The sequence below is a fragment of the Blastopirellula marina genome (assembly GCF_002967765.1).
GTDB classification, from domain to species: domain Bacteria; phylum Planctomycetota; class Planctomycetia; order Pirellulales; family Pirellulaceae; genus Bremerella; species Bremerella marina_A.
The window spans coordinates 288,358-346,028 of record NZ_PUHY01000004.1 but is presented as its reverse complement, the minus strand read 5'-3'; the positions used below and the strand labels follow the sequence as shown (position 1 = coordinate 346,028).

Sequence of the window (57,671 nt, the reverse complement as noted above, 5' to 3'; positions counted from 1 at the left end):
TCAGCAAGTGGGGTTTCGCTTAGCAGGAGGACGTGTTTACCACGAAAATCTGATCGTACAATCGGGCGACGTACAAATGGTGACGTCCGGCTGGGTCGACGCAAACCAGCAAATGCAGTTAATGGTCTCCATCCCGGTGAAAGACAACTGGATTCAAAAGGCACCCTGGTTAGCTACGATGCGTGGCACAGCGGTAACGGTACCGATCCGGGGCTCGATGCAGAATCCACAAATTGATAGCCAAGTCATCGAGAACATGGCTCGCGGTATGCTTAACAACGCTGCTCAAGGAGCCATTCAAGAAGGAATCAATCGCGGCCTCCAAGAATTGTTCCGACCTCGCTAACGATCAGCGGACGACGGCAAAGCGGCGGAATTCCCCTTCATCGATGAAGACTCCCTCGTCTGTAAGCTGAAAGATCAAGTCGGTACCAGGCCAGCCGAAAGCACTGAGAAGAGTATCGAAAGCGGTCTCGGAACAGCTACCCTTCATCTCAACAACGTGAAGACTGGCGTTGCGATCATAGACGACCCCGTCAACTTGCCATGGCTTGAGATCGCCAACTTCACCGACCCAGACGAATGATCCGTCGGGCTCGAAGAACATTCGTGGCAGTTCGTTCAGATGCGACTGTGCTACCTCAAATGAAGCGCCCATCGGCTCACCTAGTGCGGCAGGCGATACCGAGAGTGTCTGCAGACGTAGTCCGCGAATAGCGACAATAGGTCCCAATTGCATGGAGCGGGGCCGAGCATGCACTGAGACATTGAATCGAAACATGTGAGTTGACTATTCCGTAGTGACCTGATCCGCTAACCATGCCAGATAGTCGGTCGTCCCGTTGGTTATAGGAAGAGCGATTATCTCAGGCACGTCATAACTGTGGTGTTTGCGAATCAGATCGGCCAATGGCGTGAACGCCTGCTCGATAGTCTTTATCGAAAGCAGGTATTCCTCGTCTTTTTGCACCGCGTCTTGCCATCGATAAACGGAAATGATCGGGCCGGTAATCTGCACACAACCAGCCAGAGCACGTTGCACAACGATTTCCGCGAGCCGCTCTGCGTCGGCGCGAGAATTTGTGGTCGTCTGTACTACGATGACTTGAGACATGCCAGGATTTGCCCAAAAAACGAGACGATTATCCGACAGGTCTGCCCCTGCGAATAGTCTACTTGAATACTTGCCGATGTGGTCGCGTGATCGTCTGTGGGTTGCCGCAAAGGGCAAACCCACCGGCGTTACTGCCGCACAGAATCGACAGAATTCCGCGCAGGACCCGCCATTTTTTCCTGAATGGTGTGCGGCGGAGCGGGAATTGAATGCCCCAATGAAGATGTAGACTTGCTAACGGGACGGGGCTCTGGTCGGAGAATCGGTCGCCCCATCGGAGCGGCCATTTCCTGGGCTCCATCGATGCGAATACGACGAATGGGTGAAGGGGCTGTCCCCAGGATTCCGTTCCACACCTCGTACGGAGCCCCTTGTCGCTCGTCATCGCGATAGAAGGTTAAGTAGGTCATCTTCTCTGCTGGCAAGAATTCGCGCCAACCTTCATTGCCACGAGTCGGCATGTAAACTCTTCGCCAAGTCCCGCTGTTGAAATACAACTGACTTAACACATAACCATCCGCAAAACTGGCATCAAGCGGAACCGTTTCATCGGCATGGGTATGACCGAAGACAATGTGCTTGGCGCGGCGATTACGGAAGTCAGCTTCGTCCATTGCGAACTTCGAAAGGGAACTGGACTTTCCACCCGATTGAAGACGGAGCCAGTCCATTATCCGCGTTCCCCAATTATCATCCTCTTGCTCGCGAAACTTCAGCAGGGATTCCAATGCGTCGAGATTACGTACGCCCAGCGATTGATAACGGTCGACCTGGTGCACCAAGGGCATTAGTTTGTCGACCGCTCGATCCCAACAATTCTTAATCTCGAATTGCAAAGACGTGACTGGGCACGAGACCCGCATCATCTGACGAAGACACAACGGCGCCATCACCAACGGACGGACATGATCAAGTTCCTGAATGCCAAGCTGGGCCGAGGCCGGCAATTGGTCCGCCAAGCCATGTTGCAGTTCAAATCGAAATGGCATCAACCCTTCGACCAACAACAGATCGTTCAGACTCGTTCGATCACGATGACCGCTAAAGCTCAAGTTATCAAACACATCTCCGTGTCGAGCAAAAACGCGATGTTGGCGGAGCATCAGATTGAGTGAAACATCTTCGCGTGGTTCGTGCGGGAAGGGTTCAGACGCGGAATTTGCCAAACCGAGCGTATCGACTATCGCGCTTCGCACATGGTTCATCTCAGGGCCGGTGACATGGAGTGGCCAATCGGCATCACCTACCATGTAATGTAAACGGACCGGAACTGGCTGAAGATCGTTCTCGAAAGCGGGCTTACCGTTTTTAGCCCCGGCAGGAATCCGAATTGTTTGCCGTTGGCTGAGACCGCGCAAGATCGAAGCAGTTTCAACGTTGCGACTTAGAATACCGGATACGATCGAATTGACGCGTTCCGCGAACTCACGACTTGGTTGGCTGTTCCATGGCTTCGCACCATCCATCAACCACCGTGACGAACGCATAATGTCGAACACGTCACCCAGCAATAAGATATCGATGCCGGGTATTGGATTGTAAGTGCCATCGCTACGCCAAGAGGCCCGCACCGCCAGGTCCTGCAAACGTTCACAAAAGATACGAAATGCCCCCGGATCCAGGGTTTCACAACTGGTACCATCGGTCAGATGTAAATCGCTAAGAATTACGAGCATTCCAAATACCCTGCGGAAGAATCAACGAGATCGGGGGCACGCTTTCCGCGCGAAAAATGGGTCGGTCTATTTCCAGTCCATCGGTTGCGCCTAATAGGCGGCGTTAGCTTTATCGACGGAAGTAGAATATCCGGCGGAGTGCATCCCCTACAGCCGTCAAACTGCCGGAGAACGGCGATAGCATTGACAGCAAGATTCAACGAACGCTAGCGAACGCGTTTGCGTGCCTTCAAGGCGATGTAGCGTTCCTCCGGCATCGTGATATTGGTAACACGGACGCCGAACTTATCACCGATTTTCACGGCTTCGCCCTCGGCGACCTTCTGCTTGCCAATTTCGACATCTAGCGAATCTTCGCACGACTTATCAAACTGAATAATCGTACCGATGCCGATATTTACGATGTCGTTCACCTTCATCTTCTTCTCAGCCAGAATTACCCGAATCGGCACTTCGATGTGCAACAAGCTACGGCTGTAACCCGGCAGTTCGTTGAAGCTCGCAATTCGGCTGCGTGCCGCCGCTGGCTGCTTCGAAGAAGCGGCGTCAGGGGTTGACCGTGGAGCCGGAGCACTTGGTGGCTCTGACTGGGGCGGTTCGGTTGCTGTCTCGGCAGGAGAAGTGCCGGCTAAGGCATTTTTGGGTTGCGACAATGGCCAGATCATCCAGGCTTCATGCTTCCCGCTGCTTCCTTCGAGTTCGATCGGCATTTTCGCCGGGGCATCGCCTAAAACGCCCTGCTGGCAGGCGGCCGCCAAGTCACCGACCGCTTTTACCTCAAACTCCATCGCCATGAACTCTTCCGGCAGAAGCGTCATGCCAAGTTCTTGGCCAAGGGTAGCTAGCTTGCTCTCGCCGGTGGGATCAGGCGATGTGTACCAATCAGGCAGTAGACCGCTGTCCTCGGCGATCATCACAAGGGCAGCTTCCGACTCAACATTCAACACGATTGCCAGACCTGCTTTCGACCAACTCGCTAGATCGGTTGCGGCATCAAAAGGCGAACCTTCACCAGTAGTTAACTGAATCTTCTGATCGAACGCTCGCGAGAACGCATCGGCTGCTTCGACCGCAGTGGCTTCGCAAGCCGCTTTCACACTGGCGATGGCTTCGCTGTTGAATGCTGTCATCGTCTGGTTTTTCTTTCCGCGCAGACAGTGGCTATCGAGATTGGTACATCTCTATCATCGACGCTACAGCCGTTAAACTTGATGCATTCCGCTCATTTTCCGCATGGCTGGGTAGCACCGATGCATGCACTAGCATGGTCGAGTCTGCCTCGCCAGGCACTAAAATGTTTTCAGCTAAGAGGTTGCCGCAACAACTTACGGATTCGCAGTAGTTGCGATGCCAATTGGGCATGGCTATATTGCCAGACACCCTTTCAACTACCCCGGTCCAACCTTTTCATCTCCTTCCCGAGAAACTGATCGGTTCTCGATCAGTCGTTCCTAACTTACTTAGGATTCACGCTCTCGCTTGGATGCTGAATTGCGCGATGGGACGGTTCTCAACGGAGAATATGTGCATGAGACGTTACTTGGCAGAAGTAATCGGCACCTTCGGACTAGTCTTCGCGGGCTGTGGGGCGATAGTGATCAATCAACTTCAAGACGGTGCGATTACCCACGTTGGCATCGCTTTGACATTTGGCTTGATCGTCATGGTGATGATTTACGCGTTGGGCGAGATTTCAGGAGCCCATATGAATCCGGCCGTGACGCTTGGGTTCTGGACGGCCAAACGTTTTCCCTTGAAGGAAGTCGCTCCCTATATCGCTGCGCAGTGCCTTGGCTCGATTCTCGCTTGCGTGGTGTTAAAGATTCTTTTCTTTGAACATGACACGCTCGGGGCAACACTTCCCACTGGAGACTGGTGGAAGTCTTTCGTACTTGAGTTCATTCTTACGTTCTTACTAATGTTTGTTGTTTTGAATATCTCGACAGGTGCGAAGGAAAAAGGAATCATGGCTGGTGCTGCAATTGGTGGCATGGTCGCCCTGGAGGCCATGTTTGCTGGCCCTATTTGCGGTGCTTCGATGAATCCCGCTCGGTCGCTTGGTCCTGCATTGGTGAGTGGACACCTCGAGTTCTTATGGCTATATCTAGTAGCGACCACCGCGGGAGCGCTTTTCGCGGTTCCCATTCACTTTGCGATTTACGGCAGTGAAGCCCCGTCGACGGATCCCCTAACTTCTGAAGAGAATCACCCATGAAGCGCGTCCTAATCTTGTGTACTGGCAACTCATGTCGCTCTCAAATGGCCGAAGCCTTGTGGGCCAAGCTTGGCCAAGAAGACTGGGAAGCTTACTCTGCCGGTTCAAAGCCATCGGGCTATGTGCACCCATTGGCGATTCGTGCGATGGAAGAATTAGGTATCGATATTTCTACGTACCAAAGCAAATCCGCACAGGACTTTCAGCAGCAGCCGTTCGATCTTGTGGTTACGGTTTGCGACAACGCCAAGGAAGAATGCCCGGTCTACCCCGGCGCCAAGCAAACACTTCATTGGCCATTCGACGATCCTGCTGATGCCACGGGGACAGATGAAGAAAAGCTACCGACTTTTCGACGCGTGCGAGATGAAATTCAGAAGAAGATTGCTGGTTTTTTGAATGTTGAATGACTTACCACCATGGTTGCCGCCCGTCCGTTTAATGGTAGGGAGCAATATTAAATGGCGAATTCAAAACAGCCTCGACCGCTTCTCAGCGATCGAGGCTGTTTTTGTTTTTCTTCGCAACTTGCCGTTTTATTAGTATCGGCGAATTAAACTTCGTCCGTAGGTCGTCCCGAGAAAGCCCGGTAGATTGCCAAAAGGATCATCGATCCCAAGATGGCAATGAAGAAACTCCACAGATTAAAGCCAGTGACGTCGCCATAGCCCATTCCGGTGGCGATGAATCCGCCCACCATGGCTCCACCGATACCAATCAAAATGGTCACAATGCAGCCACCAGGATCCTTACCTGGAAATAGAAACTTGGCTAAAGCGCCGGCAATCAGGCCAAATATGATCCATGACAAAATCCCCATGGTTGTTGCTCCTTACAGGAATAGGGTTTCTTTTGTTTGCAACCCTATGGGAGCAGATTGCATGCCAATTGATTCTGTACGAAACGCGCTGTTATTTCAGGCGTTGCTTTAATTCGGCCATCAACTTCTCGAGCAACTCGGCATGGTCCGGACTGTTGGCCAGGTTATTCTTTTCCTCAGGATCGTTCTCATAGTCGTATAGCTGAAGCTCTCCTTGCCCCCAAGTGACCAAGCGGTAGCGTTCGTTGCGGAGACTATACCCCATCCGCTTTTTGCTCCGGATCGTTTGCGTGATCGCAGACTTATCCCAGTTGGCATCGGGATTGTTCAACAAAGGAACAAGACTTTCGCCATGCAAACCCGCAGGAGCCTCGACGCCGCATAGCTGAGTAAGCGTTGGATAGACGTCGACCAATTCCACGGTACGACCTGAGTGCACCCCCTTCTTCTTCTGACCAGGAGCCGAAACGATGAAAGGAACACGCGCACTTCGCTCGAACAAACTCTGCTTCATCACCAATCCGTGATCCCCGAAGTGATAACCATGATCGCTCCAAAACACGACGACGGTGTTGTCACGTAAGTCGAGTCGATCGAGTGCATCAAGTAGACGTCCGACCTGAGCATCGACAAACGAAATAGTCGCCCAGTAGGCTTGCTGCGCCTCTTGTAGCTGCTGCGGATTCGCTCCTAGCCAAGGCCACGGCTTGTTGGATGCGAACGCCAGATCGGGCGCGGTCTTCACTTCAGGAAAATTGTTTTCCCATAGCGGCACTTCCTTCATCGGATACATATCGAAGTACTTCTTTGGAGCCACGTAGGGACAATGCGGGCGATAGAAACCTGCAGCGATGAAGAATGGCTTATCCTTATTCTCTTCCATTAAGCGAATCGCTTCTGTCGCGACCATGCCATCGGTCTGCTCTTCGTCAGTTCCCTCAGCGGCTAAAAAGCTGAGAGAGCTGCCCAAACCGCGTTTAGGAGTGTGATTGATAATCAGGTTCTCTTCCTGCTTGTCACGACCACTTGGATTGATACGTGTTTGCCACGAGGCGTCGTCATCGAGACCATTGGTTCCAATCTGCCCTGGGTTACCGTAGTGATAGATTTTGCCGACTCGGGCTGTGAAGTAGCCTTGCTTTTCGAAAGCCTGAGGCATGGTAACGACGTCGGGGATGACATCCCGGAAATGCTTTCGCAGATCGTAGACCGTTGTCGTATCAGGCCGCAATCCTGTCATGATCGAAGTTCGACTTGGCGAACACAGTGGAAACTGGCAGTAGGCTCGATCAAAGCAGGTTCCTTCCTTGGCTAAACGGTCGATATTAGGACTATGAACCTGAGTGTTGCCATAACATCCAAGATCATTGTTCATATCGTCGACGGCGATAAACAAGACATTCAAATGCTTGTCTTCGGCCTGAGCATTTACAGGCAAGCCAAGCAACAAGGCAAAGGTCAGAACAAGACCGCTGCGAAGCATAGCGACGCGTGTGGGAATCATGGGGGCTTCCTGGCAGATGAAATGATGTGAGGAGTCCCTTATTCTGCCCGAACCCGTAGGAACAAGCAAAGAGATTTCGCTCAGGGAGTGGACAGGAAGCTAGTTTGAACCGCGCTTCGTTTGGGCTAGGATAAGAGGATCCTCAAACATCCCTACCCCACTTGGAATCTTGCTCGTGAATCGACTTATCGTTTCTTCTGCGCTAATTATTACGTTGTTCGCGGCATCGCTCGAAGCCGCTCCTAAATCGGCACCTGAACAATACGACCTGGTAATCTACGGCGGCACCTCGGCAGCGATCACCGCAGCCGTTCAGGCCAAGAAGATGGGCAAGAGCGTCATCATCGTTTCGCCAGACAAACACCTTGGTGGTCTATCGAGCGGCGGCCTAGGCTGGACTGACAGCGGGAATAAGGGCGCGATTGGCGGGCTCTCCCTCGACTTCTATCAACGCGTCAAGACCCATTACGACCAGCCATCGGCCTGGCGTCAACAAAAGCCTGAACAGTACAGCCGTTATCGTAAAGACGACGACGCAATGTGGGTGTTCGAACCGCACGTTGCTGAGAAGGTCTTTGAAGAACTGGTCGAAGAGTTCGAAATCCCGGTCGTTCGCGACGAGTGGCTTGATCGTGCCAATGGCGTAAAGAAGGCCGACGGTAAGATCGTGAGCATCTCGACACTCTCAGGCAAAACCTACTCCGGCAAGATCTTCATGGACACGACCTATGAAGGGGATCTGCTTGCCGCCGCAGGTATCTCATACCACGTCGGCCGTGAATCCAACAATGTCTATGGCGAAACGCTCAACGGCGTGCAAACTGCCCGCGCTCATAGCCACCAATTTGACTTCCCAGTGTCGGCATACGTGATTGAAAACGACCCACGGAGCGGCATCCTTCCTCGCGTCACTACGGAAACTCCCGGCGAAGATGGAACGGGCGACGACAAGATTCAGGCTTACTGCTTCCGTATGTGCCTGACAACCGCCAAGGAGAATTCAGTCGCATTTCCCAAGCCAGAAGGCTACGATCCGAAGCAATATGCTTTGCTGGCCCGCTACTTGCAAGGTGACTGGAAGGGTGTGTTCAACAAGTTTGACCCTGCTCCGAATGCGAAGACCGACACCAATAATCACGGTGGTTTCTCGACCGACAACATCGGCATGAACTACGACTACCCGGAAGCAAGCTACGAGCGTCGGCAGGAGATCATCAAAGAGCACGAGCTTTACCAGAAAGGCTGGCTCTACTTCATTGCCAACGATCCCTCCGTGCCGAAAGACATTCAAGATCGCATGAACCGTTGGGGGCTGGCGAAAGATGAGTTTGTTGACAATGGCAATTGGCCGCACCAGATCTATGTGCGTGAAGCCCGGCGTATGATCGGCCCAGTCGTCATGTGCGAACCAATGTTGCGCGCCTTAACCCCAACGCCGAAGAGTATTGGGCTCGGATCGTACAACATGGACTCGCACAATGTGCAGCGATACGTGAACGAGAAAGGTTACGTTCGAAACGAAGGGGATATTCAGGTCAGTCCCGGCGGCGCCTACCCGATCAGCTACGATAGCGTGACGCCCAAGAAAGATGAATGTACCAATCTACTGGTTCCCGTTTGTGTCTCGTCTTCGCATATCGCTTATGGTTCGATCCGCATGGAACCTGTGTTCATGATCTTAGGACAGTCGGCCGCGACAGCTGCTTCGATCGCAATTGACCAGAACATCCCGGTTCAAGACGTGGAATACTCCGAATTGGAAGCTCGACTCTTGGCCGATGGTCAGGTGCTGCAGATGGAACGTAAGCCCAAGGCTCCGAAAATGGTCCTCGACCCCAAAAAGATGGAGGGAATCGTGATCGACGATACGGAAGCTAAAAAGAAGGGTAATTGGCCCATCAGCAGCGTTGTTTCGGGCTATGTGGGAACCGGCTACGTGCACGATGCAAACGAAGGCAAGAAGTCGATTGCTTTCCACGCCAAAGACGTGAAAGCAGGCAAGTATGACGTACGCATCGCCTATTCCAGTAATGGTAACCGTGCAACGAATGTGCCTGTGACCGTCACATCGGACGGCAAGGAAGTCTTCCGTGGCACGATCAACCAGAAGAAGGATCCCTCCATTGATAAGGTCTTTGTCTCTGTCGGTCAGTTTGAACTCGATGGAGAAGCGGTCGTGACGCTTTCCAACGAAGGGGTCAACGGATACGTCGTGGCAGATGCCGTCGCCTTAGTTCCTGTGAAGTAATCACCTTTTGATCACCGATTGTAGGTCATGATGCTGAAGAATTTTTTGCCGGTTCTGTCCCTTGTTGTGGCACTAGTACCCTTTGCCACTTACGCCGACGAGCCGGTTCAAATTCGGGTTGTTAGCTACAACATCCACCATGCCGAAGGTACCGACGCCAAGCTCAACCTTCCGCGGATCGCCAAGGTAATTACCGATGCCGATCCCGACATCGTGGCACTACAAGAGGTCGATCAAAACGTCGATCGGACAGGCACTGTGGATCAAGTCGCCGAACTCGCTAAGTTGACGAAAATGAACAGCGTGTTCGGCGGCAACATTCCACTACAAGGTGGATGGTACGGCAATGCAATTCTGACCAAGTACGCTTCGATCTCGATGACCAATCATGCATTACCCCAACTAACCGAAGGGGAAAAGCGAGGCGTCATTGAGGCGGACATCACCGTGCCAGGTCTCGATCAGCCACTCAAGTTCCTGGCAACTCACTTCGACCATCGCCGCGACGATGCCGAACGTGTCGCGTCGGCGAAGATGATCCAGAAGCTAATCGAAGGCTGGAAAGATCGCCCTGCAATGTTCGCTGGCGATCTCAACGCAACGCCCGAAAGCGAATCGATCAAGCTGATTAGCAAGGACTGGACATCGGCGAACACCGAGAACTTGAACACAATCCCCAGTTCCAAACCGACTCGTCAGATCGATTTCATTCTGTATCGACCTGCCAACCAGTGGAAAGTGATCGAGTTCAAAGTCCTCGACGAACCAGTTGCGTCCGATCATCGTGGCATCTTAGCCGTGCTTGAATGGACCGGCGGCGAATAACCTCGCCGGTTACCAAACCTTAGCAAAAAGCTCGCCGTCGATGAAACGCCCGTTCTTTCGGTAATAGTTTCGCATTCGTCCTTCATGCGTGAAGCCATTCTTCTCGAGCACACGCATGGATGCGGTATTACCGTCGAAAACCGACGCCGTGATTCGCACGATCTGAAATTCTCGCTGGAGGTAATCGCACAACACCTCCACCACATCGGTCATAACCCCTCTTCCCCACGAAGGCTTGCCCAGCCAATAGCCAATCTCGCACTTGTGGCCAACCGATAAGTCTTTGGCCCCGCATCCACCGATCAAGTGTCCCTCTGAATCGCGAATGGCGAATTGTATTGGTTGCCCGAACTGCTCCTTCTCGGCTTCGACAATCTTACACCACACGTAGAAATCTGCCGGGCGGTAGGGGTTGGGCATCAGGAGAAGCCCTCGGTGCACGTCTTGCTCTTGAAGCAGGTCAACACAGCGATCTACGTCGGCCTCTTGGAACATGGTCAGGCTCACTCCGTTTCGTACGGGAATCGTCATCCTGAGAGTTCCTGGGCAGAAGAATTATGGATAGTGCGAACTTATCATCAGACATGCTGGCTGGCGGTTGGTTCTCGTTTGCCACCAATTAATCCTGATAATACTGCGATCGGTATCAAACATGGATTTTGTTTACAATTCGGGCAAGGATAGCAAAACGATGGTCGCATCCCAAATCGATTCGCCCCTCCCATCACATTATGTAAGGCATGAACGAACTCGACGTTACGCAACTTAGCAAGACTGTTGGTTCGAAAATCGGCAATGATATTAGCTCACATTCGCACGAATACAAACAGGTTCATGATCGTTAGTTCAGCAATTTGAGAAGCGCATAAAAAAAGCGGAGCACTCATGAGCGCTCCGCTTGCAAATTAGCAAGGTCAAGCATTCGCTTTATTTTTTCAGTTCGATGGTAACTTCGTTAACACCGGCAGTCACTTCATGCGAGATGTCCGTGGTCGACTCGTTCCAGTACTTACTTGGAATCGAATTGTCGATCTGGACCGGCTTGGCTTCGGCGAGCGGATCACCGATCTTTGGTGCTAAATACACTTTATAGTTGCCAAGCGGCAACGGTTCTAGCTCGAACGTGCCATCGTCTTCAATGTTCCCGGACGATGCCATCCCAGAGGTGAGATCGAGGAAGCAAACCGCAGCTGCCGTGTAGGGCTTGCCGTTGTATTCCACTTTTCCCTTCACCGTGCCCATTTGCTCTTCCTGGGAACAGCCAACGAGCAACGGCAGCATGAGAGCCATCATCATCGCGGTGCGCGAAACGCACCGCGAGAATTTACCAAAAGTCATAGAGAATCCTTCGTCACAGATGATATATCAAGCGGCGTTTTTGAACGCCAATTGCGGCCTAATTAGAACGAGCCAATAACCTGACCATCGTAACGGCAAGCGATCCGCTTGAGTGTCTCGAAGTCGAGAACTTCAGGAATGAATCGCACGCTACCGTCGGACAGCAAGCCCATGATACCACCTGGGTGTTCCGAGTTGACAACCGTGTTGTTGCGGTACATCGCTTCGGTCGCACCCGTTTGGACGATGTTGGAGTTAGGAGCAAAACGGAGGCAAGATGTACCCGTTTGCCACAAGTCGCCACAACCAGCTGGATCGTCTACGGAACGAGGATGACGCGAACCGTACCACGCACCGTAGTAGTTCGACGTTCGATTCACTTTGTTCACGAAACCAGATTGCTCCCACACCATCATCGTGTTGGAGGTACCGTCGGTAATGTCTTTGAAACCATAGTTTTGGTTTGCGACAAGCACACCGTTGTTACACGACCAACCGTGACCGCAGTCCTTAGTACCCATGTTTGGGTTCGGACCTGGTATCGGACGGGCAGCCCCTTGATTACCAACATAGTTGGCATTCATGGCGTGATCGTTATTATGTCCTTTCAATTCATCCAAAGCACTGGAAGGACAGCGATACGCTTCGAGAACCAAATCTTCCAAAACCCGGTTTTCGGACAGGTAGTTACCACCAGCAGCACCACCAGCCATGAAGTTTGAAGTGGTCGTAAACCGCAAATTATCGACGATATTCCCCTGCTCCATCATCGGCAGGATCAACGTTCGCCAGTTGGTGCCATTCGATGGCCAGGCTTCACGCAAGTTGAAGGAACCGTAAGGCAGCTTGCGGAATGTATCGTGATAATTGTGTTGGGCGATGCCGATCTGCTTCATGTTGTTGGAACATGACATCCGACGAGCTGCTTCACGGGCCTGCTGGACGGCCGGCAAAAGCAATGCGATTAACACGCCAATAATCGCAATAACGACGAGGAGCTCGACGAGGGTAAACCCCCGACGACGGGAAAAGAGAATCATAATGGACCTCAAAATAAGGAAGTGCCGAAGCGAAACACATGATATGAGGGGTGGTCCAGAGCGATTTAGGATATCGCGTGCCTACACCAATTTCAACAAGAAAACTTCTTGTTTGTGGCTAATATATCGAGACCATGGAAAAACGAGGGGGAACACACAACCTATTTCAGGTAGAGAACCCCTTCCGATTGGCACTTTTGCACCTGTTTCATTCGTTTAGCAACACTCAGAGCTACTAAAGATTTGTTTATAGTGACCTAGAAATGACCAACTGAGATCGATCGGAAATATTGAATATATCTGCCTAACACGGGCAGATTCTCGGTAGAGGTAATCCAAACAATTAAAGAATGGTCGATTGCGTTCGCTGTGACATCCCGCCTAAAACTGATGCCTCACCATCTGAAGTACGCAGAGCCGGAGGACATGAGGGTAAAATTAACGCTTGCCGTTTTCCTGCCGATTGCTCACTCGCTCTGCTCCTGGATGCCGCAGTCTCTCAAGAAAGCAAATACCCGAAAACATCGTGGATGTCTCGATACATCCCTGAACCACCTGTTCGGCGAGATGAGAACATGAAATCCCTCACTAAAGAGTTATGGCTAGATGTCCCTAAGCGGAGAGCGATCATCTCGCTGCATAGGGAAGTTGAAGAACTGGTCGCCGAAAGCGGAATTCAAGACGGATTAGTCTTGGTAAATGCGATGCACATCACAGCGAGTGTATTTATCAATGACAATGAATCCGGGCTTCATGCTGATTACGAACGTTGGCTCGAAGCATTAGTACCATTCAACCCAGGCAGTGACCCATCTTCCGGAGGATATCTGCACAACCGCACAGGCGAAGACAATGCCGACGCGCACCATAAACGCCAGATAATGGGACGCGAAGTTGTGGTAGCGATTACCGACGGAAAGCTGCACCTTGGGCCATGGGAGCACATCTTCTATTACGAGTTTGATGGCAGGCGGCGGAAGCGGGTGCTGGTGAAAATTATTGGGGCGTAAAGATTCTCAAAACCGCAAACCTGACCACCTGCGTGGCAAATTCGATCTATGGCAGAGAAGAACACGAAGGACAAGATTGACAGAATACCGCTTTTAGGGCTTCTTTCCCGTTGCCGCGAGCTCGTCAACGAATCCGAGGATTCCGTCTGGTCGTGCATGGATGTCGAAGAAATCTACCATCGTCTCAATGATGCGGTAGAGCTCCTTAAGGAAAATCGCTCGACCGACGCGCTAGAATTACATCTGCTTTTCGCGCCGACTGGTCCGCTTCAGGAAACGTCGATTCAAAACGACTGGTCGGAAGAGTTCCTAGTGCTGGCAGAGCAATTCGACGCAACCGTTGGTAAGAAAAGATTGTGACTTTTGAGAAATGACTCTCGCTCGTCCAGTAATGCGTGAATCGGAAGCATTGTTTGGATCATTCGTTGGGCAATTCCAAGAAGTGCCAAGGTACGAACGTTCCCGGAAGTGATTGGAGGAAGATGGCAAGCGATAGAAACTCGGACATACCCAAACGGCACCTAGTCATCGAACGTCCTGCCTGACAATTCAGGTAGGAGTATCACGAAGAAAACACAGCTGGAGATGAGCTACGAGGTCGTCGCTTGTCGATCACCGTTTCGTAGCCCTAAGCCTAAAGGTAGCGGGACCACCTCGCCCATCAAGCGACGCGGATTCCCTGATGTGAGACGCTGGATTTCAGCGGAGCCCAAGCCAACGTGCAAACGTAAATTGTCAGCCATCTGCTGCATTGTTGTCGCCGACCCGACGAGATGACTATCGTCCTCAGCACGTGGAACTCCGTCTTCGCCGACGGTGACCGTCTGATCTCCAAGCGGGTAAATGCCCGGGCCACGTCCAGCAGCGGCGATGGCATCGGAGACGACAAATGCTCGTTCTGTGCCGGTAATCTCCAGGTAATTCTTTAAGGCAAAGAAGGGAACGTGAGCACCGTCCGCGATCAAACCGATTTGCAGTCGATCCGAGCGACTTAGTGCCCGCTGGATGATGTTGTCATGGCGATCCATCATTCGTGGACACCCGTTGCCGAGATGGGTAAACATCGACAACCCCGCATCCATCGCCGCATCCAGATCTTCGAGCGAAGCATCGGTATGCCCCGCGGAAACAACGATACCTTGATCGGTTAAGCGTCGGATTACGTCCTGGGTAGGATCTTGCTCGGGGGCGAGGGTCACAATGCGGACCAGACCGTCGCCGGCCTCAAGCAAAGTTTCCATTTCGGCCCAACTGGCTTGTTTGGCATGGGCTACGGGATGCGCTCCCACATAGCCAGCAACTTCGCTGATAAATGGTCCTTCGACATGGACACCTGCGATGACGCGTCGGGCAAGAGGATCGGAAGCTCGCAGTTGAACAATGCGCGAGATCCGCTCTGCCATTCGCGGAATATCATCGGTGATGATAGTTACCAGCACACTTTCAACGTTGTCGCGCTGCAGCGCCTCACAGGCTTCGTGCAAATCGTCTGAGGAAAGCGTTCCCTGATTAAAGTCGACGCCGTAATATCCGTTGATTTGCAGATCGAAGAATTTGTTATTTGGCATGAGGCTCCCAGGAAAGGGCTTCAAGACTTAGTGGAGGACGTGAGATCAGAAGCTGAAGCCACATCTAGGAACAAACCGACGTCGTCGTGTGTCTGCAAAATCGATGCCGGTACTTGCGGGGCGACCTCCCCCTCGACACTATTACGCACGGCAACCGCTTTTCGTTTATCAGGCACGCTGCAAATGATTGTCTTTGTTTTCAAAATCTGCTGACAAGACATACTGATTGCCTGGGTCGGCACTTCGTCGATCGAAGCAAACCATCCTTCACCCGCTTGCTGTTGGCGGCAAGCTTCGTCTAACTCGACAACGAGATATGGCGTTGTCGTTTCAAAATCAGCAGGTGGATCGTTGAACGCCAAATGCCCGTTCTCGCCTATTCCGACGAATGCGACATCAATTGGATTATGGGAAATCAGCTCGCCCAATTGATCGCAAACCGCATACGGGTCGCTGCTCGAACCATCCACATAGTGGAACGCTTTGAGGGGCACCTTCGAGACGAAACGCTCTCGTAGATACTTGCGGAACGATGCAGGATGCTGATCATCCAAGCCGAGATACTCGTCGAGATGAAATCCCGTTACGCATGTCCAATCAATACCTGGCTCAGCGACGAGTGCGGCCAAGGTATCAAACTGGGAAGCACCAGTCGCCACAATAATGTTAGCAGCCCCTTTTTCGACAATCGCCTGACGAATCGCTTCCCCCCCCTGTTTTGCCGCAGCGACACCAAGCTGAGGAGCGTCGTCAAAGACGTGAATCTTCATGGGGAATCATTCTATTTCTAAGGTCGCCGCATGCGGTAATTACGATCATCTTGCGGCCTGTCTTTGGCCGCATGATGTCACGAGACATCATTGTGGCAGATTCAAAAGTGAAGTCAACCAGCAACTTTTTCAGATTCGTTAAGTATAGTCAAAATAAATAGTTAGGCATCCCATACAGCCATCTTCCTCTCGTCCATTGAATCGCAAATTCCAGCGTTTGCCAAGAAAAACTGACGAAGCGTTCTGGGCATCATGGCGGAAACCACCATGCGCACGAGTTCAGTTAGGCAACCTGTAACAGCACCGGCAGCATTCCCGGCATTTTTGCGCCATAGTTCCGATAGAACTGCACAGGGCTGATCAGAGCTAAATGCGGCCCTTGGGGACTTTCTAAGATGGATCGAGATAAAGGGCGGTACACCATGCGATTTTCGTGGGGACTAACATCACTGTTTCTATGTGCCATGACGGCAACGGGCGTTGCTCAGCGAAGCTTGGACGCGGGCGAACTATTCGAGCCCACTGACATCGCAACTTGTACGGATTGCAACGGCGGATACGCACCGATCGCTTCGTGCTGCGAGTGCAACAGTTGTAGCGGTTGCGACTCGCATCTATTGAGCCTGCTTCACCCCAGTGATCATTGCTTTGATGATTTCATCAGCCCGATGATTAACTTTGTCTTCTTTGAAGATCCACGTACGGTTACAGAACTGCGACCGATCTTCGTCAATCATTGGATTCCCAGCACCATCGGAAACAACATTCCTGCTGGCGGCTCGGCCCAGCTTTATGCAGCTCAATTTCGTATCGCTCTGACAGAGCGATTGAGCATCATCGCAACCAAAGATGGCTACATTGTCGACAACTCTAACGGGGCTCTCGATACGCTTCTTGATGATGGTTGGGCAGATGTTTCCGCTGGCTTGAAGTACAACCTGATTCGTGATCCTTGGAAAGGCCGTATCGTTTCGGCTGGTTTCACCTACGAACTTCCAGTTGGTAGCACATCGGCTTTACAGGCCCAAGGGGATGGCGAATTCAACATGTTCCTTACCGGTGGACAACGCCTACTAGATGGCAACGCGCATATCTTATCGAGCATTGGCTACCGTTTGCCGGCTGATACCAGCATTCAGTCCTCCGCAATCCACTGGTCGAATCACCTCGACGTTAAGGTGACTGATTCGGTGTATGTCTTCACTGAATTGGCTTGGTGGCACTGGACCGACGATGCCTCGCGTGGCTCGAACCTGGGCGTTGCTGGTGCCGACCTTTTCAACCTGCGTAGTAATGATGTGGTCGGCAACGACCTGGTCACTCAGAACGTCGGCATGCGATTCAAGCCATCCAGCCACCTGGAAACAGGTATCGCTTACGAATTCCCGCTGACCGGCTTCAAAGACATCACCAACAGTCGCCTGATGGTCGACATGATCTTCCGCTACTAATTAAACAAGACACGAATTTTCGTTACGTAGAAGAGCCGCCTGGAGAACCCACGCGGCTCTTTTTTTTTGCCCATTCAGCACCTCACCGATCGTCCCTCATCCACGGAAATTCACGTAGGTTTTAGAGATGATCGCGATTAACATCCTCGGCCGGTATCGTCTTTTTTGTGCAATCATCTGTTTTTTTCTTGCCAAGATGATGTCAGGTGATATCATCTAGCCCAAGGAAGACACCCCATGGCTGTGTCCGCTGCTTAATTTCAGGGTGGTCTGAGCGAGAGCCGGGCCCAGCTCATGGGCTTCCTTTTATGCTCCTATTACTTTTCGTCTAAGCCATATCGATACCGATGGTTCCCCAAGTAGGTATCGCGATAGGCGAACGACACTCTCATCCATTTTTCTCTATTATTCGATGATTTCACCTGACATCATCGGCATCCTAAGAAGGGAGCGATCGAAATCAATCACTGCCCGTTTTTTGGGCGTCTGGCGTATTAGAAGGCTCAAAGCTGCGTTGTTTTTCGCGAACGATGTGAAATCTTTCTTTTACTTTTCACGGTAATTGCACCTCGATTGACACTCAATTACCGGAAACCAATTGCAGCCTGCTTGAATGGCGCGGACTTTGCACGTCGTTAGATATCGCTCATTGTCGAGCTGCCTCAAACAAAGCAAACTGCTGAGTTCATCGCCTCGAGCAAATTTTTTTGGGCACTTTGATATCAGCTGACATCACCTACAAACACTACGTTTTGCGAGCTTTTCCAACAGTCTCCAGTAACACAAATATTCAACAACTGATCTTATTTTTTCCTTACCGCTATTCCACTTAACAGAGAATCAAGGTCATCTATGAAACGTACTCACGGTTTCACGCTCGTTGAACTATTGGTTGTGATTGCCATTATTGGCGTGCTAGTCTCATTGCTTCTGCCGGCTGTTCAGCAAGCGCGCGAAGCTGCTCGGCGCATGCAGTGCAGTAATCACATGAAGCAGCTTGGCTTAGCATTTCATAACTACCACGACACCTACGGCAAGTTCATGCCGGGCGGCCTTCAAGCGAGTGTCACCTACCCATTGGGCTGGATTCCTCGCCTGTTCCCATTCTTTGAACAGGGAACTCGTTACGAGGCAATGGAATCGTTGGCGAAGGACTACATGATGACCCGGAGTCCGTACCGAAGCCACAATCAAGACAATCCCATTTTCGGTCCCGTGCCAAATATTACGTGTCCCTCTTCACCGCTGGGCGAAACGGCCTCTGACCAAGTTGTTTCCGGTAACTTCCCCTACCAAGATCAGCAAGGTGGTCTTCATTACCGAGCGAATGGTGGTTCGATCGATATCGAGTATCACCCACCAGCAACAAGCTCACGCCCTGGTTACTCATCTTCCGGTGTCCTTTACCCTAACAGCAAGACACGATTCGCGGACATGGTCGATGGGACCACTAACACTTTGCTGCTTGGGGAACTATCGAGCACCCAGGGCTGGTCGAAATCGCCGAATATGGCAACTGGTTTCGGCGGCATCAAACCATGGGTATGGGGCTTCTACCGCTATAACGATACCGATTGGCTGATGATCGATCACAAGATGGTTCAGTTTCCTATCAACTATCAGGGCGTCTTCGAGACCAACTCGACTCCTTTCGGAAGCTACCACCCAGGCGGTGCGATGTTCGCGATGTCAGACGGAAGCGTCACGTTCCTTGCCGAAACGATCCGACTCGACGTGCTCAAGGCACTCGCAACAAAGAACAACAGTGAAGTGATCCCTGACTTCAAATAGAGTACCTTTTCGACGCTGCCGCGCCATTGATCGGATGACCGCGGCGGCGTTTTTCTATTGCACCTTCACTAATCAAAATCTTCGTATGCAGTAATCGTGTCTCATGAATAAGTACTTCACACTCTTCGTTCTCCTAGTCACCGCAATAGTCGGGTGTGGTCCCGCTGGCCCAGAAATGGGTAACGTTACGGGAACCGTTACCTATAAGGGAAAGCCGTTAACTACCGGCACGATCACGTTTATCCCCGAAGCAGGTGGACTTCCGACGGCATTTGCCGACATACGGGAGGATGGTACCTACGTCGGTAAGACGCGCGACTTTGGAGAAGGTGTTCCTGTTGGCAAGCACCGAGTCATGATTGTCGCCGTCAAAGACAACGGGCCGGAAGCGCCGGTAGAAGCCATCCTTCCAATGAAGTACAGTAGCGACCAACAATCAGGCCTCACAGCGGATGTGACCTCAGGCGAAAATGTCGTTGACTTTTCTCTTTGAAAAGTGCCTGCCGCTCTTGCGATAATACCTCTCCACCTCACGTCCAACCTACGATCGATCAACCTGCACAAAAGGTTGATCGATTTCTTCGTATGAAAGCCAGGTCTTTATGTCCGAAGCCACAGTAGAAACCCAGAACAAGATTTCCTTTCTGCGAATTATCAAAGCGATTGGCCCAGCGATCGTTGTTGCCTCCGTCGTCCTGGGACCGGGCAGTATTCTCTCGAACTCGAAGGTCGGGGCAAGTTATGGCTACGACATGATCTGGGTGCTGGGGTTGGCCTCGCTCTTCATGGCGCTGACGGTCTTTCTCGCCGCGGTCCTAGGGATCAGCTACGAGAAATCTCCCTTCACAGAAATTGCCGATCGCTTGGGAAGACCATTCGCAATCGTGATTGGGCTAGTCTTCTTTTTGATTACCAGTTGTTTTCAATTCACCAATAACCTAGCAATTGTCGACGTAGTCAACATTGCCATTGGCAGCAACGCCGAGGGGGTCATGGCTCAATACGGCTCGTTGATCGTGATCGTGCTGGTGAATCTTGGCCTCGTCTGGGCACTTTACGGCAGCTCGGCTCCTTACCAGTTCATCGAAAAGCTGATGATGTTGATGGTGGGCATCATGCTGGTCGGTTTCGTTGTCAATTTGGTTGTCGTTTGGCCGCCAATTGATGAGGTAGCTCGCGGTTTTATTCCACAGATGCCGAGCGGAAGCGACATCGTCATGCTCGTGGGAATGTTCGGCACCACCTTTTCGATTGCGGGTGCGTTTTACCAGATCTACGGAGTCCGCGAAAAGAAATGGACCCGCGATGATCTGGCCAACGGAATTGTCGACTCGATTGCTGGCATCATGGTCTTAGGTGGCATCAGCTTTGTCATCATGGTCACTTCTGCGACCGTGCTGCGGGGTAGCGATGTTTCCAGCATTACCGACGTCGCCAAACAGCTGAACCCGCTTATCGGTCCCCGAGCCGAAGTAATGTTCTGTGTTGGATTGGCGGCAGGGGCGTTCAGTTCGTTGCTGGTCAACGCGCTAATTGGAGGGACCGCCCTTAGCGATAGTCTCGGTTTACCAGCAAGCGTAAATGACGGCCCCGTCAAGATGTTCACCGTTGCGGGCCTAGCTGTTGGCATGATCGCCGCCATCATCATCAACTGGCTGCAATGGTCGAGCGTGAATTTGATCGTGACCGCTCAGGCACTTACCGTTGTCGGGGTTCCACTGCTGGCATTCGCCATGCTGTACCTTGCCATTCACCTGCCGCCGTCTCGCCTCAAGGTCCCATCCTGCATGATCGCAACGTGCTCGATGATCATCGCTGTGGTTATCTCAGGACGCATGGTCATGATTCTGTTCGAGAAGCTCACAGGCTAGTCCTTACTTCAGATCACTTGATCGTTTATTTGCGCTGGTTGCGCTTGCCACTGCTAGCACCGCACCAGCGGCTAAACGGTGAGTCGTTTGCCGCATCTTACAAGCGAGCAATTGAACTCTTATCACTGCGTTTTTGTTCGCATCATCTTGGGACGGCTCCAAAGCGAGTTTTTCTCGGTAAAAAACCCAAGTTTGGGGCTTGGATTTGGCTTCGGATCTTCCGTTATTCCCGCACGAACATTGGGGTTTGGCCCAAATATCGGTTCTGCTATTATCCGGCTCGGCGAATGGAACCAATTCGCTTGTTGGAGACCACGGATCGGGACGATTTAATGGACTTACCGATGCGTCGATTAATGATCGACATCACGCACACCGCATCGCACGATTACAACACCGGCATTCAGCGCGTTGCCCGGTGCTTGGCTCGCGAAGCCGTTGCGTATTCCGCTCGCAACGGGATCGAATGTTTCCCGGTTGTTCACGTCGATGGCAAATTCGCCCACGTCGACCGTTGGTGCGCCGCTCGTGGATATCGTCGAGCATCCGTCGATGTTCAAGCCTTGGTAAACGGAATCTTGCCCAGTTGGGTGAGCACTTCGAATCGCCTGCGCGTGAGTAAGATTGTCACGCGAATGCGAAAACTGCTCTACCCACGAACGATCGATCGCAATGTGCGAAGAATAATTCGCTCGTGGCGAGCCTCTCTGGAACCTGCGAACCCTGGTCCAGGTGATGTTATCCTGATGCCAGATTCCTGGTGGGACCTGCCAGAAATGTTCGATGCGGTTCATAACGCTCGAAATAACGGTGCTCTTGTCGGCGCCATGGTTCACGATTTGATTCCGGTCCGTTATCCGGAGTTCTTCACCGGTCACGTTCAGAATAACTTCTCGCGATGGATCGAACGATTGATCCACTCCGTCGATTTTATGATTGGCGATGCAAAAGCGATTGCCGACGACCTACGAAGTTACGTCCACGAGAAAAACGGCCCCCTCGAAGACTGGAAAATTCGCCACGTCCGCCTCGGTTGCGACCTGGGCGATCCACAAGAGTCTGCGGAAGCAAACGTATCCGCTGACTTGGCGAAATTGTTCGTCGATCGTGACAAAGCGCCTTACTTGATGGTGGCGACCCTTGAGATTCGTAAAAACCACCACTATCTACTCGATGCCTTCGAAAAGCTCTGGGCGGAGGGTAAAGACGTTTCGCTGGCCTTGGTTGGTCAAATTGGCTGGAAGTGCGACGATCTTGTCCAACGTATTGCAAATCATCCAGAAGCTGACAAGCGATTGCACCTGCTTAACAATATTGATGACGCGACTTTGTCGTATATCTACGAACGAAGCAAAGCTTTCGTCCTGAGTTCGAAGTCCGAAGGTTTTGGACTTCCGATCGTTGAAGCGGCTCATCATGGGCTACACGTTTTCGCGAGCGACATTCCTATCTTCCGGGAAGTCGCAGGACCAGAAGGCAGGTTTTTCTCGCTCGACGATCCCGGTCATCTAAGTCAACTGATTTCCCAATTCGAAGCCGACCAGGAATGGCGAACGCCTCCTCAGATGCAAACGCTCAACGAACCTTGGTCGGTAGTTTTCCCTAAACTTTTAGACACAGTCGGTGATATCGCCCGTGACATTCAGCACGAGCGTAGTCAGGCAGCCAGGACGGCCGCTTAAAAAGATCTACACGGACAACGATCGCGATTGGAATTGACGTTTTATTGTTAAGAAGAATCCGCTAATCTTGTCTCCCCCTGGATGGATCCACGTCAGCAAAAAAAGGCATAAGAACTGTCATGGCGAACATTGCACTCATTACCGGAATCACGGGCCAGGATGGCTCGTATCTGGCCGAATTCCTGCTCGACAAGGGTTACGAAGTACATGGCTGTTATCGTCGCAGCAGTACGAATTCGTTCGAGCGGATTCACCATTTGGTCGACAAGATCGAACTTCACTGCACCGATCTGCTGGACCAGGCTTCGATGGAACGCCTTGTTCGCAAAGTCTCGCCAACGGAAGTCTATAATCTAGCGGCCCAAAGCTTTGTCGGCAGCAGTTGGGATCAACCGATCCTGACAGGCGAAGTCACCGGACTGGGCGTCACGCGACTTCTGGAAGCAATTCGCCAAGTCGATACATCGATCCGCTTTTACCAAGCCAGCAGTAGCGAAATGTTTGGCAAGGTTCACGAAACACCTCAACGAGAAACAACTCCGTTCCATCCGCGCAGCCCTTACGGCGTCGCCAAGGCATACGGACATTGGATGACGGTCAACTACCGCGAGAGCTACGACATGTATGCGTGCGGTGGGATTTTATTCAATCACGAATCGCCTCGTCGTGGTCTCGAATTCGTCACTCGCAAAATCAGCGATGGCGTTGCCCGTATCAAGCTGGGCATGGCCGATGAACTTCGATTGGGCAACCTCGACGCCTGCCGCGACTGGGGCTTTGCTGGAGACTACGTCGAAGCAATGTGGTTGATGCTACAACAAGATGCTCCGGTCGATTATGTCATCGGAACCGGTGAGACCTATCGCGTCGGCGACTTCGTTCAAATCGCCTTCGATCGCGTTGGTTTGAACTGGGAAGATCATGTGGTGATCGATCCGAAGTTCTACCGCCCCGCCGAAGTCGAGTTGCTATTGGCTGATCCCGAAAAGGCACAGACCGAACTCAACTGGAAGCCAAAGATGTCGTTCCAAAAATTGGTCGAAGAGATGGTCGATCACGACATGCAGCGACTCGCTGGCTTTGCTAAGCCTGAACTGAAAGTCATGCGAAAGTCTGCCTAACCAGCGATTTCGTTCCGACAGGTTCGACGACACAATAATCAACAGGCCGATCGGTTTTCACCGGTTGGCCTGTTTTCGTTTCTACGAGGCGTGAATTCGCCCGAGAGAACGGCTATATTGAAGATCTGCCTGCAATTCCCTGCAGTCCCTCCTTCATAGCAATTCTTCCTGAGTCGTTCGCATGTCCCGTCAGAAGTCTGCACTCTGCGTTTGGTGCTTCCTGCTTCTCTTAGCCGTTAACAACTCCGTCGGGGCTGCAGAATCCGATGAATTCTGCCGCCCTGATGAGTCGGCCATCGCGATGTTCAAGATTCCAGAGGCCTATGATGCAAAGTTCTCTGACTTGATTGCCAAATCGGCCAGCGAGAACGGCGACGTCGATCGCGGCATGAGCGTATTCCGATCGACCAAGTATGCCTGTCTTTCGTGCCATAAGATTGGGGCCCAAGGAGGAACCGTCGGTCCAGACTTGTCGGATCTCGGAAAGAGAATGAAGCCCGAGCAGATTGTGGAAGCTGTATTGTGGCCAACGCATACCGTGAAGCCGGAGTATGCCGTCTGGTTATTTCAGCTGGCCGATGGACAAAGTGAAAAGGGATATAAACGAAGCGAATCAGCTCATTCCATCGAAGTTGTTGATCCGGCGACGGGGAAGATAACGACCATCTCACGGGATGATATTGAAGCTTCACGTGATACTGGCACGTTGATGCCAGTTGGCCTGGCCAACGCAATGAGCATTTCTCAACGCCGCGATCTGGTGCGATTTCTGATCGAACTTGGACATCGCCCAGAACTAGCCCAGCAAGTTCATCTACCAGAGACACCGGCCGAATTTGATTACGACCGAACGCCGCTTGATCCGAGCCAGTGGCAGCTGAGCAAACATCCTGTCAATCGAGATCGCCTGTACGACTTCTACCGCAAAGAAGCGATGTTCTTCGGTTCGCAAACACGTCCCCCGCATTTACTTCCTGCCTATCCAGGCCTGGATGGCGGGAGCCAAGGGCACTGGGGCAATCAGAACGAAGAGACGTGGAAGGATGGCCGCTGGAGCCAAGTCGATAAAACGCCGGTTCTCGCAGGCGTCACTCACTTGCCCGGCAAGGCAATTTCGAAAGGAATCTGCATTCAACTGGGTGACCAGGGAGAACTATCGGCTTGTTTCAATCCAGAGACCCTTTCATACGAAGCTCTTTGGCAAGGCGGCTTCGTCAGCTTCTCGAACGTGCGGCACGGCTTCATGGATGGCTTGCGGCCAGTCGGCAAGATGTTGCCTACGCCTGAATCCTCGAAGCCCCATCAACCGTTTAGGTACCTCGGTTATTATCGAATTGGCCAACGCATCGTGTTCTCGTATCGCATTGGTGACAAATATTACTTGGACGCCCCTTGGGTAAGTGATGGGCAGTTCGAACGAACAGTTGCCGAAGCGGACAGACACCCACTTGCCTCGCAGGTTAAGGCTCCACCTTCGCAATGGCCGACCGAAATAACGACGACCGGAACACTTGGAAGCAACGATAGCCCATACACCGTCGATACTATCCAGCTACCTTTTGAAAACCTGAACGGCTCGCTATTGTTCATTGGTGATCACGACTTCCTCTCGGACGGAACAGCAGTCCTCTCAACGATGACGGGCGACGTGTGGTTGGTCTCAGGATTGGACGAATCGTTGGAAGACGTGCGTTGGAAACAGTTTGCCTCCGGCTTGCATCAACCTTTAGGGATTGTGGTCGACAAGGACCAGATCTACGTTCTGGGACGTGATCAGATTACCAAGCTGGTCGATCTAAATGGCGACCGAGAAGCCGACTACTATCAGTGCTTCAGCAACTCGTTCGCGACCTCGCCAGGCGGACACGACTTCACATGTGGCCTGGTACGCGATGACCAAGGCCGGTTTTATACCGCATCTGGCAAGGATGGTGTGGTTCGAATTTCAGCCGATGGTCAAACATCGGAAGTCGTTGCCACTGGGTTCCGCAACCCTGACGGCCTCGGTCTAACATTGGATGGCAAAGTTACGGTCCCTTGCAGTGAGGGAGGTTGGACACCTGCGTCGATGATCTGCCTGGTTAATCCAGAATCAGCCCCGGTGCAACATTTTGGTTACCGAGGTCCGAAGAATGGCCAAGCCCCCTCTTTGCCGCTGGTCTATTTGCCACGCGGACTGGACAACAGCAGCGGCGGCCAAGTTGCGATCGATGACAATCGGTTCGGCCCACTCAACGGACATCTAGTACACACGTCGTTCGGAATGGGGACTCACTTCCTCGTCCTCCGTGACGAAGTCAATGGTCAATCGCAAGGTGCCGTTGTTCCGCTACCAGGAGAATTCCGTTCCGGGATTCATCGTGCCAAGATGAATCCGCATGATGGCCAGCTGTACGTAAGCGGCATGACCGGCTGGGGATCCTATACGCCTGACGATGGTTGTTTCCAGCGTGTGCGCTACACCAGCAAGCCAACTCAATTGCCGATCGGTTTCCATCTGCATGAGAATGGCATCCTCCTGACGTTTGCTGAACCGGTCGAAGCGGATTCAATTCGCGAAGCGAATTCTAACTTCGCCCAGGTTTGGAATTACCGATACAGTTCTGGTTATGGTTCGCCGGAACTAGCCCCCAGCCATCCTGGCGTCGTCGGTCACGAAGCGGTTGAAATTGGCTGCGTGCATCCTGTCGGCGAAAAGTCGGTCTTCGTTGAGATTCCAGAGCTTCAGCCAGCGAATCAATTACACCTCTTACTGACAGTCGACTCTGGCCCACCGCAAGAGATGTTCTTTACCGTCCATCAGCTTGACAAACCGTTCACTAACTTTCCTGGCTATCGGCCGATTGAGAAAGTAATTGCGGCCCATCCGCTACTGCAAGACATGGCGTTATTGGGAAACCGTAAACCGAATCCTTGGCAATCCAAACCGAAAGCCACTCCCGAAGCCATCTTACAACTGGCGGCGGGACCGAACCTGACTTACTCAACGAAAGAGTTACGTGTAAAAGCGGGAGAATTAGTACAGCTGACATTCGTGAACCCGGACGTGGTCCCGCATAACTGGGTGTTGCTCAAACCGGGTAAGTTGGCAACCGTTGGCGAATTAGCCAATAAGCTGGTCGCAGACCCTGCAGCCGCTTTGAATCAGTACGTCCCCAAGTCGGACGCCGTCCTGAGCTACACCGACATTGTCGAGCCCCAAAAGGAGTTCACCATCTACTTCCATGCACCTCAGCAGCCAGGACGTTATCCATACCTATGCAGCTTTCCGGGGCACTGGATGGTGATGAACGGCGAATTGATCGTTGAATAGACGCGAAACAGATCTAAGGATCGCGCGACTAAGATTCTCAATTACCCCGCCAGTGCCAGACAATAGCCCCTTCCACATGAGCGATATCACGTGATGTCCACGCAGTTCTCCCTTGATGGCTATTTGAATTCCAGTGGCTACAATCGGTAGGTACAAAACAATCGTTTCTACAAGTTTTGCCACTCGATTCTCGATTAGGATTCCCATGATTTTGCCACGTATTTTGTCGTGCACCTTTGCTATTCTCGCTGTCACATCGCTGGTTTCCGTCGCTTCGGCTGACGACGCCAAGTGGACTACACTTTTTGATGGAAAGACCCTAGAAGGTTGGGAGAAGATCGGCAACGACGATAGCCACTGGGAAGTGAAAGATGGTGCCATCCAAGGGACAGGCAATCCTTCGATGTTGGTAAACACCACGGGACCTTACAAGAACTTCAAGTATCGCGCTGAAGTCAAAATCAACGACGGTGGAAACTCTGGTCTTTACTTCCGCACCACCCGACGTCCTGGCTTCATGGATGGATACGAAGCTCAAATCGACAGCACGCATACCGATCCGATTCGTACCGGCTCGATCTACGGCATGTGCCACGTCTACAAGCAACTCGTCAAGCCAGGCGACTGGTTCACCTACGAGTTGGAAGTTCGTGACGACGTTTGGCGTGGACGCGAAATGACCCGCATCAAGGTCACCATCGACGGAAACGAACTGTACGAATACTTGGACTTTGAAAAAACCTTCAAGGAAGGTCACTTCGCTTTCCAACAGCACGACCCAGGCAGCAAGGTTAGCATCCGTAAAGTCGAAGTGTTGCCACTTAAGTAGTCTTCAACAACCAAGCTCCTTCCTTCTTCCCATCCCCAAGTCACTGCGAGCCTCCTCATGCGCGTTGTTCTTAGTTGTTTACTGTTGTTTTGTCTGTTAAATGTCGTCGCTGCTCAGCAGCCGATTTTGAAAAAAGGAGATCGGCTGGCCATTATCGGCGACTCGATCACCGAACAGAAGCAGTACAGCAAGTTCATGGAAACCTATCTGTTGGCCTGTCATCCAGAACTGGACATCAAATGCTTCCAGTTCGGTTGGGGCGGCGAGCGAGCACCAGGGTTTGCCAACCGCATGGAAAACGACTTGATTCCGTGGCACCCCGATGTCATCACCACCTGCTACGGTATGAACGACGGTTCGTACCGTGCCTACGACGACAACATCGGCAAGGCGTACGAAGACGGAATGCGGGACATTATCAATCGCATGAAGAAGGAAGGGGTCACGGTTGTTGTCGGCTCGCCCGGCGTAGTCGATAGCTTCACCTGGGCACGTGATCGAGCCGACTTCGATCAGGTTTACAATGCAAACCTGAAGAAATTGGGTGAGATCGCCAAATCACTTGCCGATGAAAACAAGTTCCCACATGCCGATGTCTTCGGTGACATGCACCAATCGATGGTCGCCGCCAAGGAAAAATTAGGCGAGCAGTATCATGTTGCTGGTGGCGACGGCGTTCACCCGGCGGCAAACGGTCATTTGATCATGGCCTACGCGTTCCTGAAGGCCCTGGGCGTTAGTGGTGACATCGGGACGATCACGATCAACATCGGTGGCGACTCAGAAGCCAGCGAGGGACACAAGATCGTCGGAGCAAGCTCGGACGGATCGGTGGAAATAGAAAGTACTCGTTACCCATTTTGCTTTACGGGGAACGAGAAAGATCCCAACGGCACGGTCAGCATTTTACCGTTCACCCCGTTCAATGAAGACCTGAATCGCTTCACACTGAAGGTCAATAACCTCTCTGCCGCGGAAGCAGATGTTACCTTTGGCGATCAGACAAAGACCTTCACGAAAGAGCAACTTACTTCTGGAATCAATCTGGCTGCGGAATTCCTTGACAATCCGTTCTCGAAGCCGTTTGATAACGTGATGAATAAGGTGGACCGCAAACAAGCGTTTGAAACCACGATGATCAAAGGTCTGGTCACCAACTTCCGTCAATTCCAGGGCTCGCTCGGGGACGATCCGGAAATTCAATCGGCCATGAACAACCTTCGCGACAAGATGTTTGCTGTCGACGACAAGGCCTACACGGTCGCTAAAGACGCCGTTGTGCCAGTACGCTACCAGATCTCGGTAAAACCAAAGAATTAGCGGCTACCGTATGTTTACGTCGGAGGGAACATTCTCTGACGTGAACGATTTCAACTTGAAACGCAATCAGCTCATACCGAATTGAGTTGGTATCAGCTGATTGGCGTCCCACCTTATCACTAGCGACATGTTTCCGTGTCCTGCTATTCCCGCTACCTATCTCCCTCAATACCAATGAGGACACTCCCTTCATGCGCCCCATCGTTCAGATATCTCTCGATTTGACCAACATTGACGAAGCTTTGGAAACGGCCCATCTCGCCATGCGGGCCGGTGTCGACTGGCTGGAGGCGGGCACCCCGCTTATTCTCGCCGAAGGACTTCATGGCGTCCGCAAACTGCGTGAGACGTTTCCGGACACTCCGATCGTTGCCGACCTGAAAACGATGGATGGTGGCTATCTGGAAGCCGAGATGATGGCCAAGGCTGGCGCCACCCATGTCGTCGTGATGGCACGTGCTCACGAAGAAACAATCCGATGCGTTGTCAAAGCCGGCGCCGACTTCGGCTGTCAGGTAATGGGAGACAACATGGTCTCTGAAGACATGGTTGTCGGAGCAAGACGCTTGGAAGATCTTGGCTGTGGATACGTCATTCATCACATCGGGTACGACGAACGACGCGGGATCGCTGCCCGAGGCGAGCGTATGCCGAGCCCGCTAGATCAATTACGTGAAGTGGTTGAAGCGGTCAGTGTTCCGGTGCAAGCCGTTGGCGGCCTCTCTCTAGAACAAGCAATTGTTTGCCCGAAGTACGGAGCACCGCTAGTTGTTCTGGGAGCTCCTTTGACGATCGATGCTGATGCCTTCAAGACGGCCGATGGCGATCTTGAAGTATCCCTCCGCATGATTTGCGAAGCCGTCCATGCCCAGGATGTTGCTTAGTACGCACCAACCTTCCAAGGAGAGGAGTCCTCTACCCATGAAATCCGCAGCCGTCGTCAATTTCGCTCCTGAAAAGGGATCGGTCGAACTTCGTGAACTGGAATGCCCCGAAATTGGCAGCGAAGATGTGTTACTTGAAGTTGCCAATGTCGGGGTGTGCGGCAGCGACCTTCATCAATGGACAGCCGATCACTCTTGGCCGGTCAACTATCCCGTAGTCCTGGGACATGAGTTTGGCGGTAACATCGTCGAAGTCGGATCGGCCGTCGAGGGGTGGCAGAAGGGAGACCGAGTAGTCAGCGAGACGGCCGCCATCATCGATCAACGCAACCCCATGTCGCGTCGCGGACTTTACAATCTGGACCCGACACGCAAAGGGTTTGGTTACGGCGTGAATGGCGCGATGACTCGCTACGTCCGAGTTCCGTCGCGGATTTTACATTCCGTTCCTGATTCGCTTCCGTTTGAGTATGCCTGCCTAACAGAACCGTGCTGCGTAGCGTACAACGCCGTCGTACGAAATGCTCGTATCGAACCAGGCGATCGTGTTGTTGTTCTGGGGCCGGGAACGATTGGAATATTGTGCGCCGCGATGGCTCGATTGTGCGGCGCAGAGGTCGCATTGGTCGGATTGGCAAGTGATCGTCTTCGACTGGAAATCGCGAAGGAGCATTACGGATGCGAGGGAATCGTCGGCAGCCCCGACGATTGGGCCCGTGCTCGAGATGGACTAGGTTGCGATGGAGTGATCGATGCTGCCGGAGCCAGCGCGACCCTCAAAATCGCCATCGACGTCGTTCGCCCAGCAGGCTGGATCAGCAAAGTTGGCTGGGGTCCACAACCGCTGGGATTCAACCTCGATCCATTGGTTCAAAAGAATATCACGCTACAAGGAAGCTTCAGCCACAACTGGCCCATTTGGGAACGTGTGTTGGCGTTACTCACCAGCGGGCAACTCAATGTGAAGCCAATCATTGGGGGCGTTTGGCCTCTCGACCAGTGGCATGAGGCATTCGAGAAGATGCATCACGGCGAGGTCGTGAAGTCGGTTCTGAAACCGGTTTAGCCAACTCGAATCGGTTCAAGTCAGTAGCTCTCCTGCACACCTCCCCCCTCATCCAAGCAACTCACTATGCCCAAGCTTGCCGCGTTCCCGAAAGCCTACATGCAAGCCCTTTGCAAAGATGGCTCGATGAAACTTACCGAATGGTTTGACCTAGCAACCACACTCGACGTTGATGGTCTCGAATTCTACGCTGGCTTTCTAGAGATGGCCGACGAATCGAATTGGCCACTTCTTCGCCAGCAGGTCCAAGACCTCGGCATGACCATTCCCATGCTGTGTTGCTCGCCTGATTTCACCCATCCTGACGCCCGTTTTCGTGAAGCAGAGATTGCAAAACAAAAGCGGTGGATCGAGATGACGCATACGCTTGGTGGCAACTACTGTCGTGTGCTTAGCGGTCAGCGGCGTCCAGAATTAAGCATGAAGGAAGGTGTCAAACTGGCGGCGGAAAGTATCCAGGCATGCTTACCGTTCGCTCAGGAACGAAACGTCACATTGATTCTAGAAAACCATTACAAAGACGACTTTTGGGACTATCCTGAATTCGCTCAGAATATGGATGTCTTTTGTGCCCTCGTAGCTGCGATCGACCATCCTAACTTCGGTGTGAATTACGATCCTAGCAACGCTTTCCTGGCCGGGGACGACCCAATTGAATTACTAAAGCGTGTTTCCGATCGCGTCGTCACGATGCATGCCAGTGATCGATATCTATTGGAAGGCACGCTGGAAGACTTACGTCGGGAAGAAGGAGGAAGCCAGGGCTATGCCAAACGACTCAGCCATGGCGAGATCGGCAAAGGCCTGAACGACTACGATGCGATCTTTAGCGAACTCAAGTCCCAAGGCTTCGACAGTTGGATCAGTATTGAAGACGGCGTCGAAGGAATTGAACAACTGCGCCGTAGTGCCGACTTTTTACGACGGAAGATCGCCCAATATTGGGGGAGCTAAATCAACGCTTCCCAGCCACGTTCATCTTCGCACAAGCCGGATCAAGACGATGAAATCACTCGCAGCCTGCCTGATTGTTTTACTGTTCGTCGGCCCCCAGTTGGCAATCGCCCAAGAAACTCGCCTTCCGCGTGCGACACCTGAATCGCAAGGAGTATCTTCCCAGTCACTTCTGGAATATATCGAAACGGCAGACCGTGAAGTGAACTCGATGCACAGCTTCATGCTCGTTCGACATGGCAAAGTTGTCGCGGAAGCATGGTGGAAACCAGAGTCCGCCGACCAGCCTCATATTCTGTGGTCGCTAAGTAAAAGCTTTACGTCCACTGCGGTAGGTCTCGCAGTCGAAGAAGGAAAGCTAAGCATTGACGATCCAGTTCTCAAGTTCTTTCCTGATGATGCTCCCGAACAACCGTCCGCAAATCTCAAAGCGATGCGAGTTCGAGATCTCCTGACGATGAATGCGGGCCATCAGGATGAGCTCAACTGGCGAGAGCAATCAAATTGGGTGAAAGCCTTTCTTGCCCACCCTGTGCCCCACAAGCCTGGGACCCACTTTCGATACAATACTCCGGCTACTTACATGCTCTCGGCCATCGTACAGAAGGTCACCGGCGAGACCGTGTTGGAGTACCTCACGCCTCGACTCTTCGAGCCGCTAGGGATCGACAAACCGACTTGGGAAACGTGCCCCCAAGGGATTTCAATTGGCGGATACGGACTCTATCTGCGCACTGAAGACATTGCTAAGTTTGGCCAACTATATCTTCAAAAAGGGAAATGGAACGGCAAACAGCTACTGCCTGAATCATGGATCGATCTGGCAACCTCCAAGCAGGTTTCCAATGGGAGTAACCCCGATAGCGACTGGGACCAAGGCTATGGCTTTCAATTCTGGCAGTGCCGACACGGGGCGTTTCGCGGCGACGGTAAGGATGGCCAGTTCTGCATCGTGCTGCCTGAACAAGACGCGGTCATTGCAATCACCGCCAACACCGGCAACATGCAGGCAGAATTGAACGTTGTATGGGACAAGCTTCTACCAGCATTTCGTGACGACGCGTTGCCGAAAGATGCGAAGGCTCAAGAGAAACTCAAGAGCGCGATATCAGAATTGAAAGCTTCTCGATAATCCTTTGTCAGACTGCCCCGTGATTATCCCCAAGGCTCGCGATAGTCTTGAGCTTGCAGAAGCTTATTAGCATCTGAATCTTCGATAACTACTTCCTCTTCTGGATTCCAATTCAGTGGGCGGTTTAGCTTCTGTGATACATAGGCCAGATGCCCAGGCGTGATCGAACGATGTCCCGTCTCAGCTGGGCAGATACATGCCGTGCGGCTGCGTACCCCATTTAAGAAGTTTCGCATGTGATTGTCGGATTCATAAACCTTTTCCTGGCCAGGATCGTAATTCGGGTCGGTCCATTCCATTCTAGAGGCCGTAATTTTTCCTCGCGTGACAAACGCCCAACCTTCGTCACCAACGAAGCGTGTTCCGATAGGATGCCCATTACCAATCGAACTTTTTGTACCGTTGGCGTATTCGCATCTGATTTCATAATGATGTGGTGTGTTGTAAATGTTGGTCTGTGGGAACGTCCAGCCGACCGCCTCGACGCGAGTTGGCCCTGAGTGATCGAGGTCGAGGGCCCAATGTGCGATGTCGTTGTGGTGACCGATCCAGTCCATCAGCACACCGCCACCAAATGCCCGATGCCCACGCCACCACCGATGATGCCGAGCACGCGTGTAGGGCAATTTCGGAGCAGGACCACACCAAAAGTCGTAGTCGAGATGTTCTGGCGGAAGAGTGACCTTGGGGTCTCCTTGAGGTGCTTCGTAGCCCGGTGGTAAGCCGACTTCGATCGATTGAATTCTGCCTAGATGCCCATTACGCACGAGTTCTACCGCTCGGCGAAATCGCCAATCACTTCGCTGCTGACTTCCCGTTTGGAAGATGGCTTTCTGATTGGCGACTTCCTGATAAACCGTTTGACCCTCACGAAACGTATGCGTCACTGGCTTTTCGCAGTACACATCTTTCCCGTTCTGAAGTGCTTCCAACGTACAGATCGCATGCCAGTGATCAGGGGTCGCCACGATAACGGCATCAATATCTTCGCGTGAGCAGACTTCGTGATAGTCACTATACCCGGATACGCCACTTCGGGATCCCGATTTTTGCTCAATGTACTCTTGAGCTGCTTTCAGTCCGAACTTTCGCCCCTCACCCCAAGGCTGATCTCGATAGTGCAACTTATCGACATCGCAAACGGCCACGATCTGCGCATCGGATGCCGCTAAAAGGTCATCAATTAAATTGAACCCCCTCGAGCCAAGTCCAATAACGCCAACATTGATTCGCTCGCCTGGGGCAGCGTTGGCAAAGTTCGGCACGATCGAGGGCATCGATATCGATGCGGCTCCTACGGCTAGAAACGTACGACGAGACACATGGCGAGGAGCAGATGACATGAAGGAGTTCTCTCGGAGAAGGGGATGAGGTCACAAGCTGCCGGGGGCGTAGCAACTCGTTTCTGGAATCTCGCATGAAGTCGATTGACTTTATTTTGAAATCGAAATAATATCTTAGGCAGTTAATTCGTTGCCCGCAAGGAAATTTGATGAAGGCTGTCAAGACGAAGCAAAACGCGATCGCGGAAGCCGAGTCGGAGTTGATTCGCTTGGTCCGTCAGTCCGAATCGGTCTCGCGCGTTGAGCTTGCACGTCAATTGAACCTGGCCCCTTCGACGGTTGGCCTCTACGTCGATCGACTTGTCAGCGAAGGATATTTACAGGAAGGCCGTAAAGCAGTTCGTGGCGCCGGTCGGCCGCGAACGATCCTCGAACTCGATCCGCAAGCTGGGCACTTTATTGGTGTCGATTTTGAAGCTTCGCAGATTGCCATCACATCCGTCGACTTCTCACAGAAAGTTCACCAGCAAGAGGTCATTCGCATTCTTGCATCCGATTCGGCGAAACAGGTTGTCGACAAGATTGAATCTGGTATTCGCGCCATCGCTGACTCAGATCGCCTGTTAGGAATTGGAATCGGTGTACCTGGCGTCATCGATCATGCCCAGGGGATCGCCGTCCACTACGAACATATTCCGAGTTGGCACAATATCTCGTTGGTTGGTCACTTTACTCAACTATTTGAGGTGCCAGTCTACATCGAAAACAACATCCGCGCCATGGCTTTGGCGGAACAATGGTTTGGTTCGGCCCGCGGTGTGAGCGACTTTGTTTGTCTCGGGATTCGTAGTGGCATCGGAGCTGGTGTGGTGATCGATGGACGCCTTCATACCGGACGCGACGGCTTAGCAGGTGAGATCGGGAACTGGCCATGTCGGCGAGCCACGCGTCAATCGCAAGAGATACTCCCGCTCGAACAAATCGCCTCGGTACGTGCGATTCTCTCGGAACTAGCTGAGCAAACCATGGCTGGCGCAGACACGATGCTGACCCTCAAACGCAATAGAATCGTTCTGGAAGACATGCTTCACGCGGCGGAAGAGAACGATCCATTGGTGCTTAAAGCACTAACTCAGGCTGCGACGGCCGTGGGTCAAGTGATTGCTCAGATCAGCTTGCTGCTCAATCCTCAGTTAATGATCGTCGCTGGACCACTAGCCAAACTAAGTGAAACTTTTCTGGAACCGCTCCGCAATGTCGTGAATCCGCTATCAAGCACCAAACACGCCAAAGCTCCTCAGATTGTTGCATCGCAGTTCGGCATGTATGGCGGAGCCCTCGGAGCCGCCGCATTAGCCGTTCACCAATGGAAACCAGATCGTTAACTCACCACTCTGATCCGCCTACCTAACAATTTTTCGCACAGCCAAATCGAAACCAACCAGGAACTCGAATATGACCGATCATCGGTTAACCGTTTCGCCGACACGTGTGCCAGAACAACAAATCTATGACGGGGAGGTCTTCCCTTTAGTTCTCGGCTGCGAGTCGCCATCCGCCACACTCGATGATGTGGTGCGTTGGGCTGAGGAGAATCGCGACCAGCTTGAGCAACAATGTCAGAAGCATGGTGCTATCTTATTCCGTGGCTTCCCGTTGCACGAACCAGAAGATTTCGATCGTTTTATCGCTGCGTTCGACTTAGAGAACTTTCCTTACGAGGTTTCTCTTTCCAATGCAGTTCGGACCAACTTCACGCCGCGTGTTTTCTCGGCCAATGAAGCTCCCTCGTCCGTGACCATCTTTTTGCATCACGAGATGGCTCAAACTCCCATCTTCCCCAGCAAATTGTTCTTCTGTTGTTGGCAACCAGCCGAGGAAGGTGGGGCCACACCACTTTGCCGTTCCGACATCCTTTTTCAACAGATTGAAGAAAGGTTCCCTCAATTCGCGCATGACTGCGAAACTAAAGGGTTGAAATACAGCAATACCATGCCAGCGGCAAACGATGCTTCATCCGGTATGGGGCGGAGCTGGCAAAGCACCTTTCGTGTGGAAACACGCGAAGAAGCGCAGCAGCGGATGACCGACTACGGCTACACCTGGGAGTGGCAAGAGGATGGCAGCCTTCGCGCGACGACGCCTGTATTGCCAGCCGTCCGTGAGGTATCGCCTGGGCGAAAGGTCTTTTTCAATCAATTAATTGCTGCGTTCTGTGGTTGGAAGGACAGCCGCAATGACGCTTCGAAATCAATCACATTCGGCGACGGACAGCCGCTTGATCGAGAAACGGTCATGGAAATCGCGGACATGGCCGAGCAGTTGACGTTCGATCTTCCCTGGCAAGCCGGCGATATCGCCCTGGTCGACAACTTCCTTGTAATGCACGGTCGACGAACCTTCAGCGGACCTCGAAAGATCTTGGCATCGCTATTGGTGATGGGTCAACACGCTCATGCTTGACCCTTAACCAGACATCCACGACGGACTTCTTAGCTACGATCTTCCAGATCATCGACACGAAAGATAGAGCAACACATGACACCGTCCCCTCTTCGTTTTGGCGTCATTGGATTTGGTGCTTGGGGTAAATGCCACGCCGGAGCCATCCACAATACAGCCGGTGCCGAAGTCGCGGCGATTGCTGCCAAATCGGAAAACACATGTGCCGAGGGACGTCAGTTATATCCCGACGCCGCAGTCTACTCAGATTATCGACAACTCTTAGACCAGGCCGATATCGATGTGGTTCACGTCGTCGTCCCTAGCTATTTACACTTTGACATTGCGAAATCAGTACTCGAGTCAGGCAAGCACTTGCTACTAGAAAAGCCGATGTGCCTCACGATCTCTGAGTGCCAGGCGTTGAACCAACTCGCTCAGGAAAAGCAGCTGCAACTGGCCGTTGGTCACGAATTGCGACTTTCATCTCTCTGGTCGCGCGTAAAGCAAGAGATAGATTCCGGTGCGATTGGCGAACCGCAATATGCATTGGTGGAGTTATCTCGAAAGCCTTATCGACTCGGAGCAGATGGCTGGCGTTACGATATTGATCGCGTTGGTAATTGGATCCTGGAAGAACCGATTCACTTCTTCGATTTGGCACGTTGGTATCTAAGCTCTGCTGGCAAGCCGACTTCGCTTTACGCGACGGCGAACTCACGCCAGGCAGGTCACCCAGAACTGCAAGACAATTTCAGTGCGATCGTAAACTTCGATGGCGGCAAATACGCCGTTGTGTCGCAATCGCTTTCGATGTTCGAGCATCATCAAACGGCCAAGGTCGCCGGCACCGAAGGTTCGTTGTGGGCAAGTTGGAGTGGAGCCATGGATCGCACACGTCATCCCAGCTTCTTCCTGAAAGCATCCAATGGTGAAACGGTCCGAGAAATTCCTATCGAAAAGATCACTGGCGAGATCTTTGAATTGGAAGACCAAGTCGCCATGCTGATTGATGCCATCCAAAACGGGAAACCACTCTCTGCAACAGCCGAAGACGGCATGTGGTCAGTCGGTATGTGTCTGGCCGCCCAAAAATCAGTCGATACCGGTCAACCGATTAAGATGACGGACATTATTTGACCTTATTCATGTCTCTTCGCTCACTATCCCCGCACATGCTGCATCCAGTCCATCCTCACACTCTTCTCCTCTAACAAGTGAATTGAAGACATGGATTCTCCCTCACCGACGTCACGGCCATGGTACTACGAAGTTACGCGTTACCAGTGGCTGGTCTTGGCAATTGCTTCGGCCGGCTGGGTGTTTGATGTCTACGAAGGCCAGATCTTCAACATCACGCGTCACCAGATGCTAACCGATATCCTTCCCACAGGGGAGTTGGACGTCAAGGATAACGTTCAGTGGTATGGTGATATGTTCCTGGCGATCTTTCTGGCTGGAGGAACCGTCGGAGGCTTGCTGGCAGGCTCGCTCGCCGATCGTTTTGGGCGTCGCCCAATCATGATCGCTACGATCTTGATGTATTCTATTTTCTCTGGACTCACATTTTTTGCCACCGAACTCTGGCACATCGCTTCGCTCCGATTTCTGGTGGCCGTGGGCGTGGGGGGAGAATGGGCCGTTGCTGCCGCGTTGGTTTCTGAAGTCTTCCCACCGAAAGCTCGGGCTCAAGCCTCGGGCATCTTTCATGCAACGAGTGTCCTAGGATTATGGTTAGCAGCGATTGCAGGGATGGCCGTGGGAGCGAACTGGCAATACGCCTACCTGGTTGGAATTTTGCCAGCGCTGCTCATTGTGTGGGTACGTTCTTCGGTGAGAGAACCGGAGCGGTGGCAAGAAAAGAAAGATGCCGCGACGGCAACGAATCAATCGGGACAACTCGGCAGTTTTCGTCAGCTACTGCTAACCGATCCCTGGCGATTTCGAGCGATCATGGGTATGACACTCGCGGCGGTCGGCTTAGGTACCTTTTGGGCTGTCAGCGTTTCTGGGCAAGATCTCATGCGTGAGCTTTTGCTTCGCAATCACGTTTCCGCCGACGAAGCGACTCAGAATGCCAAGTTTGCTTACGGTATAGTACAAGCGACCGGAGGTGGATTGGGATTGTTCGCTTTTGGTCCGCTGGCCGCTCGATTTGGTCGAAAGCGAACATTCATTACCTTTCAACTTGCTGCCTTAGCAATTGTGCCGATCACTTGCTACCTGCCGCAAACCTATTGGCAATTATTGGCTCTCTTGCCGCTGTTTGGCTTCCTAACTCTCGGAATCCATGCGGGTTATGCGATCTATTTTCCAGAACTCTTTCCAACACATTTGCGGGCAACGGGCACTAGCTTCTGTTTTAACGGCGGGCGTGTCGTCGCGGTCCCCGTATTGTTGACTGCAGGCTGGTTGAAATCAGATTTGGGTCTGCAACTGGCAGTTTGTTTGCTGGCCCTTCTCTTCTTGTTGGGGGTGGTGATCATGTTGTTTTTGCCAGAAACTAAGGGACAGGAACTGCCTGAATAACCACCTTTACTGGAAGACTACCCTTTGATTCTGCTGCTGATTCCCTTGGTCATATTCGTTGCTGCCACAGTCCAGGGGACGATCGGCTTTGGATACGCGATCGTTAGTCTTTCGATCTTCTCTTACTTCCTCGACTTTCGCGAAGCGAACGTGATTGTCGCACTCAGCGTGCTCGCGCCACTGGTATCGGCAGTCTGGGCGTATTGGGGCGAACTCAAAACTAGCTTGCTACTGACCTGCCTTGCGGGTGCTCTACTAGGGCTTCCCTTTGGACTCTATGTATTCAGCGTGGTCGATGAAACGTGGTTGATCCGAGGGACAGGAGTTCTAATCTTTCTACTTTCCGCTGAGGGGCTCTGGTCGATGCGTTCGGCCGGGGAAGTTCACCAAGATGGAAAGACCTCTTGGGTGTGGACCGTAGTCGCAGGCATCGCAAGTGGCTTACTGACGGGTGCCGTGGGCATGGGGGGGCCACCCGTAGCGGCGTATGCTTCACGACAAGCGTGGTCACCAAGGCAGATCAAGGTGTTTTTACTTGCGTTCACCTTTCTTTCAGCCACGCTTCGAGCTTGTGGCTTAGCCGCAGCAGGCTGGATTCACTTGGCCGTGCTGAGTTATTCGCTCCTCGCGATTCCATTCGCCCTGTTGGGAATCTTTGTAGGGCTAAAGGTATCGCACAACATCGATGCCCGCTTATTCCGTGGGCTAACGATGGTAGCCTTGTTGCTGCTATCGCTCGGGATGATCTTTCGTACATCTGCGAACGAACCGACCATCGAAGAAGAAACCACCAGCGACATGTTACCGAGCGTTGAAAACGTCAGCTCAACAAGGGCCGATCAACGTAGGCCAGGCGTCGTTAACTACGCAGCGGAGTCGACATTGCCGTGGCGATCGGCACAAAGATAACTAGCGGGATGAACGCCGCCAGGGCAGGGGAGCGAATTCCGTAGTAACTGCTTCCCATCGCCTTACAAACAAGTGTCACTGCATAAAAGCCGATGACGACCAGCAAGCAATAACCGATCGCGACGAAGATATTTCGATTCTCTTTTCGCAGTACGATGGGTAGGCCGAGGAAGAGTAACGTAATATCGAGAAATGGCTGGACGATCCGACTATGAATCTCGACACGAACATCCGCTCCGACATCCAGACTTCGATTGCTGAGCGTTGAAATCAAATCGTACGTCGAAGCATAGTCGCGCCATTGACTGCTGGCGGTTAATTGCTCAAACGATAATCCCGTCACAAGAAAGCACTGATTTGGCTCAAGCCATTTATTGTCACTCGGCATCAAGACAAGTGGCGTTCCTTCAATATCAATCGAGGGAACACCTTCGGTGCTTTCCGGTTTGCTGAGCCCATCGACGAGGAAGCCACCAGGACGTCCTTCCGTCGGTGGTCGATAATAGGCGTTGGCACCAAGGATCTGATTTCCAACGCCTTCGTAGTTCTCTGGTAGGCGAAAGTTCGGCGACTCAATCCGCTGTTCGTTGGCGTAAGTAGCCGCTCCGTTGATCAGAACGTCGGTTTGATTGTCGTATTTCTGTTGAAGTGCCTTTTTGGACTCTCCCATCCAATCTTGCGCGTTACGACTTAACCGATCGATATAGCGTGGAATCAATAGTTCCCGATTCAAAACGCCCAACACCGCGATAACCAACACAGCAACGATAATAGGACGAACGATTCGAGCTTGGGAAATGCCTGCGGCCATGAGCGCCGTCATTTCGTTGTGGCGTTGGATCCAGGTCACCGTGAACATAGCAGCAATCAGCGTTAAGATGCCGCTCGTCATTCCAAAGAAGGTGAACACACGCGGACTATAATAGTCCCACAACACGCCGAACGTGCTACCGGTCATATCGCCGTACTTCAGAAACTCGTCAAGGTTATTGAACGAGTCGATGACGATGAACAGTCCCGTGAAGCTGATGAAGAAGATCAGAAACGACTTGAGGAACTGAATCAGCAGGTAGCGGTCGATCAGGGTCATAAAACGGGTCGCCTGTCCGGCTTGCTAGCATCAAAACAAAAGGAATTGGACGCGATTTATACCGATTTTGCTCAATCCACCAAAGATGAAATCGCGGGAAACATTTGACTTCGCCCACCGCCAGGGGGATAACACACGTGCACGACAGAAGTAAATCCGCAGCACTTGTTATCGTTCATGCACGTCCCTTCCGTACGAAAAGCCATGCAGTTCGTTCGTCGACTAAGTCGCGACGCCGTGGATTTAGTTCTGCCAGGCACGTGCTGCCTTTGCCATGCCGAGGTTTCCGACTACCGTAATCCCGATGTCGCGTGCCGCGATTGCCAGGACGAGCATGCGAAATGGAAAAAGTGCGTCCGTTGTTCGGCGGTCCTACGGCACGAGAACGCATTGCCTCGTGAAGATTGTCCTTGGTGCCATCATCTGCAGCTTCCATTCGAGAGCATTACTTCCGTGGGCAACTACGAAGGCCCACTGGGTGAAGCGGTACTCAATGCCAAGACAAACCGTGGCGTTTCGACCGCGTGGGACTTGGGGCAACTTCTTTCAAATAGTCTGACTAACCATTGGACTACCGCTCCGATTGTTATTGACGTACCCATGCATTGGACAAGGCGGATACGTCGTGGCATGAGCTCCGCGGCAATCCTGGCTCAATCTTTAGCTGCGAGAAGAGACTGGAAGCATCGGCAACCACTTACTTGTCGCCGACGCTTGGCGAAGCAAAGCGAACTTTCTTTCACTGCTCGCAAGAAAAATGTCCATGGTGCATTTCGCGTCCGCGAGCAGATTCCTAGAGATCAGCCGATTCTGCTGGTAGACGACGTTATGACGACTGGTTCGACCCTAACGGAAATAGGGCGTTCACTACGAAAGGCAGGGGCAACCGCTATCCATGTTGCCGTTGTGGCAAGGTCGACTGGTTCCTACGCTGACGTTTAGGAGATCTTTTCAGTCAAAATTCAAAAAAATGAAACCGATTTGACTGTTTTCGCCGCGTACAAAGAATCGAAGCAAGAAGGGACAGCACGGAAGCGAATTCCCGAAGAGGTGAAACCTACGGCGCATTTGCTTTGCCCAATTGCCTGGGCGCTGCCATGGATGGTTTCTTCCTCTCGACGTACGCTCCGTTTTTTTGAATACGTGACGAAGAGAAATCCGCTTCTATGGCCAAAGAACTTTCGAACATGGGGCCACCTCCGGTCAATGGGTTCCACAGTTTCCGCCGTGCGGTGCTTCGTGGTCTGGCGATCGCTGCACCGCCGCTACTGACGATCGTTATCTTCATTTGGATTTTTGCAACAATCCAAAATTATATTTTGGTCCCTGTCGAAGCGACGGCGCGAACGGCGATCGTTTGGGCAATTCAAGATATCCACCGCGATCTTCCTGACACGGCCCCGGAAGACGTTACGGCAACCTTCGATTCGACGATCTATCACAAAACGGGAAACGGACAGTGGGTTCCCGCGAAGGTGTATAACGCCGTCTACGACAATTTGCGTGATCAACCGATGCCAATAACTGGCTATGGCGTCTACGAGCAGTATGTGCAGCAAGTATTTCTTAAGCGAAAGCTGACCATTCCTTTCGTCCTCTCCGTCTGCATTCTAGGGCTCTACTTCGCCGGAAAATTCTTGGCAGGAGGTCTGGGACGCATCCTGTGGAATGCCTCGGAACGCCAGATTATGCATCGACTGCCGATCATTCGGAATGTCTACGGTTCAGTCAAACAGGTGACGGACTTCCTCCTTAACGAGCAGGAAATTCAGTTCACGCGGGTCGTGGCCGTAGAGTATCCGCGTAAAGGAATGTGGTCACTAGGATTCGTGACCAGCGAAAGCATGCTCGATATTCAAGACAAAGCAGGCGAACCGGTTGTTACCGTCTTGATCCCGACTTCCCCAATGCCCGCGACAGGCTTCACGATCAATGCGAAAAAAAGTGAAACGATCGAATTAAATATTTCTCTTGATCAGGCATTCCAATTCATCGTCAGTTGTGGCGTTGTCGTTCCGCCACATCAACAAACGCAAGGTTCCCCCGTTGCTGGGCAGATTCAAGCGCGGCTTAAGCCTACCGAAAGTGAATCGGCTGACACCGATGCGCAATCAAAAAACGGCTAAAACTTGCTCTATCGCTGCACTGCGTGCGTCTTGAATGAGCGAATGTAATCGAATGTTGATTACCCCAACTCCCCGAATAACAATTTATTTTGTATGCTAATGAGCATGTTCAGGTCATTAGCTGAGCTTTTTAGAAGCTACCCTTCCAAATTCCTGAAAGCCAACACCTGAGCTCTTCAGCAATTTGCTTTCCTTCGCCAAGCAGCAACTCCACGGAGAAGGAAAACCTCCATCTCATCCTGCCTCGATCCATGGAATGAAATTGCACGCATGAACGGTGAGCCTCTCCGCATCGGTACCCGAAGCAGTCCGTTAGCCCTATGGCAAGCGACATGGGTCGCCCAGGAACTTAAAAATAGCGGGCAACCGGTCGAGATCGTGCACGTATCGACCACCGGCGATGTCACCAGCGGACCGCTGGGCGAGATTGGCGGACAGGGTCTTTTTACGAAGGAAATTCAAGCAGCATTGATCGATAATCGTGTCGATATTGCCGTCCATAGCTTGAAAGATCTTCCGACCGAACCGACGGCTGGACTCGCCTTAGCTGCCGTACCAATTCGCGAAGCATGTGGCGACGTCTTAGTTTCACGAGGCGGCTTTCATTCCGATACCTTGCCACATGGCGCCGTGATCGGCACCGGCAGCGTACGACGACGCGCACAGCTACTCCATGTTCGTCCCGATCTCGATATTCGTGACATTCGCGGAAATGTTGAGACGCGTCTTCGAAAAATGGACGAAGGAGAATACGAAGCGATCGTCCTGGCTGAAGCTGGCCTGCGTCGCCTAGAAATGGCCGAACGTATCGTGCACGTGATGGACAAACGAATCATGCTACCAGCCGTGGGGCAGGGGGCATTAGGAATCGAAGTCCGCGAACGAGACCAACGTACCCGGCAAGCCGTCAGTGTGCTGCATCACCCGGACAGCTATCACTGCGTGCAAGCAGAACGAAAGTTGTTGGCCGAATTACGTGGTGGATGCCTGGCGCCGGTTGGCGCATGGGGACGGATTGAAGTCGAACGCAACTTGCTACACCTAGATGGAATTGTCATTAGCGGCGACGGTGTTCAAAAGATCTCCGCTTACGCGTGTGGCCCTCCCGAGAAGGCGGAAGAGATTGGTCGACAAGTTGCTTCGCAGCTGATTATTCAAGGCGCTCAGCGCATCATCAGTTACGCACGCAATACCGGCGGTCGTGGTTAAAACAGCTGCTACCGCAAACTTTGCCGACTTCATCCGGCAGCATTTTCCGATTGCCTGGTGAACGGAAAATCTTTCCTATCTGCCAGCAATACGTGCTACCAGCGCGATAACTCTTTTACCAATTAGCACTTGGCGAGTTCTGCTTTTTTTCTTTGGTGTGCCACAGCTCTTTGGCACACCGATTGCCTTAAGGGAGAGCGTGTCCGGGGGGGCATGTTTCAACCAATCATGAGCAATGGTTTACGGCCTGTACATTTCGGCGGAAGGCGCTCAAGCCCAGTCGCGACGTCTCGAGGTGATCTCGAACAATCTCGCGAACGTCGACACACCTGGTTTCAAAAACGAATTTGCGATCCTTGAAGCTCGCGATTCGGAAGCCATCAACCAATACTTAGACTCACCCGGTTCTGGCAGCATCAACAATGTTGGCGGCGGCGTGATGGTTCGCGAAACTGCCACGAACTTCCGTCCTGGGCCGATCACTCCGACCGGCAACCCCGCGGACATTGCCATCCGCGGCGAAGGCTACTTTCAAGTTCTGCACGAAGATCAGGTTCTCCTGACGCGTGGTGGCAACTTCATGTTCATGCCTGACGGACGCTTAACCACCCAAGAAGGCTTTCCGGTCCTTGGTGCGGACGGAGCACCGGTTCAAGTGAATCCAGAAGCAAAAGCCGTTCACATTGGCAACTATTACAACGAACGCGGCGAAGTCGTCATCGGTGGCGATGTGATTCCTTTGGGAATCGCCAAGCCTGAATCGAATGCCGACCTAGTGAAGTTCGGTCAGAACTTTTTCCGCTCGATGGGTGCCTCCCCGCAGATCCCCGAAGAGGATCGTCTCGCAGCACCTGGCATGCTGGAAAGATCGTCCGCCAACTCGATTACCGAGATGATGGCCATGATCGAAACGACACGTGCCTACGAATCCAACATCAACATGATCAAGACTCAGGACGAATCGATCGGCAACTTGCTGGGTCGTGTCCTGCGGCAAAGTTAATCCCCCTTTCGCATTTTCGATAGCGAACCAACGGCGAACAAGGAAGTAAGCCATGAGCGTTCAAACCCTCTACACCGCAGCCACCGGCATGCAGTCGATGCAAACCAAGCTCGACGTAATTGCCAATAATCTGGCCAACGTGAATACGAACGGTTTTAAGAAGGACCGTGCGAACTTTGAGGACCTGTTCTACGACCACATCACCTTGCCAGGCAATCGAGACGCTGCCGGCAACCTGACACCTACCGGAACCGAAGTTGGCTTGGGTGTTCGTGTTTCCAGTACGCAAACTGACTTCACGCAGGGTGCATTTACCACAACCGATCGCCAGCTTGACCTCCTGATTGAAGGAGAAGGCTTCTTTCAACTGGCCGATCCAAGTGGCGAAATCGTTTACAGCCGGGCCGGTAACTTCTCGGTGAACTCCAACGGTCAAGTCGTTCAAGGTTCCGCATCGATTGGCCGTCCGATTCAACCAGCGATTACCATTCCTCAAGACGCTACTGCCGTGGAAGTCAGTACCGACGGCATCGTTTCGGTTCGCCAGCCAGGTTCGAATACGCTGAATGAAGTTGGTCAGATTCAATTGGCCACGTTCATCAATCCAGAAGGCTTGATCAAGCTGGGCGATGGTCTCTATGCCGAAACTGCGTCGTCCAGTGCCCCGATCACTGCAAATCCGCAGACCAATGGACTTGGCACAATCCGCAAAGGAATGCTGGAAGCATCGAACGTGGAACCGGTTCAAGAGTTGATCGATTTGATTACCACACAGAGATCGTTCGAGTTGAACTCACAAACAGTTCAAGCAGGCGATCAGATGTTGCAATTGATCTCGAACTTGCGTCGATAGGATCCAACGGAAGCGTTATGAAGTTCGCTAACTTAATTCGATTTTCCATCGCACTGCTGGCAACGTTCGTGTTGGCGAACACAGTACTTGCTAACGATGGCAGGATCACGCTGAAAACCGCAGCGAAGATCACCGGACCAATTGCTTGCCTTGGTGAGATTGCCGTCGTTGATGTTGCTGATCCAACGCTTCGAGCGGAACTTATGGGCCTGCAAGTAACGCCGGCACCATCGATCGGCCAATCTGCTTACCTTAGCATCAATGATATTCGCTCGATTCTTTCCGCTCATGGCTATTCAGCCGGCGAAATCGCTATCTCGGGATCGAGTCGAGTTCGGATCGAAGGTGGGGCCCCCGCCGAAATCAAGGAACCATCACGACAAGTGAGCCGAACCTTGCCGCGTCGCACGTTCGCTGGCAGGCTTTTGCCAGAGCCTACCGAGCAAGAAGTCATGACCGTTGCTCATGTCGTACGCAACGTTCGTCGTGGCGAAATCATTCAACCTGGCGACGTCGAGATGCGACAACTCTCGGTCATCCGTCAAGAAGATGGCTACCCAACGAATCTGGAAAGTGTGATCGGTAAGGAAGCTGCTCGTGGCATTTCGGCCGATCGGCCAATCGCCTCGAAGGATGTCCGAGAACCGGTCATCGTTCGTCGCAATGAAGTAGTAACCATCTTTGCCCGAGCTGGCAACATCATCGTACGACGCGAAATGCTTGCCTTAAACGATGCCGGCAAAGGCGAACTGGTTGAAGTTCAACCGGTTGCCCCTAACTCGTTCGGCCGTGCTCGTGAAGCAGAACGATTCCAAGCTCAAGTCGTAGGTCCTGGCGAAGCCGTCGTGCTAACTGGGTACACAAAAGTTGAGCCCTCGCATCCAAACCAACCCCATACTCAACTGGGAGCTCGTCGATGAAAACGTTAGTGACTCTTTTAACGACGATTGTCTTGCAATTGGCTGCTTCGGTCGTGTTCGCTCAACAGAGCGGTCCGGTATCGAGCTTATCCCAGCGTAACATTCCAGAACTGCCAGGTGCTGATGGTACTCCTTACTACGGTTCGACCAAGGACCTGAACTGGTTCTACCGAGAATTGCCACCACCGAGAAAGGTCCAAGTTCACGACCTGATTCACATCCGTGTCGACGAACGCTCGCAAACCTTCTCGGATGGCGAGTTCAACACTCGAAAAAGTGGTCAGTACTCGGCGATTCTTAAAGACTGGTTGAAGTTGGACGGAATCGATGGCATCACGCCTGCTCCTCAGCCAAACGGCGATCCAACAATCGCTGGCACTCTGACCAATCGCCTTCAATCACAGGCCGAAATGGAAACGAACGAGTCGCTCAAGTTCACCATCGCTTCCGAAGTACAAGAGATTCTGCCCAACGGAACACTCAAGTTAGAAGCAAGCAAGACAATTCAAGTCAACGACGAAGTTTGGGTCTATCACCTGCGTGGTGTCTGCCGCACCGAAGACATCAACCCGAACAATACCGTGCTCAGCGAACAGATGGCTGAGCTCTCGATCACGAAGGAAGAAAAGGGAGCGATTCGTAACGCCTACAGTCGTGGCTGGCTATTACAGATGTGGGATAGCGTCCACTGGTTCTAATCGACTCAACAATACTTCGCATACCTCAAACCATCCTAAGTGACTTCCATGAACTCGACACTCCGACAACTTGCTCTGCTGATTGCCTTTGGCCTGTTGGTCTGTGGTGTACAAACGGCAGAAGCTCAGGTTGCTCAGGCCCAGTACAGCTCGATTGATTCGCAACGATTTCAGATCAACCGCCCGTTGTCTGACTTTGTGCGGGTAAAGGGGCAGGAAGGCAACTTCCTCCAAGGTATTGGCCTGGTTGTCGGCTTGAAGGGAACGGGTGACTCCGATCTTACGCCAACTCACCGAGCTTTGGCCTTGATGATGCGATACCTCGGAAGCAATTCCGGTGAAGGCCCTGATGGCGAATACTTGCCGGAAGCACTAAAAAACGTCAAAAACACGGCTCTGGTCTTAGTTCGGGCCAACGTTCCGGCCGAAGGGGCGGAAGAAGGTGATTTCATCGATTGCGAAGTCAGTGCGATTTCTGCCAAAAGTCTAGAAGGTGGCACGCTGGCGATTTCTACGCTACAAGGCCCGAATCCTCACGACAAAACCGTGTGGGCACTTGCCAGTGGTCCGGTCAAACTGGCCAACGACGAAATTCCAACGCGTGGTCACGTAATGAAAGGTTGTCGGTTCGAGCGAACCATCCGCAATCCATTTGTGACCGCGGACGGCAAGATTTTTCTGGTCATCAAAGATGGCCATAAAGACTTCCGAATGGCTCAGGAAATCGTTTTCGGTGTGAACAACCTGGAACAAAACGTCAGCCGTGGAACGAGCGGACAAATTGCCAAGGCCATCGATCAAAAGACGGTCGAAGTCACTGTTCCGCCGCAATACAAAGACGAGCCAGTCTACTTCATCTCAATTCTGATGGAGACACCGATCGTCGATAGCCTGCTCAATAACAAAGTGGTAATCAACAAGCACCAAGGTTTGATCGTGATTGGCAGTGACGTCGAAATCGGTCCGGTTGTGATCAACCACAATGGTATCAAGGTCGAGACAACCAATCCCGAAGCCTCGAAGTTTGTGTCGGTCGATTCCCAGAAATCGTATGCGACCCGCTTGAAAGACTTAGAAGACGCATTAACCACCCTTAAGGTGCCAGCGGAAGACATCATCACGATCGTCGAAGCGTTGCACCACCAAGGCAAGGTCTACGGCGACCTGGTCTATGTCAACTAAGTTCGCCCAACGAAGACTACAGTGAAATCATCATGAACGCCACAAGCATTAGCTCGAACACCTCCTCCGCTGCTCCTCAAAGCGAGCTGCGTGATCGATTCGATCAGTTCGTCGGCGAATCGCTGTTCGGACAGATGCTGCAAAGCATGCGAAAGTCGCTTGGTAAGCCAGCCTATTTTCATGGCGGTCGCGCTGAAGAGGTTTTCCAGTCGCAGTTAGATCAGCTGTTAGTCGAAAAGATCTCGGACGCCAGCGCCGAACAAATCACCGAACCCATGTACGAGTTGTTCGCCGCAAACATGGGCCAACGACATGATGCTTCCCAAATGAGTGAAGTTGTCAGCGAGCAGGAAGCCAAAGCGGCCATTGGCCAACTGGACAATCTGCAGCGACAGAACCAATCGCAAGACAGCCAGGCCGATTCGACCATCCTGTCGAAATTGGACCTCTCCATTTAATTCAGATTATCGCCCACTCCTAACAAGTGGTTTGTTACTGCTATGACTTCCCCTACATCCGCGACTGCAGAACTTGATTCAACACAGGTCATCGATCTCGAGAACGAGACCGCTGTCTTTCTGCAAGAGCTTTCGGACGTTCAAGCCGATCTGCTCAACGTGTTGCACCGCAAACGCGAGCAAATGGTCGCCAACGACATTGAAGGTATGCAGGAAACCATGACGGGCGAGCAAGCGTTGCTAGATCGCCTCGAGCAACTCCGCGATTCACGTCAGATCTTGCTCAACAATGCGAGAGGGAAAGGCTTGCCAGCAGACAGCATGCAGTCACTCGCCCGAGCGTTGGATACCGACAATACACAAACTGGCGGTTTGACGCAGAAGGCGCACAGTGCACGAGATGCGATGCGTCACATTCAGAATGAAACGCTCGCAAACTTCGTGCTAGCCCAGCAAACCGTGTTACATCTTTCGCAATTGCTACAAATCATTGCGACCGGGGGAAAGATTAAACCGACATATGAAGCGGAGAATGCCTCGAACCAGGGTGGGACCCTGGTGGACCAGGACGCGTGAGTCGCCGCACCACGACTTGCCTAACGAGGTAACACAAGGATGTCTCTATTTAGTTCGCTCCAACAAGCCAGCAATGCCTTGAATGCAGCCCAGATTGGGCTTCAGGTAACTGGCAATAATATCGCCAATGTGAATACGCCTGACTATCTTCGTCAGCGCGTAATCTACACACCTGCGCCGACGCAGGCGATTGGAAATTTACGTTTGGGCTTAGGCGTTCACGTCGAAGCCATCGTCCAGCAAGTCGACCAATTCCTAGAGGAACGTCTACGTGGGTCGCGCAGCGACTTGGCCAAAGGCGAGACGCAAGAGAACACCTATACCCAGCTGGATGCCCTGATTGGTGAACTCAGCGATACTGACATCAGCACATCGCTCAATAACTTCTTCGGTTCGATCAACGATATTCTCAACCAGCCGGAAGACCTCGGCGTTCGTAACCTGACGATCCTGCGTGGTGAAACGCTAGCAGACGACGTAAAGCGTTTGTACGAGCGTGTCCAACAGGTCCAACAAGATACCGATGATCGAATTCGCAACGCGGCAGATGACATTAACGGGCTATTGACCGACATTGCCGATCTCAACGAGAAGATCGTTAATATGGAAGGTGGCGTGACGAAGAGCGATGCGGTTGGTCTTCGCGATCAGCGGCAACAAAAGCTTACCGCGCTTTCCGAGCTGATCGGCGTTAAATCGGTGGAACAGCCAAACGGATCCGTCTCAGTCTTTGCCGGCGGCGAGTACCTTGTAACCGATGGCATAGCCCGTGAAGTTTACGCCGACGAGGAAGTTCGCGATGGGCAATCGTTCGCCGATGTGAAGATCGCCGAATTCGATTCTCCCATTCAAACTGACTCAGGAAAACTGGCCGGTTTGATCAACTCGCGCGACAACATCCTCGGCGATTTCCTGGGGCAACTAGATGAGTTCGCAAAGTCGTTCATCTATGAGTTCAACAAGGTGTTCAGCAGCGGGCAGGGGCTAACGGGCTATAAATCAATTGAATCCGAACACTTGGTCGCGACGGGACAAACCGATGATCCGCTCGACCAGGCCGGGCTTCCTTTCACGCCGGAGAACGGTTCTTTTCAAGTCAAACTCCTCAATCGGCAAACGGGCATTACAGAAACGCACGAAATCTTCGTGCAACTTAACGGCACCAGCGAAGATACGTCTCTCGAAGATCTGCGGGCGGATATCGATAACATCGACGGTCTTACAGCTACCATCTCGCTGGATGGCCAGCTTTCGATCGAGGCAGACCAGCCAAATGTGGAATTCGCATTTGCAGACGATACCAGCGGTGCGCTCGCTGCGCTGGGAATCGGGACATTTTTTACAGGATCGTCCGCGCTCGATATCGGTGTGAACGTCGCCGTAAGTGATGATCCGGCAAAGTTTGCTGCAAGTCGCTCAGGCATTGGAAAAGATACTGACAATGCGGTCGAGCTAGCATCGTTCTCCGATCGCAAGCTTGATTCGTTCGCCGGAACATCCATCGCATCCTACTACAAAGACATGGTAGGCAATGTTGCCCAATCCGGAGCGGTTACGCGGGGCATCACGGAAGGTTTCCGCACGTTCAAGGATACGCTTGAGGCACAGAAAATGGGTGTGAGTGGCGTGAACCTGGACGAAGAGGCGGTTCGAATGATCGCTTACCAACGACAATTCCAAGCCTCGTCGCGAATGATATCGACGCTCGACGAGTTATTAGAAATTTTGGTCAACCTGTAAGGAAGGCCTCACGCGGTAAGTCCTTGCACCTGGGCCGCAGCCTAGCCTTACCGCCTTGGACAAACGAACATGACACGTATCATCCCAGTTCCATCCGGTCGAACCAGCGACTATTTGTTGTCGCAACGTTTGACGAACCAGATGTCGGCTGATCAACTCGACTTGCTGCGTTTGCAAACGCAGATAAGCACGGGCCGGCGTGTTCTTTCTTTAAGCGATGATGCTCCCGCCGCGATCCGTGGCGTTACTCTGCAATCTCTGCTCGAGCAAAAGACGCAGATCCAAACGAATCTTACGACAAGCCAGTCTTATCTCGCAGCCACCGACGTCGCACTGGCAAATGCGGCGAATACCCTGAACGAAATGAGCGGTCTGGCGGTTCGGCTCAGTGATACGACCTTCTCCGACTCAGAACTTGCTGCCGCCGGCGAACAGGTCGAGCGGGCAATTCAACAGATGATGGACCTGGCGAATCAGCAGTTCCGTGGCCGATATTTGTTTTCCGGATCGAATACGACTACGGTTCCCTTCCAGGAACTTGAAAATGGCTTGGTCCAATACCAAGGAAATACCACGGGGCTGCAAAGCTTCGCCGATATCGATCTGTTGTTCGATACCACGGTTAATGGTCATGATGCATTCGGGGCGATCAGTGAACAGCTAAAAGGTCTTGCCGACTTAAATCCGGTCTTAACGCCTTCGACTAAGCTTTCTGACCTTCGTGGAGGCAAGGGAATCGAGAAAGGGAGTTTCCAGATTTCCGATGGAATTTCCCCTCCCGTGACGATCGACATCTCGAAAGCCAACACCTTAGCCGATGTCGCTCGGCTGATCGAATCGAATCCACCGGCTGGTCGCAAACTGACGGCTCGAATCAGCGATACTGGTCTCATCGTCGATATCGATGATGCCGGTGGTGGCAACCTAACCATTCGCGAATTGGGTGGAAGTCGCGTCGCCGCTCAATTAGGTATTCTCGATACCGATGGCAATCTCACCAATCCGATCGTTGGCACCGATCTCAATCCCAAGCTCACACTCACGAGTAAAGTCGAGAATTTGCTCGGAACGAGAGCGAATGCTGTCATTGAATATCCCGGCACGAACAACGACATTTTGATCAAGGCCCATGACAATGGCGAGTCGCTCAATGGAGTTAAGATTCAGCTTGTCGACGATAATTTGCTGAAAGCAGGCGCCGGCATCACGCGTGGAAACGAGATCGTCAATCGCGGTACCGATCTACTAAGGCCCCAGACAACACTGAATTTTTCAGGCGCTGACAACAACTTGCTTCTGACCGCAAACGCCACCGATGGCAGTTTGGATGGCGTGCAAATAGTTATCGATGCAACGAACAACGTCGGTGACTCTGCGGTGATTGGTCCCACCACGCTTGTCGATGGAGTTCCAACAATCACCGTTCAGATCGATGACACGGACGAGACGACACTTCAGTCCTTGGCCAATGCATTCGCCGCAGACGGTCGCTTTGCGATCGGCGGAGCGGCCTCCACCGGCGAGGCCTTCGATCCGGCGAGCACCATTGCATCGTCAAACGATGGATTAATTTCAACAACCGGTATCACGAATCAAGCCGTCAAGTCACGGGCATCACTAGCACTCGTTGGGGGCGGCAACGACCTTACGTTAATCGCCAACCAGGCTGGGGAACAATTCAACGATGTCGAAATCGTGATTGATGCCTCTGGGGATATCGGAGATGCGGCGACAGCATCGTACAGCGACAACGGTTCGACGCGACGTCTCACCATTCAAATCGACGATAGCAACGAAACGACGTTGCAATCGGTGATTAATGCGATCGCGGCGGAAGGCAGCTTCTCCGTTACCTATGACAATGGAAACGGTGAGTCATTCAATTTGGCATCGGCCGTTCCCAGCAGCAGCGCCGGTACGATTGGCAACACAGGAAACACCGGTGGCGCCGCCGACTCCTATTTTGTTCAGGTCTCCTCAGGCACTACCACGGCCGATGACCTTCTACGTGCGTTAAACGACCATGCGGAGTTTGCTTCCGACTTCACCGCTTCCATCGATCCGAAAGACACAACGGCTGAGTTTCTCTCGGCCAGCGGAACTGTGAGCACGTCGGTCATTGGCGAAACGACCGGTGGCTCAGGTGTCGTTTTTGATCGTGAGTCGGGTATTCAGGTTCAAAACGGTACTGAATCTACGATCCTTACTTTCGACGATGTTGAAACCGTCGAAGATTTGCTTAACGTCTTCAATAGAAGCGGGGCAGGGCTAGTCGCCGAAATCAATGCCTCTGGCAACGGGATCAACGTTCGTTCGAACATTAGTGGCGGGGATTTTTCAATCGGTGAGAATGGCGGCAGTACCGCCACGCAGCTCGGACTTCGCAGTTTCAATAGCGATACTGTACTGACCGATCTGAACTTTGGACGTGGTGTTCAGGGAACCGATGGAACGGACCTAACGATTACCCGCAACGATGGCGTGGAACTGGAAATCGATCTCGCGACGGCCAAGACCGTAGGTGATGTTCTCAACCTGATTAATAATCATCCCAAGAACTTGGATGGCACGAACGCCATCGTCGCTCGGCTGTCTGAATTTGGAAATGGGATCGAACTGATCGACGATAATCCCGACGGCTTTGGTCGCTTGAAGGTATCACAAGGTGTGCTTAGCCAGGCGGGTGTCGATCTCGGTTTAATTCCCGCAGGCGAGACTGAAGCGACTGTATCCAATTCGCCTGATGCACAACCGGCGACTGCGACGGTTCGCTTCGATGCTCCTAACAACCAGAACAACGCCTTCAAGCTGACTGCGAATGCCCCCGGCATTAGTTACAACAACATCCAAGTCGAGTTCGTCAATAGTGCTGCCAGCGGCAATCAAGCTTTGGTCAATTTCGATCAAGCCACGCAGAAACTTACTATTGACGTCGATCCGACGCTGACCTCCACCAACACGGTAATCGCCGCGATCAAAGCGGAAGGCACCTTTGATGCCGAGTTGTTTTCGACGGAAGACGCAACCAATTCCGGCGCTGGCTTGATTACGCAAACGGGCGTGCTGGCAACCACCAATGGCGGAACACCGCTGGCCGATTCAGAATCTGCCACGGCGGATATCACCTTCGCGGCCCCCGACCATCTCAATACGGCCTTCACGCTCGTTGCCAAGGATGCTGGAACACTGCGAAACGGTGTGCGAGTTATCCTCGACGACTCGCTTGCCAGTGGTGGTGTTCCAAACGCTACGTTTGCCCCTGGCGCCAACACACTGACCATCAAGATCGAAGCGGGCGTTACTACTGCCAACCAAGTCATCGCCGCGATCGATCAAGAAGGTAACTTCGACGCCAAGTTACTATTCACCAACGACGCAACCAATGATGGCTCAGGAATTATCAACTCGACGGGAACGGTTGGCACGACTTCCGGAGGCACCGCCGAGGTGCTTACCGGTCGAAATGTTAACGCTCAAGAGACCAAGGGTATCTTTAATTCGCTTCTGCGGCTGAAAGATGCAATTGCCGCGAAGGACGTGCGAGAGATTTCACGCGTCTCGGAAATGATGAAACAGGATATCCAGCGTCTCAGCTTTACGCGTGGCGAACTGGGTGCACGCGATCAGCATGTCGACGTTTTGAAGGCACGTGGCGAGGACGAGATTCTCGAATTGAAGTCGAACCTTTCGCTGGAAATCGATGTCGACATGATTCAGGCGATCACCGACATGACAGCAAAGCAAGCATCTTTCCAAGCTTCGCTTCAGACGGCTGGTCAGCTCTACCAATTGACGCTGCTCGATTACATCTAGACCGACTTTGACGATTTTGTGGATTCTTTGGCTCGAGTTCGCCGATAGTAGCAACAGGGCGTTTTCCATGCGTCCTTTATTGATTTCGCCGAACTGACCGCGCAAGGACGCAACGGGCCATGGAATTTGAAACCACTCGATTTGGCAAGCTAAGCATTCGTCAGGATGAAACGATCGTTTTCCCACAAGGATTGATCGGATTCGAAAACCATACGAAATGGGCGATCTTGGCGGATGAATCGAATGATTCCGTTGGGTGGCTTCAATCGATGGACCAAGCGGATCTGGCATTTGCCGTTGTCAGCCCTCGTCGTTACGTACCTGGCTACAAGGTACGGATCAGTCCCGAACAGGCGACCTCTCTGAAGCTGGACGCCGGGATGGAAACATTCGTTCTGGTCATCGTCAGCCGCGAAAATGCTCTTATCTCCGTGAATTTACGGGCTCCTCTACTGGTTAATCTCTCATTGCAATTGGGCCGTCAGGTCATCACGACCGACGAACAGCCGCTTCGGCACGTCATTGCGACTGAAACAATCGCTCTGCGTCGCAGTGCTTGAACATTCGGACTTGCCGTCAGAACAGTATTCACGAATCGAAAACTGATTCCTGCTGTCTAGGCTTCCGATACTCAACACGTCGAGTCATAGCAATGCACTGCTATCATTGCTGGCGAGCGACTGCACTTGTGCGGTCATTCGGGGCTGGACGGAATCTTTAAGCACCAATGCCCTATACCTTGATTGAAATAAAAGTAGGAAGGAGCCAGAGATGCTGGTACTCTCGAGGCACCGCGACGAAAGCATCATGATCGGCGACAACATTGTCATCACGATTGTTGACATTCGTGGAGACAAGGTTCGCTTGGGCATCGCTGCCCCGCAAGACATTCCAGTCCACCGACAGGAAGTCTACGAAGCAATTAAGCGAGAAAACATGCAGGCCTCTGGCGTGCAGCCTGACGACACCGCCATGATGAAGAAGAGTAGTCGCAAGTAATCACGACTTGAATACGGAGGTCGATCATCCAGCGCTAGGCCGGGCGACCTCCTAAACTCCTCTCTCGCATGTAAAGCTCTCTATCATCGCTAGGGGAATGGCTTTACTTCGGCAAACCGCACGCCATCACGGCGGTTTTTATCCGATCGTCACCGGTCATCTCTTGCCTGTCAATCCTTCCTGGAGCAGGCCACGAATTCGTGCAATTCCGTGCGCGGATTTTTTCTTTTTATGCGAGAAATTGCGGGCAATTCGCACTCTCATCTCGTTCCGCGCTATCAATCAGCAACTTGCAAGCG

At 52.4% G+C, this 57,671-nt stretch carries 52 protein-coding genes (1 of these 52 running past the window's edge); 39 read left to right on the top strand and 13 right to left on the bottom strand.

Translation table 11 applies throughout. The features are described from left to right. Positions 1-346: the 3' portion of a hypothetical protein gene (locus tag C5Y83_RS02795; RefSeq protein WP_105328127.1), read on the top strand. It extends 3,185 nt beyond the left edge of the window; only the last 346 of its 3,531 coding nucleotides appear in the window; its start codon lies off the left edge, out of view; its stop codon occupies positions 344-346. Between the two features lie 3 nt (positions 347-349). Here the strand turns inward: C5Y83_RS02795 and C5Y83_RS02790 are convergent, their stop codons facing one another. The 4 genes from C5Y83_RS02790 to C5Y83_RS02775 form a co-directional block, all read right to left on the bottom strand. Continuing rightward, positions 350-739: a hypothetical protein gene (locus C5Y83_RS02790; protein ID WP_146117600.1), complete on the bottom strand. Its 390-nt coding sequence runs from the start codon at positions 737-739 to the stop codon at positions 350-352. Between the two features lie 51 nt (positions 740-790). After that, entirely contained in the window at positions 791-1,114 is a 324-nt protein-coding gene (gene cutA / locus C5Y83_RS02785; protein WP_105328125.1) for a divalent-cation tolerance protein CutA, read from the bottom strand. Between the two features lie 128 nt (positions 1,115-1,242). Next, positions 1,243-2,790, bottom strand: a complete 1,548-nt coding sequence (locus tag C5Y83_RS02780) for a hypothetical protein (protein ID WP_105328124.1) — start codon at positions 2,788-2,790, stop codon at positions 1,243-1,245. Between the two features lie 206 nt (positions 2,791-2,996). Then, positions 2,997-3,920, bottom strand: a complete 924-nt coding sequence (locus C5Y83_RS02775; protein WP_105328123.1) for a FliM/FliN family flagellar motor switch protein — start codon at positions 3,918-3,920, stop codon at positions 2,997-2,999. Between the two features lie 398 nt (positions 3,921-4,318). Between C5Y83_RS02775 and C5Y83_RS02770 the strand changes: the two genes are divergently transcribed. Continuing rightward, positions 4,319-5,005, top strand: coding sequence for an MIP family channel protein (locus C5Y83_RS02770; RefSeq protein WP_105328122.1), 687 nt, complete (start codon positions 4,319-4,321; stop codon positions 5,003-5,005). Further along, positions 5,002-5,415 (top strand): arsenate reductase ArsC, encoded by a 414-nt coding sequence (locus C5Y83_RS02765; protein ID WP_105328121.1) that lies wholly within the window; start codon positions 5,002-5,004, stop codon positions 5,413-5,415. Before C5Y83_RS02770 ends, C5Y83_RS02765 begins: the two co-directional genes overlap by 4 nt. A gap of 143 nt (positions 5,416-5,558) precedes the next feature. Here the strand turns inward: C5Y83_RS02765 and C5Y83_RS02760 are convergent, their stop codons facing one another. Beyond that, positions 5,559-5,825, bottom strand: a complete 267-nt coding sequence (locus tag C5Y83_RS02760; RefSeq protein WP_105328120.1) for a GlsB/YeaQ/YmgE family stress response membrane protein — start codon at positions 5,823-5,825, stop codon at positions 5,559-5,561. Between the two features lie 91 nt (positions 5,826-5,916). Further along, a complete protein-coding gene (locus C5Y83_RS02755; protein ID WP_233207053.1) occupies positions 5,917-7,329 on the bottom strand; it encodes a sulfatase in 1,413 nt (470 codons plus the stop codon). Between the two features lie 175 nt (positions 7,330-7,504). On the opposite strand from C5Y83_RS02755, the gene C5Y83_RS02750 reads away from it, so the two are divergent. Continuing rightward, positions 7,505-9,577 carry an FAD-dependent oxidoreductase gene (locus tag C5Y83_RS02750; protein WP_233207052.1) on the top strand — a complete coding sequence of 691 codons (2,073 nt, stop codon included), beginning with the start codon at positions 7,505-7,507 and terminating at the stop codon, positions 9,575-9,577. A gap of 27 nt (positions 9,578-9,604) precedes the next feature. Continuing rightward, positions 9,605-10,402 (top strand): endonuclease/exonuclease/phosphatase family protein, encoded by a 798-nt coding sequence (locus C5Y83_RS02745; protein ID WP_233207051.1) that lies wholly within the window; start codon positions 9,605-9,607, stop codon positions 10,400-10,402. A 9-nt stretch (positions 10,403-10,411) separates the two neighbouring features. Here C5Y83_RS02745 and C5Y83_RS02740 read toward each other — a convergent pair whose 3' ends face one another. The 3 genes from C5Y83_RS02740 to C5Y83_RS02730 form a co-directional block, all read right to left on the bottom strand. Further along, positions 10,412-10,933 carry a GNAT family N-acetyltransferase gene (locus tag C5Y83_RS02740; protein ID WP_105328119.1) on the bottom strand — a complete coding sequence of 174 codons (522 nt, stop codon included), beginning with the start codon at positions 10,931-10,933 and terminating at the stop codon, positions 10,412-10,414. 396 nt (positions 10,934-11,329) lie between these two features. Then, complete coding sequence (locus C5Y83_RS02735) at positions 11,330-11,740, bottom strand: carboxypeptidase regulatory-like domain-containing protein (RefSeq protein WP_105328118.1); 411 nt, start codon at positions 11,738-11,740, stop codon at positions 11,330-11,332. Positions 11,741-11,802: 62 nt separating this feature from the next. Beyond that, the gene (locus tag C5Y83_RS02730; RefSeq protein ID WP_105328117.1) at positions 11,803-12,780 is read right to left on the bottom strand and encodes a DUF1559 domain-containing protein; all 978 of its coding nucleotides are present in this window, start codon (positions 12,778-12,780) and stop codon (positions 11,803-11,805) included. Between the two features lie 575 nt (positions 12,781-13,355). Between C5Y83_RS02730 and C5Y83_RS02725 the strand changes: the two genes are divergently transcribed. Both C5Y83_RS02725 and C5Y83_RS02720 read left to right on the top strand, forming a co-directional pair. Further along, positions 13,356-13,790 (top strand): secondary thiamine-phosphate synthase enzyme YjbQ, encoded by a 435-nt coding sequence (locus tag C5Y83_RS02725; protein WP_105328116.1) that lies wholly within the window; start codon positions 13,356-13,358, stop codon positions 13,788-13,790. A 48-nt stretch (positions 13,791-13,838) separates the two neighbouring features. After that, complete coding sequence (locus tag C5Y83_RS02720; protein ID WP_105328115.1) at positions 13,839-14,150, top strand: hypothetical protein; 312 nt, start codon at positions 13,839-13,841, stop codon at positions 14,148-14,150. A gap of 230 nt (positions 14,151-14,380) precedes the next feature. Here the strand turns inward: C5Y83_RS02720 and C5Y83_RS02715 are convergent, their stop codons facing one another. Next, entirely contained in the window at positions 14,381-15,358 is a 978-nt protein-coding gene (locus C5Y83_RS02715; RefSeq protein WP_105328114.1) for an N-acetylglucosamine-6-phosphate deacetylase, read from the bottom strand. Positions 15,359-15,378: 20 nt separating this feature from the next. Beyond that, entirely contained in the window at positions 15,379-16,128 is a 750-nt protein-coding gene (locus C5Y83_RS02710; RefSeq protein ID WP_105328113.1) for a glucosamine-6-phosphate deaminase, read from the bottom strand. A 422-nt stretch (positions 16,129-16,550) separates the two neighbouring features. Here C5Y83_RS02710 and C5Y83_RS02705 point away from each other — a divergent pair, with 422 nt between their 5' ends. The 13 genes from C5Y83_RS02705 to C5Y83_RS02645 all read left to right on the top strand — a co-directional run bounded on the left by C5Y83_RS02705 (position 16,551) and on the right by C5Y83_RS02645 (position 33,542). Continuing rightward, entirely contained in the window at positions 16,551-17,579 is a 1,029-nt protein-coding gene (locus C5Y83_RS02705; protein WP_233207050.1) for a hypothetical protein, read from the top strand. Positions 17,580-18,431: 852 nt separating this feature from the next. After that, positions 18,432-19,370 (top strand): DUF1559 domain-containing protein, encoded by a 939-nt coding sequence (locus C5Y83_RS02700; RefSeq protein WP_105328112.1) that lies wholly within the window; start codon positions 18,432-18,434, stop codon positions 19,368-19,370. Positions 19,371-19,473: 103 nt separating this feature from the next. Beyond that, the gene (locus C5Y83_RS02695) at positions 19,474-19,863 is read left to right on the top strand and encodes a hypothetical protein (protein ID WP_105328111.1); all 390 of its coding nucleotides are present in this window, start codon (positions 19,474-19,476) and stop codon (positions 19,861-19,863) included. A gap of 109 nt (positions 19,864-19,972) precedes the next feature. Further along, positions 19,973-21,241 carry an NRAMP family divalent metal transporter gene (locus tag C5Y83_RS02690; RefSeq protein WP_105328110.1) on the top strand — a complete coding sequence of 423 codons (1,269 nt, stop codon included), beginning with the start codon at positions 19,973-19,975 and terminating at the stop codon, positions 21,239-21,241. 344 nt (positions 21,242-21,585) lie between these two features. Beyond that, the gene (locus tag C5Y83_RS02685; protein WP_158262202.1) at positions 21,586-22,923 is read left to right on the top strand and encodes a glycosyltransferase family 4 protein; all 1,338 of its coding nucleotides are present in this window, start codon (positions 21,586-21,588) and stop codon (positions 22,921-22,923) included. Positions 22,924-23,042: 119 nt separating this feature from the next. Then, positions 23,043-24,044: a GDP-mannose 4,6-dehydratase gene (gene gmd / locus C5Y83_RS02680; protein ID WP_105328108.1), complete on the top strand. Its 1,002-nt coding sequence runs from the start codon at positions 23,043-23,045 to the stop codon at positions 24,042-24,044. Between the two features lie 181 nt (positions 24,045-24,225). Beyond that, positions 24,226-27,357 (top strand): DUF6797 domain-containing protein, encoded by a 3,132-nt coding sequence (locus tag C5Y83_RS02675; RefSeq protein WP_105328107.1) that lies wholly within the window; start codon positions 24,226-24,228, stop codon positions 27,355-27,357. Between the two features lie 205 nt (positions 27,358-27,562). Further along, positions 27,563-28,186: a DUF1080 domain-containing protein gene (locus tag C5Y83_RS02670; protein ID WP_105328106.1), complete on the top strand. Its 624-nt coding sequence runs from the start codon at positions 27,563-27,565 to the stop codon at positions 28,184-28,186. Between the two features lie 57 nt (positions 28,187-28,243). Then, positions 28,244-29,506 carry an SGNH/GDSL hydrolase family protein gene (locus tag C5Y83_RS02665; RefSeq protein WP_105328105.1) on the top strand — a complete coding sequence of 421 codons (1,263 nt, stop codon included), beginning with the start codon at positions 28,244-28,246 and terminating at the stop codon, positions 29,504-29,506. A 191-nt stretch (positions 29,507-29,697) separates the two neighbouring features. Next, the gene (locus C5Y83_RS02660; protein WP_105328104.1) at positions 29,698-30,390 is read left to right on the top strand and encodes an orotidine 5'-phosphate decarboxylase / HUMPS family protein; all 693 of its coding nucleotides are present in this window, start codon (positions 29,698-29,700) and stop codon (positions 30,388-30,390) included. 37 nt (positions 30,391-30,427) lie between these two features. Continuing rightward, entirely contained in the window at positions 30,428-31,456 is a 1,029-nt protein-coding gene (locus C5Y83_RS02655) for a zinc-binding dehydrogenase (RefSeq protein WP_105328103.1), read from the top strand. Positions 31,457-31,522: 66 nt separating this feature from the next. Further along, entirely contained in the window at positions 31,523-32,410 is an 888-nt protein-coding gene (locus C5Y83_RS02650) for a sugar phosphate isomerase/epimerase family protein (protein WP_105328102.1), read from the top strand. Between the two features lie 49 nt (positions 32,411-32,459). After that, the gene (locus C5Y83_RS02645; protein WP_105328101.1) at positions 32,460-33,542 is read left to right on the top strand and encodes a serine hydrolase domain-containing protein; all 1,083 of its coding nucleotides are present in this window, start codon (positions 32,460-32,462) and stop codon (positions 33,540-33,542) included. 23 nt (positions 33,543-33,565) lie between these two features. Here the strand turns inward: C5Y83_RS02645 and C5Y83_RS02640 are convergent, their stop codons facing one another. Next, complete coding sequence (locus tag C5Y83_RS02640; protein ID WP_105328100.1) at positions 33,566-34,885, bottom strand: Gfo/Idh/MocA family protein; 1,320 nt, start codon at positions 34,883-34,885, stop codon at positions 33,566-33,568. A gap of 149 nt (positions 34,886-35,034) precedes the next feature. Between C5Y83_RS02640 and C5Y83_RS02635 the strand changes: the two genes are divergently transcribed. From C5Y83_RS02635 to C5Y83_RS02615, 5 genes are all read left to right on the top strand, one after another. Beyond that, on the top strand, positions 35,035-36,210 hold the full coding sequence (locus C5Y83_RS02635) for an ROK family transcriptional regulator (RefSeq protein WP_105328099.1): 1,176 nt from the start codon (positions 35,035-35,037) through the stop codon (positions 36,208-36,210). Positions 36,211-36,280: 70 nt separating this feature from the next. Beyond that, positions 36,281-37,288 carry a TauD/TfdA family dioxygenase gene (locus C5Y83_RS02630; RefSeq protein WP_105328098.1) on the top strand — a complete coding sequence of 336 codons (1,008 nt, stop codon included), beginning with the start codon at positions 36,281-36,283 and terminating at the stop codon, positions 37,286-37,288. 75 nt (positions 37,289-37,363) lie between these two features. Then, positions 37,364-38,407, top strand: coding sequence for a Gfo/Idh/MocA family protein (locus C5Y83_RS02625; protein WP_105328097.1), 1,044 nt, complete (start codon positions 37,364-37,366; stop codon positions 38,405-38,407). A gap of 90 nt (positions 38,408-38,497) precedes the next feature. After that, entirely contained in the window at positions 38,498-39,796 is a 1,299-nt protein-coding gene (locus C5Y83_RS02620) for an MFS transporter (protein WP_105328096.1), read from the top strand. Positions 39,797-39,820: 24 nt separating this feature from the next. After that, a complete protein-coding gene (locus tag C5Y83_RS02615) occupies positions 39,821-40,705 on the top strand; it encodes a sulfite exporter TauE/SafE family protein (protein WP_158262201.1) in 885 nt (294 codons plus the stop codon). Here C5Y83_RS02615 and C5Y83_RS02610 read toward each other — a convergent pair. Then, positions 40,656-41,795, bottom strand: a complete 1,140-nt coding sequence (locus C5Y83_RS02610; RefSeq protein WP_105328094.1) for an LptF/LptG family permease — start codon at positions 41,793-41,795, stop codon at positions 40,656-40,658. The two genes, C5Y83_RS02615 and C5Y83_RS02610, sit on opposite strands and share 50 nt — an antisense overlap. A 204-nt stretch (positions 41,796-41,999) precedes the next feature. On the opposite strand from C5Y83_RS02610, the gene C5Y83_RS02605 reads away from it, so the two are divergent. The 14 genes from C5Y83_RS02605 (at position 42,000) to csrA (ending at position 57,372) form a co-directional block, all read left to right on the top strand. Further along, positions 42,000-42,737 carry a ComF family protein gene (locus C5Y83_RS02605; RefSeq protein WP_158262200.1) on the top strand — a complete coding sequence of 246 codons (738 nt, stop codon included), beginning with the start codon at positions 42,000-42,002 and terminating at the stop codon, positions 42,735-42,737. Between the two features lie 224 nt (positions 42,738-42,961). Then, entirely contained in the window at positions 42,962-43,921 is a 960-nt protein-coding gene (locus C5Y83_RS02600; RefSeq protein ID WP_105328092.1) for a DUF502 domain-containing protein, read from the top strand. 270 nt (positions 43,922-44,191) lie between these two features. Next, the gene (gene hemC / locus C5Y83_RS02595; protein WP_105328091.1) at positions 44,192-45,130 is read left to right on the top strand and encodes a hydroxymethylbilane synthase; all 939 of its coding nucleotides are present in this window, start codon (positions 44,192-44,194) and stop codon (positions 45,128-45,130) included. 235 nt (positions 45,131-45,365) lie between these two features. Further along, on the top strand, positions 45,366-46,133 hold the full coding sequence (locus C5Y83_RS02590) for a flagellar hook-basal body protein (RefSeq protein ID WP_105328090.1): 768 nt from the start codon (positions 45,366-45,368) through the stop codon (positions 46,131-46,133). 52 nt (positions 46,134-46,185) lie between these two features. Further along, positions 46,186-46,986 (top strand): flagellar basal-body rod protein FlgG, encoded by an 801-nt coding sequence (flgG, locus tag C5Y83_RS02585; protein ID WP_105328089.1) that lies wholly within the window; start codon positions 46,186-46,188, stop codon positions 46,984-46,986. Positions 46,987-47,003: 17 nt separating this feature from the next. After that, positions 47,004-47,906 carry a flagellar basal body P-ring formation chaperone FlgA gene (flgA, locus tag C5Y83_RS02580; protein WP_105328088.1) on the top strand — a complete coding sequence of 301 codons (903 nt, stop codon included), beginning with the start codon at positions 47,004-47,006 and terminating at the stop codon, positions 47,904-47,906. Continuing rightward, positions 47,903-48,604, top strand: coding sequence for a flagellar basal body L-ring protein FlgH (locus C5Y83_RS02575; RefSeq protein ID WP_105328087.1), 702 nt, complete (start codon positions 47,903-47,905; stop codon positions 48,602-48,604). The genes flgA and C5Y83_RS02575 overlap by 4 nt, the downstream gene beginning before the upstream one ends. 48 nt (positions 48,605-48,652) lie before the next feature. Next, positions 48,653-49,786, top strand: coding sequence for a flagellar basal body P-ring protein FlgI (locus C5Y83_RS02570; RefSeq protein WP_105328086.1), 1,134 nt, complete (start codon positions 48,653-48,655; stop codon positions 49,784-49,786). A 32-nt stretch (positions 49,787-49,818) separates the two neighbouring features. Next, positions 49,819-50,244, top strand: a complete 426-nt coding sequence (locus C5Y83_RS02565; RefSeq protein ID WP_105328085.1) for a rod-binding protein — start codon at positions 49,819-49,821, stop codon at positions 50,242-50,244. A gap of 42 nt (positions 50,245-50,286) precedes the next feature. Next, a complete protein-coding gene (gene flgN / locus C5Y83_RS02560; RefSeq protein WP_105328084.1) occupies positions 50,287-50,820 on the top strand; it encodes a flagellar export chaperone FlgN in 534 nt (177 codons plus the stop codon). Positions 50,821-50,859: 39 nt separating this feature from the next. Continuing rightward, entirely contained in the window at positions 50,860-52,560 is a 1,701-nt protein-coding gene (flgK, locus tag C5Y83_RS02555; RefSeq protein WP_105328083.1) for a flagellar hook-associated protein FlgK, read from the top strand. A 69-nt stretch (positions 52,561-52,629) separates the two neighbouring features. Continuing rightward, positions 52,630-56,373, top strand: coding sequence for a flagellar hook-associated protein FlgL (flgL, locus tag C5Y83_RS02550; RefSeq protein ID WP_105328082.1), 3,744 nt, complete (start codon positions 52,630-52,632; stop codon positions 56,371-56,373). Positions 56,374-56,492: 119 nt separating this feature from the next. Then, complete coding sequence (gene fliW / locus C5Y83_RS02545; RefSeq protein ID WP_105328081.1) at positions 56,493-56,933, top strand: flagellar assembly protein FliW; 441 nt, start codon at positions 56,493-56,495, stop codon at positions 56,931-56,933. A 211-nt stretch (positions 56,934-57,144) separates the two neighbouring features. Next, complete coding sequence (gene csrA / locus C5Y83_RS02540; protein ID WP_105328080.1) at positions 57,145-57,372, top strand: carbon storage regulator CsrA; 228 nt, start codon at positions 57,145-57,147, stop codon at positions 57,370-57,372. The last annotated feature ends 299 nt before the right edge of the window (positions 57,373-57,671 follow it).

Coding starts and splice junctions, on each gene's coding strand:
- C5Y83_RS02790 (WP_146117600.1), bottom strand. CDS start 739: ATGCAATTGGGACCTATTGTCGCTATTCGCGGACTACGTCTGCAGACA.
- cutA (WP_105328125.1), bottom strand. CDS start 1,114: ATGTCTCAAGTCATCGTAGTACAGACGACCACAAATTCTCGCGCCGAC.
- C5Y83_RS02780 (WP_105328124.1), bottom strand. CDS start 2,790: ATGCTCGTAATTCTTAGCGATTTACATCTGACCGATGGTACCAGTTGT.
- C5Y83_RS02775 (WP_105328123.1), bottom strand. CDS start 3,920: ATGACAGCATTCAACAGCGAAGCCATCGCCAGTGTGAAAGCGGCTTGC.
- C5Y83_RS02770 (WP_105328122.1), top strand. CDS start 4,319: ATGAGACGTTACTTGGCAGAAGTAATCGGCACCTTCGGACTAGTCTTC.
- C5Y83_RS02765 (WP_105328121.1), top strand. CDS start 5,002: ATGAAGCGCGTCCTAATCTTGTGTACTGGCAACTCATGTCGCTCTCAA.
- C5Y83_RS02760 (WP_105328120.1), bottom strand. CDS start 5,825: ATGGGGATTTTGTCATGGATCATATTTGGCCTGATTGCCGGCGCTTTA.
- C5Y83_RS02755 (WP_233207053.1), bottom strand. CDS start 7,329: ATGATTCCCACACGCGTCGCTATGCTTCGCAGCGGTCTTGTTCTGACC.
- C5Y83_RS02745 (WP_233207051.1), top strand. CDS start 9,605: ATGATGCTGAAGAATTTTTTGCCGGTTCTGTCCCTTGTTGTGGCACTA.
- C5Y83_RS02740 (WP_105328119.1), bottom strand. CDS start 10,933: ATGACGATTCCCGTACGAAACGGAGTGAGCCTGACCATGTTCCAAGAG.
- C5Y83_RS02735 (WP_105328118.1), bottom strand. CDS start 11,740: ATGACTTTTGGTAAATTCTCGCGGTGCGTTTCGCGCACCGCGATGATG.
- C5Y83_RS02730 (WP_105328117.1), bottom strand. CDS start 12,780: ATGATTCTCTTTTCCCGTCGTCGGGGGTTTACCCTCGTCGAGCTCCTC.
- C5Y83_RS02725 (WP_105328116.1), top strand. CDS start 13,356: ATGAAATCCCTCACTAAAGAGTTATGGCTAGATGTCCCTAAGCGGAGA.
- C5Y83_RS02720 (WP_105328115.1), top strand. CDS start 13,839: ATGGCAGAGAAGAACACGAAGGACAAGATTGACAGAATACCGCTTTTA.
- C5Y83_RS02715 (WP_105328114.1), bottom strand. CDS start 15,358: ATGCCAAATAACAAATTCTTCGATCTGCAAATCAACGGATATTACGGC.
- C5Y83_RS02710 (WP_105328113.1), bottom strand. CDS start 16,128: ATGAAGATTCACGTCTTTGACGACGCTCCTCAGCTTGGTGTCGCTGCG.
- C5Y83_RS02705 (WP_233207050.1), top strand. CDS start 16,551: ATGCGATTTTCGTGGGGACTAACATCACTGTTTCTATGTGCCATGACG.
- C5Y83_RS02700 (WP_105328112.1), top strand. CDS start 18,432: ATGAAACGTACTCACGGTTTCACGCTCGTTGAACTATTGGTTGTGATT.
- C5Y83_RS02695 (WP_105328111.1), top strand. CDS start 19,474: ATGAATAAGTACTTCACACTCTTCGTTCTCCTAGTCACCGCAATAGTC.
- C5Y83_RS02690 (WP_105328110.1), top strand. CDS start 19,973: ATGTCCGAAGCCACAGTAGAAACCCAGAACAAGATTTCCTTTCTGCGA.
- C5Y83_RS02685 (WP_158262202.1), top strand. CDS start 21,586: ATGCGTCGATTAATGATCGACATCACGCACACCGCATCGCACGATTAC.
- gmd (WP_105328108.1), top strand. CDS start 23,043: ATGGCGAACATTGCACTCATTACCGGAATCACGGGCCAGGATGGCTCG.
- C5Y83_RS02675 (WP_105328107.1), top strand. CDS start 24,226: ATGTCCCGTCAGAAGTCTGCACTCTGCGTTTGGTGCTTCCTGCTTCTC.
- C5Y83_RS02670 (WP_105328106.1), top strand. CDS start 27,563: ATGATTTTGCCACGTATTTTGTCGTGCACCTTTGCTATTCTCGCTGTC.
- C5Y83_RS02665 (WP_105328105.1), top strand. CDS start 28,244: ATGCGCGTTGTTCTTAGTTGTTTACTGTTGTTTTGTCTGTTAAATGTC.
- C5Y83_RS02660 (WP_105328104.1), top strand. CDS start 29,698: ATGCGCCCCATCGTTCAGATATCTCTCGATTTGACCAACATTGACGAA.
- C5Y83_RS02655 (WP_105328103.1), top strand. CDS start 30,428: ATGAAATCCGCAGCCGTCGTCAATTTCGCTCCTGAAAAGGGATCGGTC.
- C5Y83_RS02650 (WP_105328102.1), top strand. CDS start 31,523: ATGCCCAAGCTTGCCGCGTTCCCGAAAGCCTACATGCAAGCCCTTTGC.
- C5Y83_RS02645 (WP_105328101.1), top strand. CDS start 32,460: ATGAAATCACTCGCAGCCTGCCTGATTGTTTTACTGTTCGTCGGCCCC.
- C5Y83_RS02640 (WP_105328100.1), bottom strand. CDS start 34,885: ATGTCATCTGCTCCTCGCCATGTGTCTCGTCGTACGTTTCTAGCCGTA.
- C5Y83_RS02635 (WP_105328099.1), top strand. CDS start 35,035: ATGAAGGCTGTCAAGACGAAGCAAAACGCGATCGCGGAAGCCGAGTCG.
- C5Y83_RS02630 (WP_105328098.1), top strand. CDS start 36,281: ATGACCGATCATCGGTTAACCGTTTCGCCGACACGTGTGCCAGAACAA.
- C5Y83_RS02625 (WP_105328097.1), top strand. CDS start 37,364: ATGACACCGTCCCCTCTTCGTTTTGGCGTCATTGGATTTGGTGCTTGG.
- C5Y83_RS02620 (WP_105328096.1), top strand. CDS start 38,498: ATGGATTCTCCCTCACCGACGTCACGGCCATGGTACTACGAAGTTACG.
- C5Y83_RS02610 (WP_105328094.1), bottom strand. CDS start 41,795: ATGACCCTGATCGACCGCTACCTGCTGATTCAGTTCCTCAAGTCGTTT.
- C5Y83_RS02605 (WP_158262200.1), top strand. CDS start 42,000: ATGCAGTTCGTTCGTCGACTAAGTCGCGACGCCGTGGATTTAGTTCTG.
- C5Y83_RS02600 (WP_105328092.1), top strand. CDS start 42,962: ATGGCCAAAGAACTTTCGAACATGGGGCCACCTCCGGTCAATGGGTTC.
- hemC (WP_105328091.1), top strand. CDS start 44,192: ATGAACGGTGAGCCTCTCCGCATCGGTACCCGAAGCAGTCCGTTAGCC.
- C5Y83_RS02590 (WP_105328090.1), top strand. CDS start 45,366: ATGGTTTACGGCCTGTACATTTCGGCGGAAGGCGCTCAAGCCCAGTCG.
- flgG (WP_105328089.1), top strand. CDS start 46,186: ATGAGCGTTCAAACCCTCTACACCGCAGCCACCGGCATGCAGTCGATG.
- flgA (WP_105328088.1), top strand. CDS start 47,004: ATGAAGTTCGCTAACTTAATTCGATTTTCCATCGCACTGCTGGCAACG.
- C5Y83_RS02575 (WP_105328087.1), top strand. CDS start 47,903: ATGAAAACGTTAGTGACTCTTTTAACGACGATTGTCTTGCAATTGGCT.
- C5Y83_RS02570 (WP_105328086.1), top strand. CDS start 48,653: ATGAACTCGACACTCCGACAACTTGCTCTGCTGATTGCCTTTGGCCTG.
- C5Y83_RS02565 (WP_105328085.1), top strand. CDS start 49,819: ATGAACGCCACAAGCATTAGCTCGAACACCTCCTCCGCTGCTCCTCAA.
- flgN (WP_105328084.1), top strand. CDS start 50,287: ATGACTTCCCCTACATCCGCGACTGCAGAACTTGATTCAACACAGGTC.
- flgK (WP_105328083.1), top strand. CDS start 50,860: ATGTCTCTATTTAGTTCGCTCCAACAAGCCAGCAATGCCTTGAATGCA.
- flgL (WP_105328082.1), top strand. CDS start 52,630: ATGACACGTATCATCCCAGTTCCATCCGGTCGAACCAGCGACTATTTG.
- fliW (WP_105328081.1), top strand. CDS start 56,493: ATGGAATTTGAAACCACTCGATTTGGCAAGCTAAGCATTCGTCAGGAT.
- csrA (WP_105328080.1), top strand. CDS start 57,145: ATGCTGGTACTCTCGAGGCACCGCGACGAAAGCATCATGATCGGCGAC.